The 49,088-nt window shown below is 36.5% G+C and carries 44 protein-coding genes, 1 tRNA gene and 2 pseudogenes; 29 read left to right on the top strand and 18 right to left on the bottom strand.

The window, feature by feature from the left end; all coding sequences use genetic code 11:
* Nucleotides 1-102: 102 nt before the first annotated feature.
* The 10 genes from H6G44_RS14960 to H6G44_RS15005 all read left to right on the top strand — a co-directional run bounded on the left by H6G44_RS14960 (nucleotide 103) and on the right by H6G44_RS15005 (nucleotide 8,566).
* On the top strand, nucleotides 103-468 hold the full coding sequence (locus tag H6G44_RS14960; RefSeq protein ID WP_242031757.1) for a DUF4351 domain-containing protein: 366 nt from the start codon (nucleotides 103-105) through the stop codon (nucleotides 466-468).
* Nucleotides 469-490: 22 nt separating this feature from the next.
* Entirely contained in the window at nucleotides 491-730 is a 240-nt protein-coding gene (locus H6G44_RS14965; protein WP_190387341.1) for an AbrB/MazE/SpoVT family DNA-binding domain-containing protein, read from the top strand.
* A complete protein-coding gene (locus tag H6G44_RS14970; RefSeq protein WP_190387342.1) occupies nucleotides 717-965 on the top strand; it encodes a DUF4351 domain-containing protein in 249 nt (82 codons plus the stop codon). The genes H6G44_RS14965 and H6G44_RS14970 overlap by 14 nt, the downstream gene beginning before the upstream one ends.
* A gap of 177 nt (nucleotides 966-1,142) precedes the next feature.
* The gene (locus H6G44_RS14975; protein ID WP_190589299.1) at nucleotides 1,143-2,075 is read left to right on the top strand and encodes a Uma2 family endonuclease; all 933 of its coding nucleotides are present in this window, start codon (nucleotides 1,143-1,145) and stop codon (nucleotides 2,073-2,075) included.
* 365 nt (nucleotides 2,076-2,440) lie between these two features.
* Nucleotides 2,441-3,604 (top strand): RNA-binding domain-containing protein, encoded by a 1,164-nt coding sequence (locus tag H6G44_RS14980; protein ID WP_190387344.1) that lies wholly within the window; start codon nucleotides 2,441-2,443, stop codon nucleotides 3,602-3,604.
* Between the two features lie 407 nt (nucleotides 3,605-4,011).
* Nucleotides 4,012-5,283, top strand: coding sequence for a lipopolysaccharide biosynthesis protein (locus H6G44_RS14985; RefSeq protein ID WP_190387345.1), 1,272 nt, complete (start codon nucleotides 4,012-4,014; stop codon nucleotides 5,281-5,283).
* 274 nt (nucleotides 5,284-5,557) lie between these two features.
* Nucleotides 5,558-6,316 carry an FkbM family methyltransferase gene (locus H6G44_RS14990; RefSeq protein WP_190387346.1) on the top strand — a complete coding sequence of 253 codons (759 nt, stop codon included), beginning with the start codon at nucleotides 5,558-5,560 and terminating at the stop codon, nucleotides 6,314-6,316.
* 20 nt (nucleotides 6,317-6,336) lie between these two features.
* The gene (locus H6G44_RS14995) at nucleotides 6,337-6,861 is read left to right on the top strand and encodes a DapH/DapD/GlmU-related protein (protein ID WP_190387347.1); all 525 of its coding nucleotides are present in this window, start codon (nucleotides 6,337-6,339) and stop codon (nucleotides 6,859-6,861) included.
* An 8-nt stretch (nucleotides 6,862-6,869) separates the two neighbouring features.
* Nucleotides 6,870-7,679, top strand: a complete 810-nt coding sequence (locus H6G44_RS15000) for an FkbM family methyltransferase (protein ID WP_190387348.1) — start codon at nucleotides 6,870-6,872, stop codon at nucleotides 7,677-7,679.
* A gap of 275 nt (nucleotides 7,680-7,954) precedes the next feature.
* Nucleotides 7,955-8,566: a retropepsin-like aspartic protease gene (locus tag H6G44_RS15005; RefSeq protein ID WP_190387350.1), complete on the top strand. Its 612-nt coding sequence runs from the start codon at nucleotides 7,955-7,957 to the stop codon at nucleotides 8,564-8,566.
* A 122-nt stretch (nucleotides 8,567-8,688) separates the two neighbouring features.
* Here H6G44_RS15005 and H6G44_RS15010 read toward each other — a convergent pair whose 3' ends face one another.
* The gene (locus H6G44_RS15010) at nucleotides 8,689-9,300 is read right to left on the bottom strand and encodes a hypothetical protein (RefSeq protein ID WP_190387351.1); all 612 of its coding nucleotides are present in this window, start codon (nucleotides 9,298-9,300) and stop codon (nucleotides 8,689-8,691) included.
* A 288-nt stretch (nucleotides 9,301-9,588) separates the two neighbouring features.
* Between H6G44_RS15010 and H6G44_RS15015 the strand changes: the two genes are divergently transcribed.
* The 7 genes and pseudogenes from H6G44_RS15015 to H6G44_RS15045 all read left to right on the top strand — a co-directional run bounded on the left by H6G44_RS15015 (nucleotide 9,589) and on the right by H6G44_RS15045 (nucleotide 17,807).
* Entirely contained in the window at nucleotides 9,589-10,710 is a 1,122-nt protein-coding gene (locus H6G44_RS15015; RefSeq protein ID WP_190387352.1) for a glycosyltransferase family 4 protein, read from the top strand.
* Between the two features lie 8 nt (nucleotides 10,711-10,718).
* Entirely contained in the window at nucleotides 10,719-12,065 is a 1,347-nt protein-coding gene (locus H6G44_RS15020; RefSeq protein WP_190387353.1) for a hypothetical protein, read from the top strand.
* Between the two features lie 367 nt (nucleotides 12,066-12,432).
* Complete coding sequence (locus H6G44_RS15025; RefSeq protein WP_190387354.1) at nucleotides 12,433-13,599, top strand: glycosyltransferase; 1,167 nt, start codon at nucleotides 12,433-12,435, stop codon at nucleotides 13,597-13,599.
* 43 nt (nucleotides 13,600-13,642) lie between these two features.
* Complete coding sequence (locus H6G44_RS15030) at nucleotides 13,643-14,452, top strand: Uma2 family endonuclease (RefSeq protein ID WP_190387355.1); 810 nt, start codon at nucleotides 13,643-13,645, stop codon at nucleotides 14,450-14,452.
* 129 nt (nucleotides 14,453-14,581) lie between these two features.
* Nucleotides 14,582-16,099 (top strand): asparagine synthase (glutamine-hydrolyzing), encoded by a 1,518-nt coding sequence (asnB, locus tag H6G44_RS15035; protein ID WP_242046778.1) that lies wholly within the window; start codon nucleotides 14,582-14,584, stop codon nucleotides 16,097-16,099.
* A 128-nt stretch (nucleotides 16,100-16,227) separates the two neighbouring features.
* Nucleotides 16,228-16,626 (top strand): annotated as a pseudogene (locus tag H6G44_RS15040) (asparagine synthase-related protein); the annotation flags it as partial.
* Nucleotides 16,623-17,807: a glycosyltransferase gene (locus H6G44_RS15045; protein ID WP_190387356.1), complete on the top strand. Its 1,185-nt coding sequence runs from the start codon at nucleotides 16,623-16,625 to the stop codon at nucleotides 17,805-17,807. The pseudogene H6G44_RS15040 and the gene H6G44_RS15045, both read left to right, overlap by 4 nt.
* A gap of 84 nt (nucleotides 17,808-17,891) precedes the next feature.
* Here the strand turns inward: H6G44_RS15045 and cobQ are convergent, their stop codons facing one another.
* Together cobQ and H6G44_RS15055 are read right to left on the bottom strand one after the other, a co-directional pair.
* Nucleotides 17,892-19,364, bottom strand: a complete 1,473-nt coding sequence (gene cobQ, locus H6G44_RS15050) for a cobyric acid synthase CobQ (RefSeq protein ID WP_190387357.1) — start codon at nucleotides 19,362-19,364, stop codon at nucleotides 17,892-17,894.
* A gap of 131 nt (nucleotides 19,365-19,495) precedes the next feature.
* Nucleotides 19,496-19,900 carry an Npun_F0494 family protein gene (locus H6G44_RS15055; protein WP_190387358.1) on the bottom strand — a complete coding sequence of 135 codons (405 nt, stop codon included), beginning with the start codon at nucleotides 19,898-19,900 and terminating at the stop codon, nucleotides 19,496-19,498.
* A gap of 149 nt (nucleotides 19,901-20,049) precedes the next feature.
* Between H6G44_RS15055 and H6G44_RS15060 the strand changes: the two genes are divergently transcribed.
* On the top strand, nucleotides 20,050-20,484 hold the full coding sequence (locus tag H6G44_RS15060) for a peroxiredoxin (protein WP_190387359.1): 435 nt from the start codon (nucleotides 20,050-20,052) through the stop codon (nucleotides 20,482-20,484).
* A gap of 137 nt (nucleotides 20,485-20,621) precedes the next feature.
* Here H6G44_RS15060 and H6G44_RS15065 read toward each other — a convergent pair whose 3' ends face one another.
* The 5 genes from H6G44_RS15065 to H6G44_RS15085 form a co-directional block, all read right to left on the bottom strand.
* Entirely contained in the window at nucleotides 20,622-21,002 is a 381-nt protein-coding gene (locus H6G44_RS15065) for a hypothetical protein (protein ID WP_190387360.1), read from the bottom strand.
* A 21-nt stretch (nucleotides 21,003-21,023) separates the two neighbouring features.
* Entirely contained in the window at nucleotides 21,024-21,908 is an 885-nt protein-coding gene (locus H6G44_RS15070) for an ABC transporter permease (RefSeq protein ID WP_190387361.1), read from the bottom strand.
* 220 nt (nucleotides 21,909-22,128) lie between these two features.
* Nucleotides 22,129-23,499 carry a guanitoxin biosynthesis MATE family efflux transporter GntT gene (gene gntT, locus H6G44_RS15075; protein WP_190387362.1) on the bottom strand — a complete coding sequence of 457 codons (1,371 nt, stop codon included), beginning with the start codon at nucleotides 23,497-23,499 and terminating at the stop codon, nucleotides 22,129-22,131.
* Between the two features lie 217 nt (nucleotides 23,500-23,716).
* Nucleotides 23,717-25,321 carry an NAD(P)H-quinone oxidoreductase subunit 4 gene (locus H6G44_RS15080; protein ID WP_190387363.1) on the bottom strand — a complete coding sequence of 535 codons (1,605 nt, stop codon included), beginning with the start codon at nucleotides 25,319-25,321 and terminating at the stop codon, nucleotides 23,717-23,719.
* A 258-nt stretch (nucleotides 25,322-25,579) separates the two neighbouring features.
* A complete protein-coding gene (locus H6G44_RS15085) occupies nucleotides 25,580-26,092 on the bottom strand; it encodes a hypothetical protein (protein ID WP_190387364.1) in 513 nt (170 codons plus the stop codon).
* A 201-nt stretch (nucleotides 26,093-26,293) separates the two neighbouring features.
* Between H6G44_RS15085 and H6G44_RS15090 the strand changes: the two genes are divergently transcribed.
* The 4 genes from H6G44_RS15090 (at nucleotide 26,294) to H6G44_RS15105 (ending at nucleotide 32,172) form a co-directional block, all read left to right on the top strand.
* Nucleotides 26,294-28,780 (top strand): U32 family peptidase, encoded by a 2,487-nt coding sequence (locus H6G44_RS15090; RefSeq protein WP_190387365.1) that lies wholly within the window; start codon nucleotides 26,294-26,296, stop codon nucleotides 28,778-28,780.
* Nucleotides 28,781-28,834: 54 nt separating this feature from the next.
* On the top strand, nucleotides 28,835-31,219 hold the full coding sequence (locus tag H6G44_RS15095; protein WP_190387366.1) for a dynamin-like GTPase family protein: 2,385 nt from the start codon (nucleotides 28,835-28,837) through the stop codon (nucleotides 31,217-31,219).
* Nucleotides 31,220-31,310: 91 nt separating this feature from the next.
* A complete protein-coding gene (locus H6G44_RS15100; RefSeq protein ID WP_190387367.1) occupies nucleotides 31,311-31,646 on the top strand; it encodes a KGK domain-containing protein in 336 nt (111 codons plus the stop codon).
* Nucleotides 31,647-31,926: 280 nt separating this feature from the next.
* Nucleotides 31,927-32,172 carry an HNH endonuclease gene (locus H6G44_RS15105; RefSeq protein WP_190387368.1) on the top strand — a complete coding sequence of 82 codons (246 nt, stop codon included), beginning with the start codon at nucleotides 31,927-31,929 and terminating at the stop codon, nucleotides 32,170-32,172.
* 3 nt (nucleotides 32,173-32,175) lie between these two features.
* Here the strand turns inward: H6G44_RS15105 and H6G44_RS15110 are convergent, their stop codons facing one another.
* Nucleotides 32,176-33,957, bottom strand: a complete 1,782-nt coding sequence (locus tag H6G44_RS15110) for an N-acetylmuramoyl-L-alanine amidase (RefSeq protein ID WP_190387369.1) — start codon at nucleotides 33,955-33,957, stop codon at nucleotides 32,176-32,178.
* A 160-nt stretch (nucleotides 33,958-34,117) separates the two neighbouring features.
* Here H6G44_RS15110 and H6G44_RS15115 point away from each other — a divergent pair, with 160 nt between their 5' ends.
* Entirely contained in the window at nucleotides 34,118-35,755 is a 1,638-nt protein-coding gene (locus H6G44_RS15115; RefSeq protein WP_190387370.1) for a CTP synthase, read from the top strand.
* Nucleotides 35,756-35,759: 4 nt separating this feature from the next.
* Here H6G44_RS15115 and H6G44_RS15120 read toward each other — a convergent pair whose 3' ends face one another.
* From H6G44_RS15120 to H6G44_RS15130, 3 genes are all read right to left on the bottom strand, one after another.
* Nucleotides 35,760-36,638, bottom strand: coding sequence for an ROK family protein (locus H6G44_RS15120; RefSeq protein WP_190387371.1), 879 nt, complete (start codon nucleotides 36,636-36,638; stop codon nucleotides 35,760-35,762).
* A gap of 100 nt (nucleotides 36,639-36,738) precedes the next feature.
* Complete coding sequence (locus H6G44_RS15125; RefSeq protein ID WP_190387372.1) at nucleotides 36,739-36,900, bottom strand: hypothetical protein; 162 nt, start codon at nucleotides 36,898-36,900, stop codon at nucleotides 36,739-36,741.
* 101 nt (nucleotides 36,901-37,001) lie between these two features.
* Nucleotides 37,002-37,892 carry an ABC transporter permease gene (locus H6G44_RS15130; protein WP_190387373.1) on the bottom strand — a complete coding sequence of 297 codons (891 nt, stop codon included), beginning with the start codon at nucleotides 37,890-37,892 and terminating at the stop codon, nucleotides 37,002-37,004.
* A gap of 209 nt (nucleotides 37,893-38,101) precedes the next feature.
* Between H6G44_RS15130 and H6G44_RS15135 the strand changes: the two genes are divergently transcribed.
* The 4 genes from H6G44_RS15135 (at nucleotide 38,102) to H6G44_RS15150 (ending at nucleotide 42,654) form a co-directional block, all read left to right on the top strand.
* Nucleotides 38,102-38,623 (top strand): type IV pilin-like G/H family protein, encoded by a 522-nt coding sequence (locus tag H6G44_RS15135; RefSeq protein ID WP_190387374.1) that lies wholly within the window; start codon nucleotides 38,102-38,104, stop codon nucleotides 38,621-38,623.
* Nucleotides 38,624-38,879: 256 nt separating this feature from the next.
* The gene (locus tag H6G44_RS15140; RefSeq protein WP_190387375.1) at nucleotides 38,880-39,425 is read left to right on the top strand and encodes a type IV pilin-like G/H family protein; all 546 of its coding nucleotides are present in this window, start codon (nucleotides 38,880-38,882) and stop codon (nucleotides 39,423-39,425) included.
* A 208-nt stretch (nucleotides 39,426-39,633) separates the two neighbouring features.
* Nucleotides 39,634-40,179 (top strand): type IV pilin-like G/H family protein, encoded by a 546-nt coding sequence (locus tag H6G44_RS15145; protein WP_190595374.1) that lies wholly within the window; start codon nucleotides 39,634-39,636, stop codon nucleotides 40,177-40,179.
* A 231-nt stretch (nucleotides 40,180-40,410) separates the two neighbouring features.
* Complete coding sequence (locus H6G44_RS15150) at nucleotides 40,411-42,654, top strand: O-linked N-acetylglucosamine transferase, SPINDLY family protein (RefSeq protein ID WP_190387377.1); 2,244 nt, start codon at nucleotides 40,411-40,413, stop codon at nucleotides 42,652-42,654.
* Nucleotides 42,655-42,827: 173 nt separating this feature from the next.
* Here H6G44_RS15150 and H6G44_RS15155 read toward each other — a convergent pair whose 3' ends face one another.
* The 5 genes from H6G44_RS15155 to H6G44_RS15175 all read right to left on the bottom strand — a co-directional run bounded on the left by H6G44_RS15155 (nucleotide 42,828) and on the right by H6G44_RS15175 (nucleotide 46,401).
* Nucleotides 42,828-43,196, bottom strand: coding sequence for a 2TM domain-containing protein (locus H6G44_RS15155; RefSeq protein ID WP_190387378.1), 369 nt, complete (start codon nucleotides 43,194-43,196; stop codon nucleotides 42,828-42,830).
* A 342-nt stretch (nucleotides 43,197-43,538) separates the two neighbouring features.
* A tRNA-Phe gene (locus H6G44_RS15160) sits at nucleotides 43,539-43,611 on the bottom strand.
* A gap of 78 nt (nucleotides 43,612-43,689) precedes the next feature.
* The gene (locus H6G44_RS15165; protein ID WP_190387379.1) at nucleotides 43,690-44,523 is read right to left on the bottom strand and encodes a metal ABC transporter permease; all 834 of its coding nucleotides are present in this window, start codon (nucleotides 44,521-44,523) and stop codon (nucleotides 43,690-43,692) included.
* Between the two features lie 74 nt (nucleotides 44,524-44,597).
* Entirely contained in the window at nucleotides 44,598-45,380 is a 783-nt protein-coding gene (locus H6G44_RS15170) for a metal ABC transporter ATP-binding protein (protein WP_190387380.1), read from the bottom strand.
* Nucleotides 45,381-45,435: 55 nt separating this feature from the next.
* The gene (locus H6G44_RS15175; protein WP_190387381.1) at nucleotides 45,436-46,401 is read right to left on the bottom strand and encodes a metal ABC transporter solute-binding protein, Zn/Mn family; all 966 of its coding nucleotides are present in this window, start codon (nucleotides 46,399-46,401) and stop codon (nucleotides 45,436-45,438) included.
* A 309-nt stretch (nucleotides 46,402-46,710) separates the two neighbouring features.
* On the opposite strand from H6G44_RS15175, the gene H6G44_RS15180 reads away from it, so the two are divergent.
* Nucleotides 46,711-48,276: an iron uptake porin gene (locus H6G44_RS15180; RefSeq protein WP_190387382.1), complete on the top strand. Its 1,566-nt coding sequence runs from the start codon at nucleotides 46,711-46,713 to the stop codon at nucleotides 48,274-48,276.
* 316 nt (nucleotides 48,277-48,592) lie between these two features.
* Here H6G44_RS15180 and H6G44_RS20770 read toward each other — a convergent pair.
* Nucleotides 48,593-48,694, bottom strand: a pseudogene (locus tag H6G44_RS20770) (IS200/IS605 family transposase); the annotation flags it as partial.
* A gap of 32 nt (nucleotides 48,695-48,726) precedes the next feature.
* Between H6G44_RS20770 and H6G44_RS15185 the strand changes: the two are divergent.
* Nucleotides 48,727-49,088: helix-turn-helix domain-containing protein (locus tag H6G44_RS15185; RefSeq protein ID WP_190595375.1), on the top strand; the 362-nt coding region annotated here is incomplete at its 3' end.

Consider the following 49,088-nt stretch of genomic DNA (forward strand, 5'->3'; position numbering starts at 1 on the left):
CAGATCCTCACTATTTTGTAAAAAAAAATAACCTCTAGTATAGATATAAAGGAATTATGAAAGTGTTTAGTTAAAAAAATATTGTGAAAATTAGTTATATAAATGAAAACAGAATTTCAGCTAAAATTAGATTTAGTAGAGTCCATATTAGTCAACAAATTTACACAACTAACCCTAGAGGAGATTCAAAAAATGCTTAATCTCAAAGAGGCTGATGTTACTCAAACACAGTTTTATCAAGAGGTGTTAGAAATTGGTGAGAAAAAAGGTTTACAACAAGGTTTACAACAAGGAGAAGCAAATCTAACTATACGCCAGTTAAAACGCCGTTGTGGTAATTTAACTGCTATTCAAGAGCAAAAAGTGCGATCGCTCTCAATTTCTCAATTAGAATCATTAGGAGAGGCATTATTGGATTTTCAAAATATGTCAGATTTGGAAAATTGGTTACAAGATAATCGCCGTTGATCTTAAAAGCGATCGCTAATTTATGAAATCTCAAATTAGTCCTTGGGGAAATTCCTTAGCCTTGAGAATCCCCAAGTATATTGCAGATAAATTGGCTTTATCAATCAATGATGAAGTTGACTGCCGTATTGAGCAAGGGCAACTCATGGTAAGACCAGTTCAAAAATTTCCCAAATACACCCTCTCACAACTCCTTAGCCAAGATTTAGAGCCAGAAGCGGAGATTGACTGGGGTAAACCAACAGGTAATGAAGAATGGTAGATTACGTCCCCCGTTATGGGGATCTTATCTGGCTAAACAAGGAGAACAACAAGGACTACAACAAGGGGAGTCCGTCCTGGTTTTGCGTCAACTCACTAGGAGGTTTGGGGAAATAGAATTTTCTATTAGGGAGAAAATCCAGAAGTTACCCACTACTGAGTTAGAGATATTGGGAGAAAGTTTATTGGATTTTTCCCAAATACAAGACCTGATAGACTGGTTAGCAGTTCATTAAACTGCTAACAAAAGAAGTGATTAGGGAGGGTTAAAGCGATCGCCCTTGAAGAATATAAACCCTTAATTTTTATTTAGCCCACGCAGGTGGACTTTGTTTGTGTAGTAGCGATTTATAATCGCCAATAGCGTAGTTAAACTCATAGATAATTATCCAAAGCATCAGGAGAACAAATCCATGGCAGCAATTACGGCCCGCGAACTAGAGTTGCAAATGCCCGATGCCAGTAAACTTTTAAGTGATGAACCAGAGATGGAAAGCTCCCTGCACTATATGCAACTGTTATTGCTAGTAACCTGCCTCGAATGGGCATGGCAAGAGCGGGATGATTTTTTCATTGGTGCAAACCTGACCATTTACTTCAGTCGCCAACAACTCAAAAATCGTGACTTTCGAGGTCCAGATTTTTTCCTAGTCAAAAACACCACCAGAGAACCACGCAACTCATGGGTGGTCTGGGAAGAAGACGGGCGTTATCCCGACCTGATTATTGAATTACTGTCCGACTCCACCGCCAATGTAGATCGCACCACCAAACTAGACTTATACGCAGAGAGATTTCATACCCCTGAATACTTTTACTTTTCACCCCAAACCTTAGAATTTGCAGGATTTAGGCTAAATTTCAATCAATATCGCCCTATTCCCCCCAATGATCAGGAATGGCTATGGAGTGAATCCCTGGGCTTTTTCCTGGGTATTCACAATGGCCAATTGCGTTACTTCTCCTTAGAAGGAACTATTATCCCTACCCCCCAAGAAGCCGCCAAAGATGAAATACTCAAAGCCAACCAAGCAATTAAAATAGCAAAACAAGAATCTCAAAGGGCTGAACAAGAATCTCAAAGGGCTGAACAAGAATCTCAAAGGGCTGAACAAGAATCTCAAAGGGCTGAACAAGAATCTCAAAGGGCTGAACAAGAATCTCAAAGGGCTGAACAAGAATCTCAAAGGGCTGAACAAGAATCTCAAAGGGCTGAACAAGAATCTCAAAGGGCTGAACAAGAATCTCAAAGGGCTGAACAAGAATCCCAAAGGGCTGAACAAGCTAATAGGGAGTTGTATGAATTAAAGCAAAAAATGCGATCGCTTGGTATTTCTCTTGACTAAGCCTTGATCAATAGACATCACCAAAAAAGAAGCCTTCACCCTATAAAATAAGATCATAATATGCCCGACTTTTCCGAGAAGTCGGGGATTTTAAATTCTAGGGTAGCGGCAATTGAGATATACTTTGTTTATCTTGCTTGAAAGCGATCGCTCTTCTTTATGAAATCTCAAATTAGTCCTTGGGGATTGTAACCTTATTTTAAGATAAACAATTAAAGGTAAAAAATGAGCGAAAATTGTCGAGCGATAGCGAAGCGCTGCTGCAAGCAGTTCGCCCTTAGTGCTGAAAAATGAAGTTATGTAGAGCGATCGCTACTGAACATATAATGTGATGCCAAAAGCAGATAAACTCTTTTACTAACTAAATGAATTCAGATAAATTACTAGAATTAATTACATTGGGTGAAAACTCTCAAATTGAGTTTAAATCTGGAGAGTTTCGCAATGAAAGTCTAGCTAAAGAAATTGTAGCCTTTGCCAATATGCGGGGCGGCAAAATTCTCATTGGTGTAGAAGATAATGGGCAAATATCTGGGGTAAAAGATACTCATCTTTTAATGGAAAAAATTATCCAAATTTGTAGAAATAATATACAACCCCCTATAATTCCTGAATTATTTTCCGTATCCTCTGGTGAACAGAAAGTTGTCATTATTGAAGTAGAAAAAGGTTTTTTCAAGCCTTACAAAGTTAAATCTCTCAATCGTTACTACATTCGTGCTGGTACTGCGGCAATTGAGCCAACTCAAGAAGAACTGATTAGATTATTACAAGATGGTGGACAATTTCATTTTGAGGTTTCAGCATTACCCAACACTGGTATATCTGATTTAGATCCATTAAAGATAAACCATTATTGCCAAGAAATCAGAGGACTATCAGCAGAAGAAAATTGTCCACGGACGTGGTATAATCTTCAAGTATTAGATGAACAAGAACGATTAAATATCGCAGGAAGTCTATTTTTTTCCAGGCAAACTATGAAAATGCTACCACAGGCTGGCATTGAGTTAAATGCTTTTACGGGAGATGATGTAACTTCAGAGTTCTTAGACAGCCTTGATTTAGGAGAAACTATTCCCGAATGCATTCAAGCCGCAGAGTCATTTGTCCGTCGCAACTCTCGACATCATCCAGTATTTAATGTAGAACAAACCCGCCGACAAGACATTCCAGAATATGAACCTTTTGTGGTTCGTGAACTAATAGTTAATGCTTTTGCCCATCGAGACTGGTCAATATTTGGACAGCGTATTCGGCTATCATTATTTAATAATCGCCTAGAGTTGTTCTCACCCGGTAGTTTACCTAATACACTCAATTTAGATCGGGCTTTAGCTGGTATTTCTTATTACCGCAATCCTCTTATTGCCCAAATGCTCAAAGATTATGGTTTCATGGATAGGTTGGGGCGTGGACTACAAAAAATTATTAAGTTTTATAATTTTCATAGTAGCCCTTTGTATCAAAAGTCGCCATTTTTTGAAAATGGTGATGCCTATTTCCGTGCTACGGTCTATAAAGGGTAGACGATATGCCAGAAGAGAAGTATCAGCGCTGTACTAGTATGGCAACTGAATATATAATCTGATCATGCCCAGATCCTCGACTTCATCAGAGCAGTTGATCATTTATGGACACAATAAATCAAAGAAATCGGGGATCTGAAACTCTAGGGTGGGGGTAAGTGAGATATACTTTGTTTATCTTACTTGAAAGCGATCGCTTGGTTAAATGAAACTCTTTAGCAGCTATCAATTTTCAACAACTAGGCAGTTAAAATATGTTATATTATTTACCAAACTTCTACCCATGTCATATCCAGTTAAGCTATCACGCAGTTATATTTTATAATTCTAATATGGCTAGATCTTGTGCTACTGGCATCCTGACCGCTAGAATTATGCAGTACAACTTCTTTAGAGGTTGAAATTTAATGTCAACTCGCTCGGAAAAAGCTATTTACTGGCTTAAGTTACTTAGTAAATTTGTTTCTGTTCAATTGCTTGTTCAAGCATTAGGATTTGCCAGTGGAGTTTTGATTGTTCGTACCCTTAGTAAGGAGGAATATGCTTATTTTCTGATGGCTAATGCTTTCCAATCTACAATGGATATGATGTCTGATTTTGGGATTACTATTGGACTTAACTCAATTGGTGGTCAGGTTTACAAAGACTATGATAAATTTAGTCAGCTAATCAACACAGCTTTTTTTATCAGACGTTATTTAACTGTTATTTCAACTGTTATAATTTCACCAATTTTATTTTTTCTATTATCTAATAATGGTGCTGTATTTAATACAAATATTTTACTTATAGTAGCGATATTAGTAGAATTACAATTCTACTCAACTAATAAAATATTAGGTATAGTTCCTAAGTTTAATGATAATTTTAACCAAATACAAAAGTTAGATTTAATTTCATCTTTTACAAGACTAACTGGGTTACTTATAGCATATATCTTGGGGATGAATGCAGTATTGGCTGCTTCTTGTTCTACTTTAGCTTCAGGCTTGTATAGTTTTTTTCTATCCAAATGGATAAAAGATAAAGATACCATTATTCCAGATGCACCAGTGAATTCTGAATATAAATATAAGATATGGAGTTTAATGAAAACCCAGTTTTTACCCACTACTTTTTATTGTTTTCAAGGACAAATAACAATTTGGCTTATAAGTATATTTGGAAATACTAGTAGTATCGCAGAAATTGGAGCATTATCAAGAATCGGTGTGATTTTAACAATTATTAATCCAGTAATCAATACTATTATTGTTCCCAAATATGCTCGTTGTCAGTCAACTCAATTACTACCAAGACGATATTGGCAGTTGATACTAGTTTATATCTTAATATCAGCGTGTTTATTATTATCAATGATCACTTTCTCTAAACAAGTTCTCTGGATTTTGGGAAGTCAGTATTCTCATTTAAATAATGAGCTTGTTTTAATCCTTATCACGAGCTTAATAACTTCTTTAACTACTATGATTTGGTCTTTAAATTATTCTAAGGGCTGGGTTAATGATTCCTGGCTGGCAATTCCTAGCACGATAATGATACAAATATTACTATTGTTCGTTTTAGACATTTCTACAGTAACAGGTGTAGTTTTATTTAGTTTATTTTCTGCTATACCTACTTTGTGTGTAAATTTATATATGAGCTATAAAGCAATGAGAGTATTGTCTGAAATCTAAATCTTGAATTTTGTCTACATTTTTATGTGTAACCCTCTTCTGTCAGATTGGGAAAATTCAATACCTGAAAGGTTTATGGGGCTTTGGTTTTGACATTTTATGCAGCAATTGTATTTTTAATACATAAAAAAGTGCCAAACCTTGATGCAATAAGAGTTCCAAAAGATGGATTCGATATTGTTTTCCGAGAGTGACAGAACAGGGGTAATCAAGTTATCCTCTCATAGTGAGAAGATAATAATTAAATTATTAACATCTATAGGTTTTAAGGCACATGAATTTAATTAGCGTTACTAGTAACATACTTCATCTTCTCCCTAAGTATTTACATTTACCAGTTGAATTTCAAGCTCGAAGAATTTCACAAAACTTAGAAAGGGAAATGTATTATCTACAAAGCCTAATCAATAAGTCAGGTCGTGCGATTGATATTGGAGCAAATAGAGGACTATATACTTATGCTCTTTCTAAACTATGTACTTCTGTTGAAGCACTTGAACCACAGCCTTGGTGTAGTGAGTTAATACGTGAATATAGTAAGAAATTTAATAAAAACATCAATGTGTATGATTGTGCTTTGTCTAATTCAAACTCCACTTTAGAACTAAATATCCCTATTCTACATGGTAGAATAAGAACTGGTTTGTTGACTGGATTAGCTAGTTTTAGTAAGCCAGAGGGTGAACATAAAATACTCAGTGTAAGTGTTAATTGCTTGGATGAATATAATTTCCAAGATGTTGTCTTTATTAAGATTGATGTTGAAGGTCATGAAAGCAAAGTTATTGAAGGTGCGGAAATGACTATTTTAAGAGATCATCCAATAATTTTGATAGAGATAGAGCAAAGGCATTTAGGCAATATCCCTATTGATGTGATTTTTAATCAAATAATATCACTTGGATATAATGGTTTTTTCTTACAAAGTGGTCAACTTACCCCAATAAACTTATTTGACGTAAATCTTCATCAAGATTTATCGCAAAATCAGATCCCGTATATAAATAATTTCATCTTTAAGCCTTCTGATTAAATATATCCATGATGTTAGTGATGTATAACAGACTAAAAAACTTAGTATTTCGCCTTCCCGTTCCTTTAGTTAACAGCAATATTAGAGCTAAAATTTTAAGAAGCAAAGGATCTAAAATTGGAGAGTACGTAAGCATAAATAAGCATTCTACCTTTGGAAATCCTAGCAACATAGAAGTTGGTGATGACTGTGTAATAGGTGGTAATGTATTTATGGATGGATGGTCTTCCATAACCATCGGTAGTCATGTAATCCTTAGCGAGTGCGTGACAATCTTAACTGGTAATCATGAATTACATACTCCCGATTTCGCAGGCAAATTATTACCAATTAAAATTGAAGATTATGTGTGGATAGCAACTAAAGCTATAATTCTGCAAGGGGTAACTATTGGTAGAGGAGCGGTAGTGGGAGCGGGTGCAGTTGTTAGAGAAGATGTTCCTCCGTTAGGTATCGTTATAGGTAATCCGGCTCAATTAGTAGGTTATAGACGTTGTAGTGACTTTACTCATAATCCTGGTAAATATCTTTATCTAGTACATTAATTAAATTTATGATGATTAAGCTTTTTTTGAAAAAAATTCCACTCTTGTGGTTAAGACAAAAATTATATTATCGCTTCTTTTCAAAACAAGCGCATAAATTATCCCATCTGTTTGACTCTGTTTATTTGGAATTTGCGCCGAATATCAGGCTTAAACCTGAACCAAAAGATGTAGGACACCAAGTAATAGCTTTCTGTGGTTTTTATGAATTAGAACTCACCCGTAAAATTTTTGCCTTAGCTAAAGAAGGTGGTTTATTTGTAGATGTAGGCGCAAATTATGGGTATTTCTCCTGTTTATGGGCTGCCGCAAATCCAAAAAATCGAGTTATAGCCTTTGAAGCTTCTCCGAGAAATACCTCTCCTTTGCGGGAAAATATTACCAATAATAATTTTCAATCTCGTGTAGAGATTCATGATATTGCGCTAGGAAAAGAGGTAGGTAATCTACCGTTTAGTTTCATGTCCGAAGAGCAAACAGGATGGGGTGGTTTGTCTCTTAAAGATGAAATGAACACCATTAATGTACCTGTTGTTACGTTAGATCAATTTTGGGCAGAAAGTTCATATTCAACTTCAACGATTGATATGTTAAAAATTGATACAGAAGGAGCAGATACATGGGTGCTTCAAGGAGCATATCAACTACTTAAAGAAAAAAGAATAAAGCATATCTTTTTTGAAGAAAATAAAGTGCGGATGTCGGCTTTGGGTATTTTATCAGAGACAGCAAAGGATTTACTCTTATCATGTGGGTATCAAATTACCCCGATGGGATCGGGAGAATGGTATGCAACACTCATAACAGTGAATGAGTAAATTAAAATGTTTCATGAAATCTCTGCTTCAGGTCTTCTCTGGACAAGTGATTTAGACATCTTGTATGCACATTTAATTACCACCAGATGTCTATTTTGGTTGTCTTCATTACAAAGACAATTAGCAACAAGATTGACACAATTAAGCGATCGCTTACCTGGAAGGCAAATATTCAGAAACTTTCAGAAACCTACGAAGAATGGGTTAAAGAACACCAAAAATTGCACTATTGATTATAATTTAAATTGTCCCCCGACTTTCCTATAGCTAAATATATGAGCGAAAAATACAATAGTGCCAAAGAATGGCGTAAGGCAAATTACCAAAAATTAAAACAATATCGTGGAGAATGGATTATTTACACTAAAGATGGTGTAGTAGCTCATCACCAAGATTATAGAATCATGACACAGCAAATTGACCTTCAGAACTTAAAATCTTCTGACTACATCACTGAGCGTATCTACGAAAACGAATTTGTTGAGCCAGTTAAATTTTTACCAGTGCGTTTTAGAACAGTTAAAAAACATGATTGGCAGCCAAAATACGAAGTCTGTCTAACTTTTCAAAATTCTAAAATCCTGGAAATGCTCGTAGATTCTGGTTCAGATATTAGCCTAATTACGCTTTATTTAGGTACAGATTTGGGATATGCCCTCTCTCAAGGAGAAGTTCTTAGTAATGGAGAGGGGGTAGGAGGGAGTGTACAATATGTACTCCGACAAGTTGAAATGCAGATTGATGATTATACCTTTTCTGCTCCTGTTGCTTGGTTACAAAATGAGGATTGCCAGGAAGTTTTATTAGGTAGAGAAATCGTGTTTGATTTATTTGATATTGAATTTAAACAAGCTGAGGAGAAAATAATATTCAAATATAGGGGATAACTACTGGTAAGTGACAAAATAACTGCAACTACTGTAACTAAATAATTAAATCGCTGGAGATAATGCGAAACCCAGTTCCTAATTCTACAGAGTTTTATTCTGAATAATTCCGAATTGCTATATCAAGACAACAATGTTTTAATAGGTAGGAGCATAATAGCCAAAATTATATTAACTTGATTAATGTAATATTCCTGAGAATCAATTAAAACAAGATTATCTTTTAAAATCAGAAATTTCCAAACAGTTCCCGTCGAAACCACACCATAAATTTCCGGTAAAGGGTGATGTTCTTGTTGATTAAATATTTGGGCGGCTACCATTTCAGCAATACATTGCCCTAAACCACCCTTAATATTTTCATTTTTAGCTTCCACAATCGTAACTACTGGTACAGTAATAAAATACTGTTCCTTTGAGCAGCTAATAATATAGTCACAATAGCCAGATAACCCTTTTTCCTGATCAACATCAAATTCAGTTCCAGAAAATAAACTGATTTGATAGTTAGCTAGACGACGTACTTCTGCTAAAATAGGAGCAATTAAAAATTCAGAACGGGCTTTTTCCGTATTAATAGCAGTTGCTAGAGGTAAGTATTCCTTCAGTGTTTGCTTCAGATAATCAGATAATACAAGACCTTCGACTTCAGTAAATAGATTATGATCTTCCTCGATAATTAAGTTGAAAGCCCTTTTAACTTGATCAAGTGTGGTAAATTCAGTGTATGACATGGATTTGAGATTTGAGTTTTATAAATTTTCTGAAATTATCCTGTTATCAAGCAAATTAGGAATACACCATGGGTAATTTAGTTAACGTTACTTTCATTGTAGTCCAACTTTTCCATGCAATTAGAGCCTGTTTTGTAACTATGATCAAAATGCGGTTTCATTAAATTAATAAGTATTTGCCCAAAGCCCAGACTAATTTTTTTGCAAAAGATACCAAATGGTTTCTATGGAGGATTATGCTTTAAATTTAGTTTGTTTGTTCCACCAAATATCTGTGTTTCATATTTTATGAATAAATTTAACCAATTAGTAACAATTACACCTAAAACCCATCCTCATGTATGTGGTGTTGGTGATTATACAGTTAACCTAGCTAAATACTGTAAAACTTACCATAATATAGATATTGACTTACTAGTTGAAAAAGGTTGTCAAGCCACTTCTGAACCAGTAAATATCCTACCATATATAGAAGATTGGTCTTTAGAAAGTTGTCAAAAAACTATCAACCGGCTAGAAGCAGAAAATGTAAGAACTGTAATTTTGCAGTACGCTCCTGGATTATATTTAAAGAAAGGCTATGATCGTAATTTCATAATATTTTGGCAAGAATGCGCCAAAAGATTTAAAACTTTACTGATTGCTCATGAAACCTATTACTGGTTTATTAAATATCCAGGTACATGGGTGAATGGCATTATCCAGCAGTATGTTCTTCGCTCTATAGTTAATACCAGTCATCATATCTTTTGTGGTTCTGAACTTTATCTCAAACACATAAAACGCTTTAGTAACAGTCATGACAAAATTCACTACTTACCTATACCGAATAATATTCCCCCTCAATATTTCTCTGATGAGCAAAAGCAAGCACTACGCCATCATTTAGGTATTCCTCCACAGCAGATTGTTTTAATTCTTTTTGGTTGTTTGGCCTCAATTCGCCAAAATTGGGTAGAAAATTTAGATGTTTATCTCAGAAAATTAGGATATTCAATAACTTGGTTGCTCTTAGGAGAAGCTAAATCTGTTAAAATTCACTTCTGTAATCCGGTGATTCGCCCTGGTTATCTATCTGCACAAGGTTTATCATACCATTTACAAATTTCTGATTTACTGTTAATGCCTCATGAGTTTGGTGTCAGCGCCAAACGTACATCATTAATGTCTGCTTTAGAACATGGTTTACCAGTGGTTGGGACTGATGCTAGATTAACCGACTCATTTTTACGACAATTATCTAGTATATTTTTATCCCCAGATGGCAATTACCAAGCTTTTCAAGAGCAATTACTCAATGTTTTGCAGCAAAGGTCTAATTTAAAAGGTGCTATCCAAGTAACTCAAGAGTATTACCAAAGTAATCTTAGTTGGAATGCCGTCACCACAACACTCCTACCCTATTTATAACCTTAACTATGTTGCGTAGATCGTCAGCTAAAGTTTCTATTTTTTTACATACACTACTATTTTTAATAGTTGCTGCTTCTGCTCTAAATTATTGGTATGTAGCAGAATATGCTATTAAGGTGAGTTGGAATACTTATTACTACCAAAAATCCAGTTACATCTCATTAGTCCCTGATTGGCAAAAGGGTTTAAAGGATTTATTTGCCTTTTTACTGTTAATCGGAAGTTTATGGTTTCCGGCAACTACTCCTAATCAAGATTTAATTAAAAATAAAGATTTAACTACTTGCTATGCTCTAAATATTGTAGTTTTAGGTATTGCGATCGCTCGTAGTATTGCTAGTAACTTTACACTTGTAATGATCTTCAATTCTGTAAGACCTTTTATCCATCTTGTTGGATTATTTGTTTTTTGTCATCGTCATCTTCAACCTTACTATTTAAGATGGGTCTTAGAGGCTATTAATGTTTTGGCTTTAATTCAGGTATTTTATGCCTACTGGCAACGCCAAAGTGCCTTACAATACAACAATATAGATTTGTTAAATTCTGGCACTGCTCGTGCTGTTGGCACTTTTATTGGTCCTAATACAATGGCACTGTTTTTAGCTATGGTGTTTTACATAAATCTGTCTGTTTTACCACAACGCAAATGGCGATTTTTAATATTGTTACTTTGTGGAGTAGGGATTTTCTTTTCTGGCTCTAGAACAGGATTATCATTAATTCTTATGCTTTCTATAATTGCATCCTATAGAAAAATTAACAAAGTATATATTAATATTTCTAAAAATAACCTATTAAATTTATTGATAACGATGCCAATAATTTCAATAATATTCATTAATATTATTAACAATGTGAATAGTATTAGTAGCCGTGCATTTTCATCAACTACAATTGATGGTAGGGTAGACATATTTATATCATTAATTGATCGATCAGATATATGGTCATTATTATTTGGTCATCATTTAGGATATGGTTCAAATATAGTTCAAATATTATCTGCATCATCGGAAAAAACATTAGATAACTCAACTCTTTTTATTAGTGATTCTACCTTGGCTTTTTTGTTAGGACAATTTGGTGTTTGTGGTTTATTAGTTGTGGGTATTGTGATATATATACTTTTTCAAAAAATGCCGAAATTTATATATACAGAAAATCCTTATTTGGCTTTAGTTTTTACTGGCAATCTCAATAAAGATAAAATTGGTTTTTTAGTGTGTTTAATTGCTATTTTAGCAACTATTATTATCTTTGAAACCTATGCTGTTTTACCCATTTTAACTTCAATTTTGTTTTATTTTCAAATGCCAGATGTTCTATTCAATAGAAATAAATTATATTAGTTGCAGATTATTTATAGTTCTTTGTTTGGTTCGCTGATATTAACCATAATTCACCTGCATTGGAAATGAGGATTTCAGGTTTATACTGCTTTTTTCATCCAAGCGTTAGAGGATATTTCACCGCATAGTGATCGCCTTATATTCATGAAAAATGATGCTAACTAAGTCCACGGACGACTTACAGTTCTAGGAAACGTCCCTACAAGGGTTAAGTAGATGGGTGGAGGAAAATCAAAATATATTTCGTTTTCTGAAATGGCTAAAACTCAACCACAATAACGCATTGAGATGAATTTACATATCGTTACACATTTTGGTTATTTTACGTCCACCTACTTATAGGATTTCGTTAAAACCTAAAAAAACTATGAATCAAGTTAACTTTCACCTCTGGTTTCCCAACTTATTTGAATTTACAGGGGGTATTCAAACATACTGCTGTTTTTTCCTCCAAGCCATTCAAAATATCTACCCCGATACTGATTATGATATCTTGATCAAACATGATAGACATTCCTCACCCAACTTCTCAACCCTAGCCCCTACTACATTTCACTTTGCTGGATCTATACCATTACCACTGAGAACACCTGTATTTGCAGCCCAGCTAATTGGTTGGGGAATCTGGAAACGCCCAAAATTAATCATTACCGGACACCTGAATTTTACCGTGGCAGCCTACTGGCTAAAACGGTTGACAAATATCCCTTATTGGACTACTGCTTATGGTATCGAGGCCTGGGATGTAAAAAACCCAGCTTTACAAACAGCTTTACATCATGCAGACCTGATTTTAGCAATTAGTAGCTATACCCGCGATCGCCTAATCAAAGAACAAAACCTCGACCCGAATAAAATTGTTATTTTACCATGCCAGTTTGAGCCTAGTCGCTTTCAAATAGCCCCAAAACCTGCTTATTTATTAGAAAAATATGGACTAAGGCGCGAACAACCTATAGTATTAACTGTAGCTCGACTAGCGGAAGTCGAACGCTATAAGGGTTATGACCAAGTTCTCAAAGCACTTCCTCAAATTCGTCAGCAAATTCCCGATGTTCACTACATCCTTGTGGGTAAAGGAAATGACGAAACTAGAATTAAGCAATTAATTACCCAACTCGGATTACAAGATTGTGTTACCTTAGCTGGATTTATTCCTGATGAACAACTGTGTGATTACTACAATCTCTGTGATATTTTTGCTATGCCCAGTAAAAAAGAAGGATTTGGTATTGTCTACTTAGAAGCCTTAGCTTGTGGTAAACCTGTATTGGGAGGTAATCAAGACGGTGCAACGGACGCGCTTTGTCATGGTAAACTAGGGGCGTTAGTAAATCCTGACGATGTAAGTGAAATTACTCAAACTATTATTCAAATTTTACAAAATACATATCCCAACCCTTTAATGTATCAACCAGAATCCTTGCGTCAACAGGTCATTGATAACTTTAGTTTCGAGCAGTTTCAGAAAACATTGGCTGGATATTTGCAGGATTTTGACGGCTGGAACTCAGGGAATAAATCCCCGGCCTGATATAATTGTGACAACGGCAATGAAACATAGTAGCTAGTTAATTATGTATCAAAAAGAAGCACCTCCTCACAAAACCATGCCCACAATGTATGATTTACCCAGCGAAGCTGTTGAAGAAGAATTAGACTCTATACATCCCCGTCCACCATGGGAAACCATGCCCACAATGTATGATTTACCTAGTGAAAATCCAGAGGAGCCAGGTTTGCCAGACGAATTTCATGATTTTCAACCGCAATTATTACGGGAAACCTGTCAATCTACCATTTATCCCAGGGAGGAAATGTTCATTGGTACAGATTTAAACTTATACTATGATGGTCGTCATTATTCATGGTATAAAAGACCTGATTGGTTTTTAGTCTTAGGTGTAGCTGCTTCTGAAAAACAAGAAGATATGCGGTTGAGTTATGTAATTTGGCAAGAAGGATTAGCTCCATTTTTAATAGTAGAATTATTATCACCAGGTACGGAAGCAGAAGACTTAGGACAAACATTAAGAAGCGCGAACAAACCACCCACAAAATGGCAAGCCTATGAACAGTGTTTGCGATCGCCCTACTATGTTATCTTTGATAGGTATGAAAATAAATTACGAGTATTTCAATTGGTTGGTACAAGATATCAAGCAGTAGAACTTGTAGAGCCAGAATTCTGGTTTCCTGAATTGGAATTAGGAGTAGGAGTTTGGTCGGGAAAATATCAAGGTACAGAAGGTTTATGGCTACGTTGGTACAATCAAAATGGTGATTGGATTCCTACTTTTGCTGAACGAGCAGAACAGGAAAAACAGCGAGCAGATAAATTAGCTGAAAAATTGCGAGTTTTGGGAGTCAATTTAGATGAGATTTAGGTGAAATTTAAACATGATTATCATAGATATATATCTATTTAATTCATAGTTAAATCCAATGATTAAATTCCCGATTTTATACCAATTCATAGTGTTTTATATAGCAATAAAAAATAAAAAATAAAAAATATGTGCGGAATTGCGGGTATTATCAGACTAAATACCAATAATGGAAGATTAGAAGCAAAAATCGAAAAGATGCAAACTGCACTCAAACATCGTGGACCAGATGATGCAGGTATTTATATTTCAACTGACAAACAAGCAGCTTTAGCTCACACTCGGCTTTCTATTCTTGATCTCAGTGCTGCTGGACATCAACCCATGTCCACCACTGACAACCGCTATCATATTACATTTAACGGAGAAATTTACAACTTTCAAGAACTACGAGAAAATCTTATTTCTCAAGGTGAAAAATTTCATTCCCAAACAGATACAGAAGTCATTCTTAAACTATATCAAAGAATCGGTTCCGATTGTGTCCAACATTTACGAGGAATGTTTGCTTTTGCGATTTGGGATGATTTAGAAAAAACTTGTTTTTTAGCTCGTGACCATTTAGGAATTAAACCACTTTATTATTACCAATTAGGTACAACTTTAGTATTTGCGTCCGAACTCAGAGCGGTTTTAGTATCTGGTTTACCTGCAATTAATATGAGTTTGGAAGGATTATATGGTTATTTAACAACTGGTTCAGTTCCCGAACCATACACCCTAATCGCTGACATTTATTGTTTATCCGCTGGTAATTGGCTATATTGGCAGGATGGAAATATTACTAAAAAACAATATTGGCAAATAAATTTTACTCCTGAAAAAATTTCTCCTCCAGAAGCGCGAGAAATAGTCCGTAAAGCTTTATTAGATTCCATTCAACATCATTTTATTAGTGATGTACCCGTAGGAATTTTCCTCAGTGGTGGTATTGACTCTACAACCATTCTCGGTTTAGCAACCCAAACTCAAAAATCACAATTATCTACCTATTCCATAACTTTTGCTGAATCGGAGTTCAATGAAGGAGAATTAGCTCAAAAAATCGCTAATCATTTCGGTGCAAAACACACAGAATATCAAGTTACATCATCCTTTGCTAAGACCATATTACCAGATTTCCTCGCAGCAATTGATCAACCAAGTATTGATGGCTTTAATACATTTTGTGTCTCTAAAGTTGCCCATGATCATGGCATGAAAGTAGTATTATCAGGTTTAGGAGGAGATGAAATATTTGGTGGATATCAGTCATTTCAAAAAGTTCCCCAAATGGTAGAATGGAGTAAAAAACTAAATATATTACCTTTCCTACGTACGGGTTTGGGTATAGGATTAGAAAGTTGGGGAAATTCACCAAGAATAAAAAGATTCGGTGATTTTTTAACACAAACCCCTAGTTTTGCTTCTGCTTATGGTACTTTTCGCGGTATTTTTTCTCATCAAGAAGCTTGTATGATTATTAATCAATTATCAATAAGCACCCCGATATTACCCCCCTTAGTCCCCCCTTATCAAGGGGGGAAACCGGAATCTAGTTCCCTCCCCTTAGTCCCCCCTTATCAAGTGGGGAAACCGGAATTTAGTTCCCTCCCCTTAGTCCCCCTTATCAAGTGGGGAAACCGGAATCTAGTTCCCTCCCCTTAGTCCCCCCTTATCAAGGGGAGAAACCGGAATCTAGTTCCCTCCCCTTAGTCCCCCCTTATCAAGTGGGGAAACCGGAATCTAGTTCCCTCCCCTTAGCAAGGGGAGGGTTAGGGTGGGGTTCTACTCCAGAAGATGAAGTTAGCTTTTTAGAACTAAGTTGTTATATGCGTAATCAATTACTACGAGATAGCGATGTAATGAGTATGAATTGGGGTCTAGAATTGCGTGTTCCTTTTGTGGATAAAAATTTATTAGAAGCTGTTGCACCAATTCCTAGTAATATTCGTTTAGCACAGGGGAAAAAACTGTTAACACAAGCAATTACAGAAATACCTGATTGGGTAATAAATAGACCAAAAAAAGGCTTTTCTTTTCCCTTTGAAAGTTGGATGAATAGTGAATTTGGTGATTATTTTGATAATGTCCATCAAAACCTCAATATCCCACTAAATATACCCCTTAAACCTTGGTATCGTCGTTGGAGTTTAGCAATATTACACCATTGGTGGGAGCAGATTAACTTATGAAAGTTCTCCATATAATTCCTTCAGTTGCGACGGTTCGCGGTGGTCCGAGTCAGGCTATTTTAGAAATGGTGAAAGCTTTAAGAAAAAATGATATTGACGCGGAAATTATCACTACTAATGATAATGGAGAAGATATATTAGATGTACCTTTAGGAAAATTTATAAATTATCAACAAGTTCCTGTCCAGTTTTTTCCCCGATTTTCTCCTGCTATTCACTTTTTGAGAGAATTTGCTTTTTCGAGAGAATTAACAATGTGGTTATGGCAAAATATCCATAATTATGATTTATTACATATTCATGGTATTTTCTCCTATGCTCCGAGTATAGCAATGGTGATCGCCCGCTGTCAAAAAGTTCCTTATATTGTTCGTCCTTATGGACTACTTTGTGAATGGTCATTACAGCAAAAAGAGCGCAAAAAAAAGCTTTATCTTAAACTCTTAGAAACAGCTAATCTTAATCACAGTCAATCAATTCATTTTACATCAATTTTAGAACAAAAAGAAGCATCACTATTAAATTTGACTTCTTCCAGTTTTATCCTTCCCCTTGGTATTTATGCCCCTCAAAGAATTCTTAATACTCGTGAAAAGCTAAAAAAACACCTTAACATCCCCGCAGATGAACCAATTGTCTTATTTTTATCTCGCTTACATCCTAAAAAAGGTTTAGATTACTTAATTCCCGCATTAGGTAAGTTATCTCATTACCGCTTCACATTTATTATCGCAGGTAGCGGCGATTTAGATTATGAAAATGAGTTAAAAACCCTAGTTACAACTCATGGAATTAAAGAGAAAACATATTTTGCCGGATTTGTCAAGGGTGAAATCAAGGATTTATTAATGCAAGGAGCAGATATATTTGCGCTAACTTCCTATTCCGAAAACTTTGGTATATCAGTTCTAGAATCCCTAGCTGCGGGTACTCCAATTATAATTACCCCTGGTGTAGCACTCAGTGATATAGTCCAGCAACAACATCTGGGATATGTTACAGAACTTAATATTAATGATATCGCTACCACAATTCAAAATTTCTTAGATCATCCTCAAGCAGCTAAAAAAATGGGTGATAGTGCTAGGAAATTTATTTTAGATAATTATACATGGGATAGCATATCATTAAAAATGATTTCTGTTTACCAAGAAATTACCCCCCTTAATCTTCCTTTGTAAAGGGGGGAGACAGAACTTATTCCCCTCTCTTTGATAAGGATAGGGTTAGTGTGAGAAAGACATAAAAAAATCTGCTTTTCCCGCTTATATGAACTTTGTTAAATCCAAATGTTCTTCGATTTGAGTCGCTAAAGAATCTAACATTTGCTCTCTCTGTTCTTTGTAGTTAGCCACACCTGTAGGTAAAGATTTTAAACCCCGTTGTTGTCTGAGACGATTTACCCAAGCGCGTCGCCAAGGTCCATTATCGAAAATTCCATGGAGATAAGTTCCCCAAATTGATTGACAACTATCTACTAACCCTAAATTAGCATCATCAAATAGAGGTTGACAAGATTTTTGATCTCCGGGGTTTTCTATGCGCGAGCGCCCTTGATGAATTTCAAACCCAGTAACGGGTAAACCCGCTTGCGGATAATTAGAAGTGACTTGACGCTGACGGGCGACTTTTTGTCCTGTTATTACTGTTTTAATTGGTAATAAATTTAACCCTTGATATTTACCAGATTGTCCTTCCATTCCTTCTGGGTCTATTATAGTTTGTCCCAGCATTTGGAAACCACCACAAATACCTAAAACCGTTCCACCAGAAGCTGCGTAGTTTTGAATTGCTTCCGCCATACCGCTTTTTTGTAACGCTATTAAATCAGCAATGGTGGTTTTTGTCCCTGGTATAATTACTGCATCTGGATGTCCTAATTCTTGCTTATAATGCAAATATTTGACTGTTATTGATGGTTCTGATTCTAGGGGGTCAAAGTCGGTAAAATTGGCAATTCTGGGTAAACGAATCACCGCAATATTCAACTCAGAATTAGCTTTTGCGGGTTTGCGTTCTAGTAAATCTAGGGAATCTTCTGCGGGGAAAACCTGTTCTAAATAGGGAATAACACCCACAACAGGTATACCTGTCCGTGCTTCTAACCATTTAATTCCAGGTTCAAGAATTGATCTTTGTCCGCGAAATTTGTTAATAACTACACCTTTAATTAAGGCGCGTTCATCTGGTTCTAAAAGTTCTAATGTCCCGACGACATGAGCAAATGCCCCTCCTCTGTCAATATCCACTACTAATAATGTTGGTGCATTTAAGTATTTAGCAACCCGCATATTAGTTAAATCTTTGTGTTTAAGATTGATTTCTGCGGGACTACCAGCACCTTCACAAACTAAGGCTTCAAACTCCGTTGATAAGTATTGTAAACATTCTTGAATAGTCTGCCAACCGATATCAAAATACTGTTCATAGTAGTCTGTGGCACTGACTCTACCTATAGCTTTACCTTTAAGAATGATTTGAGATGTCATATCCCCTTGAGGTTTAAGCAGAATTGGATTCATTTCTACTATAGGTGCTACTCCCGCTGCCCAAGCTTGTACCGCTTGAGCATAGCCAATTTCACCTCCGCTGGCGGTAACATAGGCATTTAAAGCCATATTTTGACCCTTAAAGGGGGATACTCGCAACCCGCGCCGGGAAAGAATCCGACAAATAGCTGTGGTTATCAGTGATTTTCCCGCGTGGGATGTCGTTCCCACTACCATAATTGATTTCATTTTTAACTACTATTGAGTATGTTTAGATTCAGTAGTGCATCAGTGAATAAACTGTTATTTTTTGAAGTTGTATAAGTATGGTGGACGTGATGCCCACCGGACAAGACTTTTAACTACAATTAATTTTTTAGTCAAAAGGGTAAACGTAACCAACGGGTGATAAAATCATTTAAGCGATCGCTCAGTGTAGCACTAGGATAATTGTGATCTTTTAACTTTCCGATCAATTGATAGCCAAGGGGGGTTAAGCGAAAACTGTCTGTAATTCCCTGTCCGTCAACTTCTCGTCGCAACACGCCTACATCAATTAACCAAGCTAAAGCATTTTCACAACTTAATTCTGATAATGGACGGTTGGTGTAATTTTGCTTAACTCCTTTATCCATTGCTATAGCACCTAATGGGATACTTTGGCTAGTCATGGCCATAAACAAATTCAGATGGAAGGGGGAACAAATTAGCGATCGCTCGGCTCTTTTTAGGGCTTCCTTAGTGTAAACTAGGGGTTTAAGATTTGGAAAATCCACAGCAGACATTTTTTATTACTATAAATTGGGCTTTTTGTCAAGGCTTTGAAAATAAATACTTCTGAGGAAACATATTGAATAATCAAGTTATTTAAACATTGTAAATTATTATAAAATCTTGATTGCATGAATATTTTTTAAACAGGATAAGGTGAATTATGGCTCTAGCAGTTGGTACAGACGCACCTGCATTTACCACCAAAGATACTAACGGTAACACAGTTTCATTATCTGATTTTGCCGGTAAAACCGTGGTTCTCTACTTTTATCCCAAAGATGACACACCGGGCTGCACTAAACAAGCTTGCAGTTTCCGCGATGCTCAATCAGAATATACAAGCAAAGGTATCGTGGTGTTAGGTGTGAGCGCTGATGATGAAGCTGGTCATCAAGCTTTCACCAATAAGTATAATCTAAATTTCCCTTTATTGGCTGATACCAACAAAAGCATCATTACAGCTTATGATGTTGATGGTGGTGGTTATGCCAAGCGTGTTACCTACATTATTGATGGTAGTGGCAAAATCATTGATGTTGATGCTTCTGTTAACACTTCTACCCACGCTAGTGATGTTTTGGCAAAACTCGGTTAATCATCAGCATTGAGTTTTTTTCTCTGGGTTCTCTGTCTCTTGGCTAAAATAGTTTATTATCTAACCACAGAGGCACAGAGGACTCAGAGTTAAGATGTTAATTAACTGTTTATGAGGATTTTTTCCACCTTCAGGTTTTATTTATCTGATGATGGTAAAATCTGTGAAGGCCATGAATTTTGACCAGATTTAATTTTCGGTGTGTCTGGGTTTTGTTTATTCTGAGACTGAAGTAGTTTTTGTTGTTGAGCCTTAAATGCTGCTGCTGCTGCGTCTAATTGTTGATTTTGTTCATCAGCATTCCATTGGATACTACCAAAGTTTGCTCTATGAATCATGTCTAACATGAAGTTTGAGCCGTCACTAGACAAGGGATTATTATTTTGATTGCTTTCCGCGCTACCAAAGGGTTGATTAATATCAGCTAACGTGGGTTCTAACACTACAATAACAGCAAAGCTAATACCAGCGATGGTGGCGAGAATAATTTTGTGAACTGGTAAAAATGATTTGTTCATGAAAATCCCCCTGAATATATTTTAAGCAAGAGTTCGACGCAGTTGGGGTTGAATACTCAGTAAAGCCACAAATGCAAAACCTAGTAATACTAATAATGCTCCTCCAAAGGTAACATCTCCCCAAAAGGACTGCATGACGATATCATTTAATCCCCAACTGCTGTGTAAATACAAATAGCGAATTGGTTCAATTGCGTAACTGAGAGGGTTGAGGGTGGCGATAACCTGCAACCAACCGGGCATAAAAGATAAAGGTGCTAAGGCTGTGCTGGCAAATAATAGGGGTAAATTAGTAACAAAAATCACAGCAATGAGTTCAATGTGTCCGGGTAATGCCAAGGCTAAACCCAAAGAAATAGCGGTGACTCCCAATGCTAGTAAAAAGACGATGAGAGCGATCGCCCATAATCCTATAAAATTAGGTAAACCAGCCCCTAAAAATGCCGCTGCTGCCACAATTACCGCTGCTTGTAGTAAACTTTGGCTAATAATAAAGATAGCAGATGCCAAAACAATTGAAAAGCGTGAAGCTAAAGGGGCAACTAGCAACCGATTTAAAAAGCCAAATTCTCTGTCAAACATGACAGGTAAACCGGCATTTAAAGCTCCGGCAAAAGCGGTAAATACTATTACACCTGCCGCAAGAAATTGTCCGTAATTTGACGTACTACCAAATAAACCTTTAGGAGCATTTTGGAATAAAGCCCCAAATAAAACCAACCACATAACGGGCTGAATAATCCCTGCTATCAGGCTAGAAGGACGGCGTTGGAGTTGAATGAACAGACGACGAGTTAAAGCCAAAGTTTCTTGGAGAATTTCTGCCAGGAAATTGGAGTTTGTATGAACAACTACATTGGAGGCGGTTAATTCTTGCCAATCGAAAACTACTTTATCATTATTCATAGGGGATGGTCAAATTAAACGGTATCAATCATAAACATCTCCGTCATTTTTCATTGACAAAGAATGTTTATTATTCTTAATAATACATGATAACAAACTTCTAAAAGAAAGTATTGAACAGATGTAAGTAAATGGGAGTTATTGTCGTTGTAGCAAGGTTAAGAGGCACTCATGCAAGAGTAAAGAAGTTTTCAGTATAACCCAAAAACCCTATATCTATTCACATCATATCACCTCCCATGGATTTAGGGGTAGTAGTGATACTTATCTTTGTAGTTAATGTTCGAGGTACAGATAGAGCTAGTAAAATCATATTACTTGTCATGTAAGATAATAAAGTAGACCACAATAAATGATTGTTATGAAAATACCAAGCAGTGATAACTAACGGGATAAAAGCCACTACAAAAGATAATAATACGGTATTACGTAAAATTTCTCCTTCTTTCAAACCAATGAAATAACCTTCTAACATAAAAGTTATTCCCGTAATAACTGAAATAGGTAGTAACCAAATTGTATATTTATTAATATCTTGATTTAGTTCTGTATGATTAGTTAATAATCCAAATACCTGCTCAGGAAATAAAATAGCTGTACCAGCAAAACCTAATGCTATGACCACACTAGTAACTAAAGAAACTATCAATAAAGGGAACATTTGTTGAGTATTTCCTTTACTTTTAAAATTACCTGTCATAGTTTGCATTGTCAGTCCCACACCATTAATAGTGAATTGACTTAACAAAGCAATTTGTAATAACAAACCATTTTGAGCTAAAACAGTTGTTCCCATAGTTGCACTTAAATTAGTAAAAATAGAATAGACAGAAACTAAGACTAAAAACCGGATCAAAATATTGCCTTTTAAAGCAAAAGTTTCTTGTAATGCTACCCTATCAAATAATTCTTGAATAGCTGCTGGTACAGCTTGCCAAGGAATAGTATAAACCATCGATATTAAACCTACAATTAAAGCTAAATACTGACTTAATGCTGTAGCTAATCCTGCTCCGGTACTTGCCCAACCCCATTTAAAAATCATTAAATAATCTAACAATACATTAGAAGCATTACCGACAATTGACATTAATAACATTACCCAATTCATTTCCCGACCTAAAAACCAACCGAATAAAACAAAATTGATTAATACAGCAGGTGCACCCCAAATCCTTGCATAAAAATAATCAACTCCAGCGGCTTCAATATCTGAAGAACCGGTTAAAATTAAAAAGCCAATTTTTTGTAAAGGATATTGTAATAAAAGAATAATTAAACCCACAAATAAAGCAATTAAACCACTACGTAATCCAGCTAAAATTACTGCTTTATCATCATCTTTACCAACAGCTTGAGCAGTGATAGCATTAGTGCTAGAACGCATAAATTTTAAGACTCGATAAAGATAATCAAATAAAATAGTTGCTAAAATTACTCCGGCTAAATGTCGAATATCTGTTAAATGCCCTAAAAAAGCAATATCTACCAAACCAGCCAAAGGAACCATCATATTACTAAGTACACTGATACTGGAAAGGCGATAAAATCTGCCTAAGAAATTGTAGTTATGGGAATCTGTAGATATCATCTTTATCAAAGTTGTTTGATTTTTGATCCTATTGTATCTTATTCCCAATAATAATTCTGTATGAAGATATCCTGAATTATTATAAACAAACCAGTCCAGACATAAAGAACTCAAAAATAGAAATCCCCGACTTCTTCAAGAAGTCAAGGATCTTATTTACAAATTCCCCTCATATTTAAGTTTAAGATTTACTAGAGTGCCCTTTGAGGCTTTATAATTACTCAACTATATTAACTATTTCAGAACTAGCTAATGTTGGTGTGGTCAAAATTTGCGAGTACAAGTTTCCGGTTTTTTGACGAGCGACAATTGGTAAAACTTGACGAGCATGAGCCGCAACTGCCACTGTTTTTACATCATAGGTTTGTGTAATCATTTTAGGATAAAAACCAATGCCGATGATAGGAATAAACAAACAAGCAGTAATGAACAATTCACGAGGCTTAATATCCAGAACTACAGGATCTAAATGTAAGTCTTCATTCTGTTGACCATAGAACACTTGCCGCAACATGGAAAGCAAATAAATGGGGGTCAAAATTACGCCAACGGCTGATAAAAAGATGACTACAATTTTGAAGCTAGAACTGTAAACATCGCTGGTAGCAAGACCTAAAAACACCATCAATTCACCGACAAAACCACTCATACCAGGTAAAGCTAAAGAAGCCATTGAACCTATGGTAAAAAGCGCGAAAGTTCTGGGCATTACTTTACCTATACCACCCATTTTATCCATTACCAATGTGTGAGTACGTTCGTAAGTTACACCGGATAAAAAGAATAAACTAGCAGCAATTAAACCGCGAGAAACCATTTGTAATACAGCACCGCTAATACCCAGTTCTGTATAAGATGCAATTCCAATTAACACAAAGCCCATGTGGGCAATTGAAGAGTAAGCTAAACGGCGTTTGAGGTTAGTTTGAGCAAAGGCGCAACAAGCACCGTAAACAATATTAACTACACCTAAAACCGCTAAAACTGGTGCAAAGATGACATGAGCATCAGTTAACATTTCTACATTAAAACGTAATAGAGCATAGCCACCCATCTTTAACAAGACACCAGCTAAAATCATTGAACCGGGGGTAGACGCTTCACCATGAGCATCAGGCAACCATGTATGTAAGGGAAAAATGGGTAGTTTGACACCATAGGCGATTAAGAAACCTGCATACAGTGCGAGTTCTAAGGCTTTAGGATACTCTTTCATTCCCAATTCGGTCATATTGAAGGTGAAGTTATCACCATAGGCAGCCATAGCGAAACCAGCTACCAAAATGAAAATAGATGCAGCGGCGGTATAGATAATAAATTTGGTAGCTGCGTAACGGCGGTTTGCACCTCCCCAGATGGCAATTAGCAAATAAACGGGTACTAACTCAACTTCCCACATCAAGAAGAACATTAACAAGTCTTGAGAAAGAAATACACCTAGTTGAGCGCTGTAGAGTATCAACATCAACCCATAAAATAAACGCGGCTTGGTGGTTACTTTCCAAGCCGCGAATACTGCGAGTGTGTTAATGAAGCCTGTTAGAAGTATCAAGGGCATTGATAAACCATCAATACCCAGTGACCAATTTAAGCCTAGCTGCGGTATCCACGGATAGCTTTCTGTCATTTGCAAGGCTGAACTTTGGAAGTCGTAACCCTGCCAAATAGTGAAGATAATCAACGCAAAGTCTAATAATGCCACCCCCAAGCCGTACCAGCGGACGGTTTTACCTTCTTTGTCGGGAATGATAGGAATTGCGAGGGCTGCCACCAAGGGCAGGAAAATTATGGCTGATAACCAAGGGAGTTCTATGGCATTCATCACTTTTGACAATATGTTTTTGATTTCACTTTTGTTTACATTATATTAAGGAATCGTTACGCTTGTAAACAATTTCTTATGAAGATTTTCGATTTCGAGGATGAGTAGTCATAAATACTTACTAAATTATGCTGTGAGTTCATTGTAAATGTAAATTTTTGTAACGTCAACAAAAAAACAGCGATATTAGTCGCTGTCTTTGGTTATCATGGGTCGCTTAAGGATAAATCAAATTTTTATCAAAGTTATTTATGTTACTCAAACAATACGGTTGACAATCATCCAGACTTCTCCATCAGAACGAACAAAAGGGACAGAAATGGTCTTAAAGCCTGTGATAAAAGGTTTGTAGTAAACTTGCCAATACATGGGACTAAGTTCGTCAGCACAGCTTTTTAGGAGTTTAATTTCCTTGGCCAGTTCCCCAGCTAGTTCATTAACTCGTTCAGCATGAATCTGAGCAATTTTTTTGGCTTCTTCTAGTTGTTCTTGTTGTTGAGAGATGCGGATAGACATAGGCAAGTACCGATTGAGATGAGCTTTTCTTTGTTGAATTTGCTTTTCGAGAAAATATATAGCATCGTCTATACCTTTAAGTTCAGCGGATAATTGCACATTTTCTCTAGCTTGACGACGGTAAGCTTCAACTATGGCTAGGGGTGAGTCATTTTCGCTAGATTCTACATGATGATTAGTCAGTGCAGCGCGTTCTTGCTGGAGTGCTTGGATTTGAGATTTCAGTGCTGCTATTTCTGACTGAATTTTTTCCATATTATGATGGTTGGTTGGTAGTTTGAAGTCTTTTAAGTTTTAATTATCTAATCTATCTTCCCAGAAAATTTTGCTGATATGACTGATATCATCTTTTATAGTTACTAATATTCTCTTTATATATAGTTTTTCTACAATACTAATTGAAGTACGGAACATCAGGTACAATCTATAAGATGACATAACTTTGACCTTACTACAATGACAAGCATCTCTACGTCTACCCTAGAAATCCCTGAACTATTAGCGCCCGCTGGTAATTGGGAATGCGCGAAAGCTGCAATAGAAAATGGTGCAGATGCGATTTACTTTGGTTTAGAAAAGTTTAATGCGAGAATGCGGGCTGAAAATTTTACATTAGCAGATTTACCCGAATTAATGGAATTTCTGCACTTGCGGGGAGTCAAAGGCTATATCACCCTGAATACCCTCATTTTTGCCCAGGAACTAACGGAAGTACAGCAATACCTCAAAACTATCATTTCTGCGGGTGTTGATGCTGTAATTGTTCAGGACGTGGGTATTTGTCGACTGATTCGTCATCTTTCCCCAGACTTTCCCATTCACGCTTCCACTCAAATGACTATTACCAGTGCTGCGGGGGTAGAATTTGCCAAATCTTTGGGCTGTCAATTGGTAGTTTTAGCGCGGGAATGTTCGATTTTAGAAATTAATAAAATTCAAAAACAAATATTATCAAAAAACATTTCTTTACCTTTAGAAATTTTTGTTCACGGTGCTTTATGCGTCGCATATTCTGGACAATGTTTAACCAGTGAAGCATTAGGAGGACGTTCTGCAAATCGGGGAGAATGTGCTCAAGCTTGTAGAATGCCTTATGATTTAATTGCTAATGGGGAAGTTGTTAATTTAGGTAATCGGAAATATTTATTAAGTCCTCAAGATTTAGCGGGTTTAGAAGTTTTACCAGAGTTAGTAAAATCTGGAGTTACTTCTTTAAAAATTGAAGGACGGTTAAAAGCACCGGAATATGTTGCTAATGTAACTCGGGTTTATCGTCAAGCTTTAAATCAAATTATAAAAACTCACATAGAGACATTTTCTCATACAGAAAAAGACCAATATAATTTAGAAATGGCATTTTCTCGCGGACTATATACAGGTTGGTTTGAGGGAATTAATAATCAAGAATTAGTACATGGGAGATTTGGCAAAAAACGGGGTGTTTATTTAGGAGAAGTTACCCGGATTAAAAATGCAGAAATAACTGTAAAGTTAGAAGAACCTGTTAAAGCGGGAGACGGAATTGTTTTTGATTGTGGACACCCAGAAAGGAAGGAAGAAGGGGGAAGAATATATGCAGTTATCCCTAATGGAAAAGAGACAATATTAACTTTTGGAAGAAATGATTTAAATTTTCATAGTATTCATATAGGTGATAAAGTTTGGAAAACCAATGATCCAGAATTAGATAAACAAATTCGTCAAAGTTATACTGGAGAAAATCCCCAATTTACCAGACCTATTAATATAGAAGTGTATGGAGAAATTGGAGAAAAATTAATAGCTGTATGTCGTGATGAATTGGGTAATATTGTTCAGGTAGAATCAGAAATATTTATAGCTGAAGCACATACAAGACCTCTTTCTATAGAAAGATTAAAAGAACAATTTGGACGGTTAGGAAATACACCTTTCTATTTAGATACTTTCATAAATCATCTTAACGGTAATATTATGTTACCTGTGAGTGAATTAAATAGAATGCGTCGAGAAATAGTCAGTAAATTAGAAGACTTGAGAAGTAAACCCAAACTTTGGCAATTAAATCATCACGCAAAATGGCAAGATCTAATTACTAATAAATATACAGCAATTCTCTCTTCTCCCTCCCTGATTGTTTTAGTGAGAAATATAGAACAATTAAAAGCAGTATTGACCACAGATATTAAAATAATATATTGTGAATTTGAAGATCCACGCAACTATAAAGAAGCGGTAAAAATAGTACGAGAATCTGCAGAAGAAATCACAATTTTTGTCGCACCACCTCGTATAACCAAACCTGGAGAAACCTGGATTTTAAAACAAGTTCATGCTTCTCAAGCTGATGGTTATTTAATCAGAAATTATGATCAATTAGAATATTTTGCTAATGAAAAATGTGTTGGTGATTTCTCTCTAAATATCGCTAACCCCTTAACAGCAGATTACTTTAAAAACCGATTTAATTTAGAAAGATTAACAGTATCTTACGACTTAAATATTAACCAACTTGAAGATCTAATTACCAATTATCCAGCACAAAATTTTGAAGTCACAATTCATCAACATATCCCCATGTTTCACATGGAACATTGTGTATTTTGCGCTTTTTTATCTACAGGAACAGATTATACCAACTGCGGTAGGCCTTGTGATACACAAGCGGTAACAATTAGAGACAGGGTAGGTAGTGAACACATTCTGAAAGCAGACGCAGGATGTAGAAATACAGTATATAACAGCACTGCACAAACTGGAGCAGAATACGTACAACGGTTAATAGGATTGGGTTTACAGCACTTACGGATTGAATTTGTCAATGAAACACGGGAACAGGTACAAAAAACAATACAAAGTTATCAGAAATTACTTAAAGGAGAAATCATTGGTTCGCAACTTTGGAGAGAATTGAAGCTACAAAATCAACTAGGTGTAACTCGTGGTGCATTGAGGATAATGTAGCCAAAATGGGACAAGTAATATTACAATGCTTATAAACCTCGTTCTCTACTTTTTATGTCAAGTTTAATCCCTCAGTGTCAAGAATTATCAGTACAAGTTGAATCTATTCTGCAACTTTTACACCAAGAAACAGCTTTACGTTCTCAAGACATTACACCGGTAAAAATTTCCTTAGATAAAGCCATTTCTCCTAAGTTTGAAATTGTCTTTGCTGGTGCTTTTAGTGCGGGTAAATCAATGTTGATTAATGCACTATTAGAGAGAGAATTATTATATAGTGCAGAAGGACACGCAACGGGTACAGAATGTAAAATTGAATATGCACCAGCAGATTCAGAAAGAGTTGTTTTAACCTTTTTGAGTGAAGCAGAAATTCGAGAACAAGCGGTGTTTTTATGTCAACAATTGGGACTTAATACTGTAGAAAATATCAATAAACAGGATGTAGTTAACTTATTACATCAATGTTGTACAGCAATTATTAAACAAGAAGGGGGAGAGAGTAAATCAGAACGCGCAAAACAAGCAAAAGCGCTGATTTTACTATTAGAAGGATATGTCACTAATAGAGATAGGATTAATACCCATAATAATGCGACATATTCCATGGAACAATTTAATTTTACTAACCTCAAAGAAGCCGCAGGATATGCACGCAGAGGTAGTAATAGCGCGGTTTTAAAACGGATTGAATATTATTGTTATCATCCTCTTTTAGAAGATGGTAACGTCATTATAGACACTCCAGGAATTGATGCACCAGTAGCAAAAGATGCACAATTAACATATGAAAAAATTCAAGATTCAGATACGTCAGCGGTAGTCTGTGTTCTCAAACCTGCGTCAGCGGGAGATATGACCAAAGAAGAAACCGAATTATTAGAAATAATGCGGGAAAATGCAGGGATAAGAGACAGAGTTTTTTATATCTTTAACCGCATAGATGAAACTTGGTACAATAACCAACTCAGAGAAAGATTAGAAGATCTAATTAATAGTCAATTTCGAGATAGTAACAGAGTTTATAAAACCAGTGGTTTGTTAGGATTTTACGGAAGTCAACTTAAACAAACAACGCGATTAGATAGATTTGGGTTGGATTCAATTTTCGTAGAAAGCGTCAAAGGTTTAAATGAGAGAGAAGAAACACCACAATTTGTTTACGCTTTTAATAATTATTGTGTTAATGCAGGTAAACTTTCTCCCAGTCAATTTAGAATTTCTATCCATGGTTATGAAACTCCCAATGAAAACTATGTGAGGATTTTAGAAGAACAGGGAACACCATTAATTAACCAACTCATTCAAGATAGTGGAATTGAAGAATTTCGGACTTCAATTACTCGCTATCTCACAGAAGAAAAACGTCCGCAATTATTCAAAAATCTTGCAGACGATTTAGGAGATATTTGTATTAAACTCAAGAAACACTATCAAGATCAACAACGAGAATTAGATAGTCAACCGCGAGAAATCGAAAGCATGAAAGAATATGAGTTGCAAAAATTAAATCAGCAACTCCAACAAATTGGGAGAGATTTTAATCAGCACATTCATGATGAAGTTAACGGATTAATTAATAGTAATTCCGAAGAATTTGAAGCAGATTTTCGACAATTACAATCACGCATGATTCGTCGTCTTGATGAATTACTAGATAATTTCTCCGTCGCAGAAGCTTACCGACGTGCGACCTTAAGTCATCCTAGAAACGCAACTGCACCCTTATTAGCTGTTTTAGTAGAGGCTTTTTATTACCTATCAAATCAGTTGGAAGATATTTTAATAGAATCTTGTCAACAAATCATTGCTAATCTATTCCAACAATTAATGGCAAAAATTAGAAAATCAGAATATTACCGTCAATTGTATCGCTTATTGGGTAATGATGGAGGAATTGAATCACAGGTAAAAGAAATAGAAAAAGTAATTTCTCAAACTTTAGTAAATAGTGCTAGGGTAGAATGCGATCGCTTTGTCAGAGAAAGCCCCAGATTTTATAACGAAGGCACATTTTCTATCTATCAATTTCGACAAGTATTAGAACAAACTTCCCAAGGTTACGACGCAGAAAGTATAGTTGACGCTGAACCTGCAATTAGACAATTATTAAAGCTAGATTTTGAACCGAAAGTTTCCCATACTATTCGTCAATCTTTCCGTCAAACTATCAACCAAACTATCAAAATTCAGTTATTACCAATGGGAGAAAAACAAGCAGATGAGATATTACAACAATATCCCCAAGCCCGGGCTTATTTAGAGAAAACATTGCAACAAGAAGCTGAGGAAAAGATTGCTAATAATCAACGTTTGTTGAGTCAAGTTGAGGGAAAAATCGCGGAATATAATACAGCAGTTGCGGGAATTAATGGCTGTTTACAAGCGATGCAGTTATATGAACATTTACTGCCGATAATTGGGGAGGAAGAGGTATAATGTTTTGGGTGAATGCAGGGTTTTTCTGTGTTCACCTAATTTTGTTTTTTAACGAACCACAGAGGCGCAGAGGACACAGAGGAAGAAAGAAATGGAAGATAATTTTGAAATGATAAGTTCTGAACAAAGTGATGTTGTGATTGATTTTGATGGTTATATTTTAAAAGCCAGTCAATTAGATTTAGCTTTGTCAAAAGTAATCTTAGATAAGGGGAAATTAGACCATTTAAATCATGAACTAAAATCTATAAATAGTCGTGTTTTACCATCTGTTAAAAATCCTGATGATTGGATAAATGATGGTGTTGACTGTCAAATTTTAAAACCGAGTAAAAATTGGCAAAAAGGGAAATTAAGAATGAAAGTTTCTTTGGAATTTTGTCCTGACGAACCAAAATCACCCCTTGACGAATTCCGAGGCAGATAAATAAATGAAGCTACATTATAAATAAATTAGTCCACACAGATAGAATTTGTTTGTGTGGATGCGATTTACTTAATTGTCTGAATCAGGATTTTCTAAAAAGTTAATTTATTTTAAGATTGATAATTGATGATATACTTATTGGTATGATTAGCGAAGATAGTGAAAGATAAGAATTTTATTTTAAAAATATCAAATCAAGAAATCCCAAAAAATAAACACCAAATCACATCCTGTACATCCTCAAATCCTGGATATCCTGATTCAGACAAAATTTCAATCTATGAACAAAACCCCACGCATTCCCATACCCCCAGAAGTCAGAAACTACGTTTTTCAAAGAGATAAATATCAATGTCAAAGCTGTGGTAAAATCTCCCAAGAAACTCAACTCAGTATTGATCATATTATCCCCTTATCTCGTGGAGGAAAAAACGATATTAGTAACTTACAAACACTCTGCTTAACCTGCAACCAACACAAAACAGATAAAATTGACAACCGTTTTCGACGACATTTTGACACCTAGCTCTTACCTCTGTGTTCTCTGTGCCTCCGTGGTTAGATAAATACCCTCAAACCATTTAGTTATCCCGTCAGCCAAAGTACTCGCCATTTTCCGCTGTGCTTGGGGATTCACTATCTCCTCAAATTCATAGGGATTACTCATAAAACCCAATTCCAATAATACCGCCGGTGCAGCACTAGGACGAGTCAGGGCTAAATTCTTCCAAAATACACCATAGTTAGGTTTACGGAGATTTGTAACTACGTAATTTTGTAAAAATACTGCCAGGCTATGAGATTGAGAATGATACCAAAAAGTTCCAAATCCTTTCGTGTTTTCCGCATCCCCATTATCCGGTAAAGAGTTATGATGGATAGATAGAGCGATCGCGGGTTCTTGTGTATTAATAATTACTTGACGTTCCACCAAGGACACATCTCGGTCATCTTCCCTCGTCATTACCACTTTAGCGCCCCGCTTCACCAATTCATCCCGCAGCAATTTAGAAACAATCAAATTCACATCTTTTTCTAGATACCCAGTTGGTCCACTAGCACCAGATTCTTTACCACCATGGCCAGGATCAAGTACAATCTTGATATTAGACAAAGGTAAACGTTTACTCTTGTTCAGACGGGGTGAATGACGTAAAGTTAAAACCAGAGTTGTATTCTCATATTTCAGCTTATAGCCCCACTGTTGGAACTTTTTGAGGTTAAAAGTATATTTGACCTGTTTAGGGCTTACCTGCTGCCAATCTAGGCGAGAAATTAGGGGGTCATCATCTAGGCGAATTGTGTCTGTTTGGGCAGTAGTATTGTAAAGAGTGAGAGTGAAAGCGTTATTTCCCTGTTCCACACTCACCGGTACAGCAGTTTCTAAGGGGAAACGAATCTCCGTAGCTGTACTTAGTCGCCGATAACCCACACTCCGAATCACTGTTTGTAGTCTAACCGCACCTGTGATAATTCTAGTCTCTTTACGATTAATCCAAGCACCATAGTCTAAACGCAGCCATTCACCTTCTTTACCTGTCACTGTCGCCATAGTTCCCTTCGGCAAGGGTGTAAGTCGTGAATAATCCGTACTCGGTCCCGTGCGAGTAATGCCTGATTCTGATGCAATTTCTGCAACTCCTAACTGTGTGGCCGCGAGAATTTCGATTTTACCTAACCCAGTTTGAGTTATTCTTTGATTATCAAGTTGTAAATTAAATTGGGGTTTTCCTAAATCAGCAGCATTTGCGACTGTTGTACAACCTTGGTATTTGGTAAGACTAGAAAGATTAGGCTGATTTAAACCTGTTAAAATACTCGCGTCAGGAGGTAATTGTGCAAATGATGGTTGGGCTAAAAGAGTAATATTTTGATTGACTAGGTTAACCCAGACAGTAGCTTGAGGTGGCGCAATGGCACTAAAACAAATTAATTCCCCTGGTAATCTGGTAATATCAGTAGCAGGAGTCAAAGAATCCTTAGCAAAGCCCAAACCCGCGGGTAACTCAGGTTGCGTAGATACCCTGTTAATTTTAATCTCTCGTTCTTGATTTTGGTAACGGACTTTAAATATATTTTCTCCTAACTGCAAGGGAAAACTAGGGGAAAAATGCCCAGCCTGACTACGTTTAACTAGCTTACCATTAATTAAAACTTGGCCTCCCGGTGGCGCTGTACCGATAAAAAATATTTTTTCTGTACTGGTTTGGTAGTTTGTGGAGGGAAAAACTACTAAAAGTGGTTTTTCTGCTAACGCAACTGAGGAGGCTAATGAAAAGTTAAATAATATTAATCCTAAAAGTTTCTTCATGGACAAATACAAGGGTTTTTAGAATAGGAACTGTGGCAAAATGGGGAAGATGAGATAAGACATCAATAATTCACCCCGCATACAAGCTTCTCAAATCGTCTACACAAATTCTCCCTGCGGGAGCAAAATCTATTAAGAGTTACTAGAAATTGAAAATACTATGACTAAGTTTATCTTTGTGACTGGAGGCGTTGTTTCCAGTATTGGTAAGGGCATTGTAGCAGCTAGTTTGGGTCGTTTGCTCAAATCACGTGATTATTCTGTTTCCATTCTCAAACTTGATCCCTATATTAACGTTGATCCGGGCACAATGAGTCCTTTTCAGCATGGAGAAGTTTTTGTTACCCAAGACGGTGCAGAAACGGATTTGGATTTGGGACATTATGAACGGTTTACTGATACTTCAATGTCCCGGCTGAACAGTGTAACTACTGGCTTGATTTATCAGTCAGTTATTAACAGGGAACGCCGAGGAGACTATAATGGCGGCACTGTTCAGGTAATTCCTCACATTACCAATGAGATTAAAGAACGAATCCTTAGGGTCGCTAAAGAGACTAATCCCTCTGCGGTAATTACAGAAATTGGTGGGACTGTGGGCGATATTGAATCGCTACCATTTTTAGAAGCAATTCGTCAACTGCGAAAAGAGGTAGGAAAACGAAATGTACTATATATGCACGTTACCTTATTGCCCTGGATTGCAGCAGCAGGAGAAATGAAAACTAAGCCTACTCAGCATTCTGTGAAGGAACTTAGATCCATTGGCATTCAACCAGATATTCTAGTATGTCGCAGCGATCGCCCCATTCCTGTGGGTTTGAAACAAAAGTTATCAGAATTTTGTGATGTAGCTGTAGAATGTGTTATTACTAGCCCAGATGCCCGCAGTATCTATGAAGTCCCAGTCATTTTAGAACGGGAAGGACTCGCGGAACAAGTCCTCAATTTGCTGCAAATGGAACAACGTCAACCCAACTTGAGCCAATGGGAAATGATGGTAGAAAGGATGTATAATCCTAAATACAGCGTCGAAATTGCCATAGTTGGTAAATACGTGCGGTTAAGTGATGCCTATCTTTCCGTAGTTGAATCTTTACGTCATGCGGCTATTGCCACTCACAGCGATTTGCGGTTACGATGGGTAAATTCCGAAGCTCTCGAAACTGAACCCGCCGAAAACTATTTATCCGGTGTAGATGGTATTATTGTTCCTGGCGGTTTTGGTAGTCGCGGCATAGACGGGAAAATTGCAGCCATTAAATACGCCCGCACCCGGCAAATTCCCTTTTTAGGTTTATGCTTAGGAATGCAGTGCTCTGTTATTGAATGGGCTAGAAATGTCGAAGGTTTATCCCATGCCGACAGTGCTGAATTTAATCCGTACACTGAAGACCCGGTTATTAATCTATTACCGGAACAACAAGACGTAGTAGATTTAGGCGGAACAATGCGATTAGGACTTTATCCTTGTCGAATACTTCCTAATACCCTGGCTTTTCAACTTTATCAAGAAGAAGTCATTTATGAGCGCCACCGTCATCGTTATGAGTTTAACAATATTTACCGAAACCAGTTATTAGATTCTGGTTATTTGGTGAGTGGTACATCTCCTGATGGTAGACTAGTAGAAATCGTTGAATATTCTCAACACCCTTTCTTTATCGCTTGTCAATTTCACCCCGAATTTCAATCTCGCCCTAATGCACCTCACCCTTTATTTAAAGGATTTATTACCGCTGCTATTTCTCAAAGCCGTCCTCTAACTACCGCAACCAAAACAGTAGAAGTATCTTAATTTCCTATGTCAATGCTAATTTAGCAGCGCCGACCATTCCCGCTGTATTTCCTAATTCTGCTCGTAGAATTTGTAACCCTACGCGGGAAGTTGGTAAAACTCTTTTTTCAATTTCTGCTGTTAGTGACGGTAAGAAAAACTCAAAACTCGCGCTCACACCACCACCAATAATAATTGCCTGGGGTGTCAGCACATAGAGTAGACTTGTTAAACCTATTCCTAAATCTTTACCATATTCTCGCCAAAAAGTCAAGGCTTCTGGATCTCCACTTTGGGCAAGTGCGCCTAATTCCGCTGGCTCTTTGCCTGTACGACGACGGATAGCAGCAATGGAAGTATATTGTTCTAAAGAACCTTGATTGCCACTATTACACATTGGTCCGTCAGAATTTAGGGTAATTAAACCTAATTCTGCTGCTGCACCTTGATGTCCCACAAATAATTTACCATCTAGAATAATTGCTCCACCAACGCCGGTTCCCAAAGTCAGTAAAATCAAATTGGGGAAATTTCGGCCAGCACCTAACCAAGCTTCTCCTAAACCAGCACAGTTAGCATCATTTGCCAGAATTGTTGGTTGACCAGTTTTAGTTTCTAACCAATCTGCTAAAGGTACATTGTCCCATCCTACCAGATTAATGGCAACTTTTGCAACTCTTCCCATAGCATCAGTAGGTCCAGGAGTACCTAAACCAATGGCAATAGTTTCATGATTGGGGTCAATTTGTGATATTGCATCTACTATTGCAGATAATACAGCCTCTGGTGTTGCAGGTTGGGGAGTATCTACAGATAAAGACTTTAAACAATTACCATCTGCTGTAAACCGTCCCAACTTAATCGCAGTTCCCCCTAAATCAATACCAATTACTTGTTTTGTCATTAGTTAGTTGTTCGTTGTTAGTTGTTAGTTGTTAGTTGTCAGTTGTCAGTTGTCAGTTGTCAGTTGTCAGTTGTTAGTTGTTAATTACTCATTCCCACTTCTATTGATTTTTCCTAATAACTTGCACATTTGCAATTGGGTATGAATTATTATGTGCTTGTTGCCAATTAATAATTGGCGCACCCTTTAAAATACCCGATAAAGCTACAGAAACCATAAACCCACCAGTAGCAGCCGCAATTAAAGTAATGTTATCTTTCACACAACTCCCTCAATAATAATTACATTTTTGTTAGCTGACCACTGACCACTGACCACTGACCACTAACCACTAACCACTGACCACTGACCACTGACCACTAACTATCGCCTATTTTCTCTTCTCAAACGAGGATTGACAAATTCATTCAACCCTTCACCAAGTAGTGATAACCCTACCACTAAAGTTGTCATTGCTAAACCAGGAAACAGAGTAGTCCACCAAATGCCTGTAGGTAGTGCTTCCAGGGCTTGTTTTAAATCATATCCCCATTCCGGGACTTCTTCCGGTAATCCTAACCCTAAAAATCCTAAACCGCCCAAAACCAAGATAGCATCTGCAGCATTCAGGGTAAAAAGAACAGGGACACTTTGAATAACATTGAAAAATAGATATCGTGATAAAACAACCCAGGTAGAAGCACCCATAGCTTGTGCAGCTTCTATATATACTTCAGTTTTGACGCTGACGGTGTGATTACGGACAACTCGATAATATTGGGGAATATAGGCTATACTAATAGCGATCGCTGCATTTAAGATACCTCTACCGACAACAAAAGCCAATGTTACTGACAGTAGTAATCCTGGTAAAGTATAAATACTATCCATTAGAAATAATAAAGCTTTATCTAATTTTCCCCCTAAATAACCGCTTACCATCCCTAAAGGCACACCAATAATCATACTCAATGATGTCGCTAAAGTCACAACTTGCAGCGCGGCCTGGACACCAAACACACTGCGAGAAAAGACATCATAACCTAAACGACTTGTTCCAAACCAGTGTTGAGCCGAAGGTGCTTGGTGAATAGGGTTAGAAAGAAATTCTTTCGGGTTTTGCAACCAACCCCAACCTTGGAAAACAGGAGCAAAAAAGGCTAAAAAGATAAAAAATAGAGTCATACCCAGACCAATCTGCATTAATCGCTGAGATAGGCTAGGATTTTCCGTAAATTTCCAAAAATTTGGCACTTGCTTTTTTATAATCGTCATTTAAACACCGGCTTGAAAAATTCGACTAGCTGTCAATTGGATAAATTTATCACTCAACCTAACATGAGCTACAAAAAATAGACAGGGTTTTATTTATAGATAGCATTTATTTTTTTCGTTCTGTGATGATAGAAAACTAGAGATATTTGGGAATACTTGGGATTGGAGTGTATATTCGTCCTAATTTTCCATTAATTGTTGAAAATAATATGAACAGCCATTTCAGAAAGCAATTTCTAAAATATTGTTTAGCACAAAAGCCAGATAATGGGGGATTTACACTGATTGAACTACTTCTAGTAATCATCATAGTGGGTATATTGTCTGCCATAGCTTTACCCTCATTTATTCAACAATCCTCTAAAGCTAAACAGGTAGAAGCTAAACTATTTGTTGGCTCCATGAACCGCGCTCAACAGGTTTACTATTTAGAAAATACCACCTTTACCAATGCTGTTGATGACTTAGGTATTGGTATTAAATCACAAACCGATAATTACGAATACAACATCAGTATGTCCAGCAGCACAATAGCTACAAATAACGGTATCTCTAAAAAAGGGTCTTTAAAATCCTACGTAGGAGTTACTTTTTTAAAAACCTTGATCAGCGATACTACTGACCATGTAGCTATAAGTATTTTATGCGAAAGTCCTGCTATTGGTGAAGGTACTCAGCAAACAATGGCTTTAAATCAGTGTCCTAGCAATTGGATACCGTTACAAAAATAACATAAAACCACTATAACACCCTTGAATTAACTCTGAAAACCAAGGCCTCTGATTTTTTCCAGAAGTCGAGGACTTGACCATTGCATAGAAAAAATATAATCACACCAAGATCCTATATAAATAAGCTTTTTTAGCCTTTTTCTCTGTCTAGGGAAAAAATATTCTTAGTGAAATGACATGAAAAGGCTCAAATCTGGGTAACTTATCTACATAAACAAAAGAAGCAAGCAACACTAACCCTGTAAGGAAAACTCCTATGAAAACTGAATTGAAAGCAAAATTTTTGCAACACCTTGTTGGTAAAAAGAAAGATGATCAAGGTTTTACCCTGATTGAATTGTTAGTTGTGATCATCATCATCGGTATTTTGTCTGCTATTGCTCTTCCCTCCTTTTTGAACCAAGCTAAGAAAGCTAGACAATCTGAGGCTAAGACCTATGTTGGTTCTATGAACAGAGGTCAGCAAGCTTTCTACACAGAAAATGACTCTTTTACTAGTAGTGTTGATGCTATGGGTGTTGGTATTGGTACTCAGACTGCCAATTACGTATATATAGCGGTTGCTGGTGCTGGTACTGGAACCCAGCTTTTCGCTGCTAACTACTCTAGTTCCGCAAGTTCTGGCAGTGGACTGAAAAACTACGGTGGTGTTGTTTCTTTAAGAACTGCTGGAGCTAACTCCGAGGTAACAAGCCTAGCATTTATGTGTGAAACTAATAACGTGGATACAGTTGGATCTGCTGCCGTTGATATAGCTGCTACAAGTACATCTTGTGCGGACGGTGGTAAAGCAATTAAGTAATTCTGGAATTGTTGTTATTGGCAATTAAGAGTAAGATTAGATAATTAACCTTCTATGTAAGACCTAGAGAGTTTAAGCTTTGTCAACCATTGTCCTATCTCTAGGAAAAAATATTTTTGGTGAGGTGATATGAAAATGCTCATAACTGGGTAAGTTATTTACATAAACAAAAGAAGCAAGCAACACTAACCCTGTAAGGAAAACTCCTATGAAAACTGAATTGAAAGCAAAATTTTTGCAACACCTTGTTGGTAAAAAGAAAGATGATCAAGGTTTTACCCTGATTGAATTGTTAGTTGTGATCATCATCATCGGTATTTTGTCTGCTATTGCTCTTCCCTCCTTTTTGAACCAAGCTAAGAAAGCTAGACAATCTGAGGCTAAGACCTATGTTGGTTCTATGAACAGAGGTCAGCAAGCTTTCTACACAGAAAATGACTCTTTTACTAGTAGTGTTGATGCTATGGGTGTTGGTATTGGTACTCAGACTGCCAATTACGTATATATAGCGGTTGCTGGTGCTGGTACTGGAACCCAGCTTTTCGCTGCTAACTACTCTAGTTCCGCAAGTTCTGGCAGTGGACTGAAAAACTACGGTGGTGTTGTTTCTTTAAGAACTGCTGGAGCTAACTCCGAGGTAACAAGCCTAGCATTTATGTGTGAAACTAATAACGTGGATACAGTTGGATCTGCTGCCGTTAATATAGCTGCTATAAGTACAGGTTGTGCGACTGGTGGTAAATCAATTAAGTAATTCTTGAGTTGTTCTTGGCAATTAAGAGTAAGATTAGACAATTAACCTTCTATGTGACATATAGAGGGTTAATGTCTTTGTTGAGAAGTAATATATATAGCAGTTTCCATGGTCAAGAAATACACCCCCCGCTGTGGCACACCTTCCTATAAGCTTTGGGGAGGGTTGGGGAGAGATAATTCTATATTAGAGAGGGAAAGGCTGTATATGGAGTATATAGGTAAAAATTAGATGATTGAAGCTAACTGGCAGGAACAGGCACAGGAGTATCTGATTAATGAAGATTATAGTGTGGCAGCAAAACTGTATAGGGAAGCAATAGAAAGAGAACCTGATATTAAAAATTATTACTGGTATTTAGGATTACTATTATTATTACAAGGTCAGGAAACGGAGGCACAAGTCACTTGGTTTACGGCATTATCAGAAGTAGCTCCAGCAGATTTTGATACTAAAGAATTATTAGAAGTTTTAAACACAGAAGCGGAGCGTCGTATCGCAATTGAGGACTATCATCTTGCTTGGGCAATTCGTCAGCATATCAGAGAAATTGCCCCTGAAAATATTAATAATTTATTGGGTTTGGTGGTAATTGTGATTCAATTACCGACCTTTGAGGATGATTGTCCAGAGTTGTTAAAATCTATCAGTGATTCCTTATCTATGACAATAGATAATTGTGATCTGAATTTGTTATTAGATGTTATTAATAAATTGTTAATTTATACAAGTACAGGAAAATCAGAATTTAATTCAATTGTTGATTTTGTGAAAATTTGTCTACAGAATTATCCAGATAGTTTGATAAAGATAATTATTAGATCTATCATGGTTCAATGTATCAAAGTATCAGCTTTTTATAAAAGACCTGACTTAGCATCAAAATTTGCAGAACTTTGTTTAGAGAGAATTCCTAAGAATTATCATCTTGAACATAGAGAAATTTTAATAGCAATATCATATATGTATCAAAACTGTGGACAATATGATAAAGGAATAGAATCAGGTAAATTATGTTATGAATTATCAGATAATTTAGTAGAAAAAATTTGTGCTAACCAGGTTGTTCTGCGAGGATTAATGACTTCTGGTAGTTATTGGCAAGAAGCTAATGATTGCTTGCAAGAGCAGATTATATTAGCTGGGAAGTTAGTAGAAACCCAACCTGATATTGATCAGATAGTAGATCTAAATAGATTATCTCAGGTGTTGTTTTTCGTTCCGTATTTTGAAGATAAACCGGAAAGAAACCACATACTTAAAAATCAGATTTCTAGTTTTTGCCAATCTCAATTTATTCAAAAGGAAGTAGAAATTGCAGAAAGGAATTCTAAAAATATAAATATAAGAAGACAAAATTTAAACGGAAATAAGCAAATATTTAATATTGGTTATATTTCCCATTGTTTTAAGAAACATTCTGTTGGTTGGTTATGCCGTTGGCTGTTTAAATATCATAATCCAGAAAGATTTAAAATCTCTTGTTATTCTTTTGACGAGTCTGAAAGACTGGAAATGTTTACCGAAAATAATTTTGTTAGGAACTCATATAACTTTTACAAGTTTGGAATTGATCAAAGTGATAAAGTTTGGGAGCAAATCCAAGGGGACGAAATTGATATTTTAGTTGATTTAGATAGTGTAACTTCGGATTCAACTTGTGAATTGATGTCAATTAAATCTGCACCGATACAGGTAACATGGTTAGGGTGGGATAGTTCAGGATTACCATCAATTGACTATTTTATAGCTGATCCTTATGTGCTACCAGAATCAGCACAGAATTATTATAGTGAGACAATTTGGAGATTACCGCAAACTTATATTGCTGTTGATGGTTTTGAGGTAGATGTACCTGATTTACGAAGGGAGGATTTAGATATTCCCAGTGATGCGATTATTTATTTTATGACCCAAAAGGGGTACAAAAGGCATCTACCTCATTTAAAATTACAAATGAGAATTATCAAAGAAGTACCTAATAGCTATCTTTTGATCAAAGGGGATGCTGATCCAAAAACGACCAAGTTATTTTTTGAGAAAATTGCAGAGGAAGAAGGTGTAGATTTTGAGCGGATTAGATTTTTACCCCATGTCCGTAGCGAAGCCGTCCACCGTGCTAATTTACAGATTGCTGATGTGGTTCTTGATACTTATCCCTATAATGGAGCAACGACAACTTTAGAAACTCTATGGATGGGTGTTCCTTTAGTTACAAGAGTGGGTGAACAATTTTCGGCTCGCAATAGCTACGGTATGATGATGAATGCAGGGATTACAGAGGGTATTGCTTGGAGTGAGAATGAGTATGTTGAGTGGGGTGTGCGTTTAGGTAAGGATGAAAAATTAAGACAGGAAATATCGTGGAAGTTACGACAGTCAAGACATACAGCACCCCTATGGAATGCCAAAAAGTTTACCCGGGAGATGGAAACAGCCTATGAGCAAATGTGGCAGAGATATGTTGATAGTTGAGGTTAGTAATCAGCAAAATCCCCGACTTCCTGGGGTGATTTTTCTATAGGTACATAAATTAATCTTAGGAGTCGGGAATATACAGCGGTTTCCGCTCTGATTACTTAAACTTTTGTGGTGGGGGTATCTTTCCCGCTAGATATGTACCTCATAACACCAGGAAGGGCTGTATTTTAGGTATTACTTGTATAAGCCTTAATTCCATGTAGTAATAAACCTAGTCCCCATCCTAATATAGGATAAATTGCCCAGAAATATCCAGGACTTACTAGCAAGTTTAACAGCACTAAAAAACCATTAATTGCTAGAAAAACAAATAGGTGTGATTTGAATCCTTTGCGTTGTTGACCATGGGATATTTGCTCTTTTTTCACTGCTAAATTATTTTTTATCCACTCTTGTTCTGCAACTTGTAGCGACTCTGAAGAAACACCTAACTCTGAAGCTATTTCTATTATTTGTTCCCTTGTGTATTCTCCCTGTTGCTTCCTTTTAAAAGCTACTTCGAGAATTTGCTGCATTTCCTCTGAGTTGTAAGTCATTATCAATACCTAAAATGGTAAAAAATACTTTGGAGATTGATTTTTGGATTTGAAATGGTAAGTACCTGGACAGAATTAATTACATTTTCTATGCTTATGAACTGAGGATATTGTCAAGTCTATATCTATGGGTCTAAAACTTTTCCAAATTCCTCTTAGAAAGACATTTTACATTTTAAAAATAATTGATGTCGTAATTGATGGTACAAATTTAGTATTAAGTAGCATCAAATACCATATTTTCTATTGAATACTTTTAGCTATTTTTACAGCACTTCCCGGTGTTGTAAGAGTTTGATGATTTAACTTTATAACTCATAAGAGCGGAAACCGCTGTATTAATGCCAGGAACGAGACTTGAACTCGTGACACGAGGATTTTCAGTCCTCTGCTCTACCAACTGAGCTATCCCGGCGTGGGGCTTTCTGCTTACCACCGCAACTTAATCTAACATAAGAAAAAAGATGAGTCAAGGGGTTATGCAAAAAAATTTTCAATTAACCTTCAGGGTCAATTTTACCCAACTAAACACGGTCACAAATACCAAAAATTGAACAAAAACAATACTGGGACCTGAAGCTAGGTTAAACAAACCAGAAATCATCATTCCCCCAATACTACTACTGAAACCGACAACCACCGATAGAATCAAAAAGCGGCTGAAATGGTGACTCATGAGTTTGGCTGTAGCGGCCGGAATTACTAAAAACGCATTCACCAATAAAACACCGACGGCTTTAATCGCTACAGCTACAGCCAGAGAAAGCAAAATAACGAATCCATAACGATATAATTGTACAGGTATGCCTTGCACTTGAGCAACATCGGGATTAAGAGTTAATAATATCTGTTGTGGTAAAGTTGATAATAAAAAAACGCTACTACCCACAAGTACCAACAGGGTCAAAATTAAATCTGTGTTATCTATGGCTAAAATATCGCCAAATAGTACCCCCATTAAGTTACCGCGATATCCTTTAATAAAACTGGTGAGAATTACACCGATTGCTAATGCTCCAGATAGAACTATACTGAGAATACTATCACTAGCCAAATCAGTTTTATCAATTAGGTAAAGAACGACAACCCCAAAAATTAAAGTAAAAGGCAATAACATCCAAGTAGGATTAATGTTAAGTAACACGCCTAAAGCCACACCTACTAGGGCTGCATGACCCACTGCATGGCTAAAAAAAGATAACTGACGTAAGGTTACAAAACAGCCCAACAAGCCGCCTAATATGCCCATTAATACAGCCCCCATAATAGCCCGCTGCATAAAAGGAAATTGCAATAAATTCACCAAGTCATGATAATTAATGGTCATATTAGAAACAATGAATTGGGAAATTTAACCTTTTTAATCTTGATTTTTCGCGCCTTTGCGTGAGATAGATTCATTTAATGATGATGTTCATAACGACTAAAACCAGGACCATAAGTAGCCAGCAGATTCTGCGGAGAAAGGGCTATTTCTGGTTTACCGGTGCAGACAAGGGTTTGATTCAGACAGATGACGCGATCGCAATGACGGCTTACCATATTAATATCATGGGAAACTTGTAACACTGTCCAATTCTCTTCTCGTTTTAATTCGTTTAACAAAGCATAAAAATCCGTTGTTCCTTGAACATCTACCCCAGCAAAGGCTTCATCTAATACTAACAATTTTCTCGGTCTTACTAAACAATAGGCTAATAATACCCGTTTAAGTTGACCACCGCTAAGAGTGCCAATAGCCTGATTTCGCAAGCGATAAGCGTCAGTACGTTGTAAAGCTGTGGTGACTGCTACTGACATTTCCCGTTTATTTTGCCAAAAATTGCCGAAAAATGAATGTTTTTTATTACCTATTCCCAAAGCGACTAATTCACTAACGGAAATAGGAAAACTGCGATCAAAAATAAAGTTTTGTGGCATATATCCTAACTGATTTCGCAAACTTCCTAATCTGGAAATTGGCCGACCAAAAACTTCAATTGTTCCCCCATTTCGCGGAATTAAATCTAAAATGGCTTTGATTAAGGTACTTTTTCCCGCACCATTAGGACCAACTATGGCTGTATCTGTTCCTGCTAATAATTCAAAGGAAACATCTCGCACTGCTAGATAGTTGCTTTGGTAGACTGTTAATCCAAGAACTTTTAATATTGGTAATGTCAATTCTACTTGTTTTTCAATCATAAAGATGAAGATTTGAGATGCCAATAATTTATCATGATCAATGGAAATTTTCCTGTTACTTGCACCCAGAAACTAAACTTTCCAAATTAGTTTTCATTGTCTGAAAATAATACTGAGGATTGGTATCACCGCTTTCTAAAGAATCTAAGGTCTGCACTGTTATTCCCAAGTCCTGGGAAATACTGGTCAGTAATTTGTTGTCTAACCCTGGTTCACTAAATAAGGCTTTAACTTTGTATTTTTTGACTGTATTCACCACTTTTTGGATATCGGTTGGAGAAAGTTGCTTTTCAGGAATTTCTACTACTGCTAATTGTTTAATATTATAACGTTTGGCTAAATAGGGAAAAGCATCATGGAAGGTGATAAAGGTACAGTTTGGTGTTTGTTTAATCTTCTGCTGAAATTCATCATTTAACTTATCTAGTTGTTGGATATATGTCGCTGCATTACTTTGATAATTGGCTTTATTTCCTGGGTCTGCAGTAATTAAACCATCTCTAATATTGATGATTTGCTGTTTTGCTAATACTGGATCTAACCAAACATGAGGATTGCCAAATTCATGTTTGTGGTCATGTTCTCCTATTACTATTTTATCATTGGCGGAACTTTTATTAATAGCTTGAATACCTTTACTGGCATCAATTTCTATTAATTGATAATTTCCGGCATTTTTAATTGTATCTGTTAAAAACTCTTCTAAGCCTAAACCATTTTTGACTAATACCCTTGCTGTAGCAATCGCTCTTACATTTGCTGGTGTTCCTTGATATTCGTGTACATCCGTACCAGGCTTGACTAAAATATCTACATCTGCTACATCCTTAGCTACCGCTTTAGTAAACAAATAAACTGGTAAAAACGTTGTAACTACTTTGATCTTTGGTAATTTCTGATTGGGAGTTTGCTCAGTTTTTATACTTTTATTACCGCTATTATTATTACATCCATAAACTGCCGACAATATTATTAAGGTCATCAAAAGTAGGGATTTTCTGGTTTTTTTATCCATTTTCATTTATTTAAGGCCTTTTATGATTTGAGGTTGACTATAAAACTTGACTGTGACCATATTACCATAATGAGATTCATTCTCATACAATTTGACAAAAAAATATTAATGTATTGAGAATTACAAACTTTTTTGGAATTTCAGGTAATACTGCTATATACTAATATTTTTCCAAGTCATAAAGATTTCTTAATCTTTATTGGTTAGAAGCCTACTTGGAACTGCTAATTAGTATATTTAAAATACTTGTTAGTCGTTGCAATGCGTTTAAATCAAGTATGACATGATTAACTTCAAAAATGGGTGTGAAGAGAAATGCAAAAATTAGCAGCATATTTACTTACTAGTCCTGCGGTAATTATTTCCATGCTATACATGGGTTCTGCTGTACGGGCAGAAATAGCGCCAACAGTAAACGAGCTACAACTTAATAATAGTCAAGAAGAGGTAATGGCTCAAACTACCTCCGTGTCTCAATTCTCCGATGTCCAACCTCGTGATTGGGCGTTTAAAGCGTTACAATCATTGATAGAGCGCTATGGATGTATAAATGGTTTTCCTGATAACACTTTTCGTGGTAATAGAGTATTAACAAGATATGAATTTGCGGCCGCTTTAAACGCTTGTTTAGATCGAGTTAATGAATTAATTGCTACAACTACTAATGATGTAGCATCGAAGCAAGATATAGCAACAATCCAAAAGTTGCAAAACGACTTTTCTCCAGAACTAGCAACCTTAAGAGGGCGTGTAAACACCTTAGAAGCTAAAACCGCTGAATTAGAAGCTAATCAATTTTCAACTACCACCAAGTTACAAGGACAAGTTGTAGCAGTTGTTAGTGGTATTGTGAAGGGCAAAACAGTCGCTGGTGCGGAAATTACTGATAAAAATACGACCTTAGCTGCAAGAACCAGAGTAGAGTTTGTCAGTAGCTTTACAGGACGAGACACACTGCTTACGAGGCTAGAAAGCAATAATATCAAGAGTCCTGATATCAATACTCCAGAAGGAAACTTGTTTTTTGCTAATAGTGTTCCCAGTAATAGTGTTGGTATAGGAACTTTGTCCTATGCCTTTCCTGTTAGCAAAAATACTCAAGTAAAACTAATTGCTACTGGAGGCGCTGCAGATGATCTTACCAATACAGTTAACCTTTTAGATGGTGATGCTGCCTTTGGTGCTTTGTCAACTTTTGGGACAAGAAACCCAATTTATGGACAACTAAATGGTGCGGGACTGGCAGTTAATCATCAGTTTGGTGATAAGTTAGCCCTTAGTTTAGGCTATTTGAGTCCTACAGCTAATGACCCTACGGTTAAAAATGGTTTGTTTAATGGTTCTTACGGTGCTTTAGCGCAGTTAACTGTGAAGCCAAGGAATAATATTTCTCTTGGTTTAACTTACATCAACTCCTATAACTTACCACTTGTTACAGGTAGTAATAACGCTACATCTAGTATCCTCATTGACAATTTTTCTACCAATTCCTACGGTGTACAAGCATCTTTAGGAATTAGCAAGAACTTTGTTCTCGGTGGTTGGGCCGGTTATACCAATAGTCAAGTTTTAACAGGTTCAAAAGGAAAGTTTGACACTCAGAACTATGCTATTACCCTGGCTTTACCTGACTTGGGTAAAAAAGGTAACTTAGCTGGTCTGATAGTTGGTATGGAACCAAAAGTCACAAGTTCTAGTGCGAATGTTGCTGGAGTTGCGAAAGACCCAAATACCTCCTATCACATTGAGGGATTTTATCAATATAAACTTAGCGACAATATCACCATTACTCCCGCTGTAATTTGGTTAACAGCCCCAGATCACAATAAGGATAGTGGTAATGTAGTGATTGGTGCTCTGAGAACTACTTTCAGTTTCTAAGCTATCACGTCAACAAAAAGACCAACCCCTCCCACAGGGTTGGTCTATAAAAAAACGTTGTTTGCGTTGTCTTCTCAGTAGAGTTAAAACCAAATTGCACGTTCCCAAAATTCAACGGGCAACTTTTCTTAACAAGATTGTAACAGCCAGTACAATCTTTTCATGAAAATATATCAAAAAATATCTGTCTTTCGATGAGTAAGTTTTCTATTCAAGGAAGGATAAGGGAACAGGGAACAGGGAAAAAATAACAACTGACAACCGACTAATGACCAATGACCGAAAAGACGGGACACAAGCCCCGTCCTTCTAGGACGGCTTTAAACACAGCCCGGCGATATTTCGTAACACAGACCAAATGAATCTTTAAGTCTGTAACGCTGTGTCTTTCTCTTCTAAGGGGACTAGACCAATATATAATTAATTTACAGCCCAATTATAGCATTAACGATGAAAGCCAGATATCAATTCCGTTTCTACCCGACAGACCAACAGCAAAAGCTTTTAGCTCAGTTGTTTGGTTGCGTTCGTGTCGTTTGGAATGATGCCCTGGCTATTTGCAAGCAAGTAGAGAAATTGCCAAGTAACAACGATTTGCAAAAATTAGTTATTACTCAAGGGAAAAAAACTATTGAGCGGCAATGGTTGTCTGATGTTTCTAATATTCCTTTGCAACAATCAGTTGCAGATTTGGGAATTGCCTATAAAAACTTTTTTAATTCTTGTAAAGGTAAAAGAAAAGGTAAAAAAATTGGTAGCCCTAAGTTTAAAAAGAAAACAAATCAGCAGTCAGCACGATTTAGAATTGGTGG

Source organism: Aphanizomenon flos-aquae FACHB-1287, assembly GCF_014698755.1.
GTDB lineage: Bacteria > Cyanobacteriota > Cyanobacteriia > Cyanobacteriales > Nostocaceae > Dolichospermum > Dolichospermum flosaquae.

What these genes read in the sequence shown, in the direction of transcription:
- H6G44_RS14960 (WP_242031757.1), top strand. Translation starts at nt 103, where the DNA reads ATGAAAACAGAATTTCAGCTAAAATTAGATTTAGTAGAGTCCATATTA.
- H6G44_RS14965 (WP_190387341.1), top strand. Translation starts at nt 491, where the DNA reads ATGAAATCTCAAATTAGTCCTTGGGGAAATTCCTTAGCCTTGAGAATC.
- H6G44_RS14970 (WP_190387342.1), top strand. Translation starts at nt 717, where the DNA reads ATGAAGAATGGTAGATTACGTCCCCCGTTATGGGGATCTTATCTGGCT.
- H6G44_RS14975 (WP_190589299.1), top strand. Translation starts at nt 1,143, where the DNA reads ATGGCAGCAATTACGGCCCGCGAACTAGAGTTGCAAATGCCCGATGCC.
- H6G44_RS14980 (WP_190387344.1), top strand. Translation starts at nt 2,441, where the DNA reads ATGAATTCAGATAAATTACTAGAATTAATTACATTGGGTGAAAACTCT.
- H6G44_RS14985 (WP_190387345.1), top strand. Translation starts at nt 4,012, where the DNA reads ATGTCAACTCGCTCGGAAAAAGCTATTTACTGGCTTAAGTTACTTAGT.
- H6G44_RS14990 (WP_190387346.1), top strand. Translation starts at nt 5,558, where the DNA reads ATGAATTTAATTAGCGTTACTAGTAACATACTTCATCTTCTCCCTAAG.
- H6G44_RS14995 (WP_190387347.1), top strand. Translation starts at nt 6,337, where the DNA reads ATGTATAACAGACTAAAAAACTTAGTATTTCGCCTTCCCGTTCCTTTA.
- H6G44_RS15000 (WP_190387348.1), top strand. Translation starts at nt 6,870, where the DNA reads ATGATGATTAAGCTTTTTTTGAAAAAAATTCCACTCTTGTGGTTAAGA.
- H6G44_RS15005 (WP_190387350.1), top strand. Translation starts at nt 7,955, where the DNA reads ATGAGCGAAAAATACAATAGTGCCAAAGAATGGCGTAAGGCAAATTAC.
- H6G44_RS15010 (WP_190387351.1), bottom strand. Translation starts at nt 9,300, where the DNA reads ATGTCATACACTGAATTTACCACACTTGATCAAGTTAAAAGGGCTTTC.
- H6G44_RS15015 (WP_190387352.1), top strand. Translation starts at nt 9,589, where the DNA reads ATGAATAAATTTAACCAATTAGTAACAATTACACCTAAAACCCATCCT.
- H6G44_RS15020 (WP_190387353.1), top strand. Translation starts at nt 10,719, where the DNA reads ATGTTGCGTAGATCGTCAGCTAAAGTTTCTATTTTTTTACATACACTA.
- H6G44_RS15025 (WP_190387354.1), top strand. Translation starts at nt 12,433, where the DNA reads ATGAATCAAGTTAACTTTCACCTCTGGTTTCCCAACTTATTTGAATTT.
- H6G44_RS15030 (WP_190387355.1), top strand. Translation starts at nt 13,643, where the DNA reads ATGTATCAAAAAGAAGCACCTCCTCACAAAACCATGCCCACAATGTAT.
- asnB (WP_242046778.1), top strand. Translation starts at nt 14,582, where the DNA reads ATGTGCGGAATTGCGGGTATTATCAGACTAAATACCAATAATGGAAGA.
- H6G44_RS15045 (WP_190387356.1), top strand. Translation starts at nt 16,623, where the DNA reads ATGAAAGTTCTCCATATAATTCCTTCAGTTGCGACGGTTCGCGGTGGT.
- cobQ (WP_190387357.1), bottom strand. Translation starts at nt 19,364, where the DNA reads ATGAAATCAATTATGGTAGTGGGAACGACATCCCACGCGGGAAAATCA.
- H6G44_RS15055 (WP_190387358.1), bottom strand. Translation starts at nt 19,900, where the DNA reads ATGTCTGCTGTGGATTTTCCAAATCTTAAACCCCTAGTTTACACTAAG.
- H6G44_RS15060 (WP_190387359.1), top strand. Translation starts at nt 20,050, where the DNA reads ATGGCTCTAGCAGTTGGTACAGACGCACCTGCATTTACCACCAAAGAT.
- H6G44_RS15065 (WP_190387360.1), bottom strand. Translation starts at nt 21,002, where the DNA reads ATGAACAAATCATTTTTACCAGTTCACAAAATTATTCTCGCCACCATC.
- H6G44_RS15070 (WP_190387361.1), bottom strand. Translation starts at nt 21,908, where the DNA reads ATGAATAATGATAAAGTAGTTTTCGATTGGCAAGAATTAACCGCCTCC.
- gntT (WP_190387362.1), bottom strand. Translation starts at nt 23,499, where the DNA reads ATGATATCTACAGATTCCCATAACTACAATTTCTTAGGCAGATTTTAT.
- H6G44_RS15080 (WP_190387363.1), bottom strand. Translation starts at nt 25,321, where the DNA reads ATGAATGCCATAGAACTCCCTTGGTTATCAGCCATAATTTTCCTGCCC.
- H6G44_RS15085 (WP_190387364.1), bottom strand. Translation starts at nt 26,092, where the DNA reads ATGGAAAAAATTCAGTCAGAAATAGCAGCACTGAAATCTCAAATCCAA.
- H6G44_RS15090 (WP_190387365.1), top strand. Translation starts at nt 26,294, where the DNA reads ATGACAAGCATCTCTACGTCTACCCTAGAAATCCCTGAACTATTAGCG.
- H6G44_RS15095 (WP_190387366.1), top strand. Translation starts at nt 28,835, where the DNA reads ATGTCAAGTTTAATCCCTCAGTGTCAAGAATTATCAGTACAAGTTGAA.
- H6G44_RS15100 (WP_190387367.1), top strand. Translation starts at nt 31,311, where the DNA reads ATGGAAGATAATTTTGAAATGATAAGTTCTGAACAAAGTGATGTTGTG.
- H6G44_RS15105 (WP_190387368.1), top strand. Translation starts at nt 31,927, where the DNA reads ATGAACAAAACCCCACGCATTCCCATACCCCCAGAAGTCAGAAACTAC.
- H6G44_RS15110 (WP_190387369.1), bottom strand. Translation starts at nt 33,957, where the DNA reads ATGAAGAAACTTTTAGGATTAATATTATTTAACTTTTCATTAGCCTCC.
- H6G44_RS15115 (WP_190387370.1), top strand. Translation starts at nt 34,118, where the DNA reads ATGACTAAGTTTATCTTTGTGACTGGAGGCGTTGTTTCCAGTATTGGT.
- H6G44_RS15120 (WP_190387371.1), bottom strand. Translation starts at nt 36,638, where the DNA reads ATGACAAAACAAGTAATTGGTATTGATTTAGGGGGAACTGCGATTAAG.
- H6G44_RS15130 (WP_190387373.1), bottom strand. Translation starts at nt 37,892, where the DNA reads ATGACGATTATAAAAAAGCAAGTGCCAAATTTTTGGAAATTTACGGAA.
- H6G44_RS15135 (WP_190387374.1), top strand. Translation starts at nt 38,102, where the DNA reads ATGAACAGCCATTTCAGAAAGCAATTTCTAAAATATTGTTTAGCACAA.
- H6G44_RS15140 (WP_190387375.1), top strand. Translation starts at nt 38,880, where the DNA reads ATGAAAACTGAATTGAAAGCAAAATTTTTGCAACACCTTGTTGGTAAA.
- H6G44_RS15145 (WP_190595374.1), top strand. Translation starts at nt 39,634, where the DNA reads ATGAAAACTGAATTGAAAGCAAAATTTTTGCAACACCTTGTTGGTAAA.
- H6G44_RS15150 (WP_190387377.1), top strand. Translation starts at nt 40,411, where the DNA reads ATGATTGAAGCTAACTGGCAGGAACAGGCACAGGAGTATCTGATTAAT.
- H6G44_RS15155 (WP_190387378.1), bottom strand. Translation starts at nt 43,196, where the DNA reads ATGACTTACAACTCAGAGGAAATGCAGCAAATTCTCGAAGTAGCTTTT.
- H6G44_RS15165 (WP_190387379.1), bottom strand. Translation starts at nt 44,523, where the DNA reads ATGACCATTAATTATCATGACTTGGTGAATTTATTGCAATTTCCTTTT.
- H6G44_RS15170 (WP_190387380.1), bottom strand. Translation starts at nt 45,380, where the DNA reads ATGATTGAAAAACAAGTAGAATTGACATTACCAATATTAAAAGTTCTT.
- H6G44_RS15175 (WP_190387381.1), bottom strand. Translation starts at nt 46,401, where the DNA reads ATGAAAATGGATAAAAAAACCAGAAAATCCCTACTTTTGATGACCTTA.
- H6G44_RS15180 (WP_190387382.1), top strand. Translation starts at nt 46,711, where the DNA reads ATGCAAAAATTAGCAGCATATTTACTTACTAGTCCTGCGGTAATTATT.